General features: G+C 35.0%; 35 protein-coding genes. 22 read left to right on the top strand and 13 right to left on the bottom strand.

Going from position 1 to position 40,928, the window contains the following annotated elements:
- Positions 1-237: 237 nt before the first annotated feature.
- Positions 238-1,041 (bottom strand): helix-turn-helix domain-containing protein, encoded by an 804-nt coding sequence (locus ACR1PN_RS18290; protein WP_433981196.1) that lies wholly within the window; start codon positions 1,039-1,041, stop codon positions 238-240.
- Positions 1,042-1,178: 137 nt separating this feature from the next.
- Between ACR1PN_RS18290 and ACR1PN_RS18285 the strand changes: the two genes are divergently transcribed.
- The 4 genes from ACR1PN_RS18285 (at position 1,179) to ACR1PN_RS18270 (ending at position 7,056) form a co-directional block, all read left to right on the top strand.
- Positions 1,179-2,516, top strand: a complete 1,338-nt coding sequence (locus tag ACR1PN_RS18285) for a TolC family protein (RefSeq protein ID WP_433981195.1) — start codon at positions 1,179-1,181, stop codon at positions 2,514-2,516.
- 5 nt (positions 2,517-2,521) lie between these two features.
- Complete coding sequence (locus ACR1PN_RS18280; protein ID WP_433981194.1) at positions 2,522-3,568, top strand: HlyD family secretion protein; 1,047 nt, start codon at positions 2,522-2,524, stop codon at positions 3,566-3,568.
- Positions 3,569-4,088: 520 nt separating this feature from the next.
- Positions 4,089-5,651 (top strand): hypothetical protein, encoded by a 1,563-nt coding sequence (locus ACR1PN_RS18275; protein WP_433981193.1) that lies wholly within the window; start codon positions 4,089-4,091, stop codon positions 5,649-5,651.
- Positions 5,641-7,056 carry an aldehyde dehydrogenase gene (locus ACR1PN_RS18270; protein WP_433981198.1) on the top strand — a complete coding sequence of 472 codons (1,416 nt, stop codon included), beginning with the start codon at positions 5,641-5,643 and terminating at the stop codon, positions 7,054-7,056. Before ACR1PN_RS18275 ends, ACR1PN_RS18270 begins: the two co-directional genes overlap by 11 nt.
- A gap of 35 nt (positions 7,057-7,091) precedes the next feature.
- Here the strand turns inward: ACR1PN_RS18270 and ACR1PN_RS18265 are convergent, their stop codons facing one another.
- Positions 7,092-7,661 carry a thioredoxin family protein gene (locus ACR1PN_RS18265; RefSeq protein ID WP_433981192.1) on the bottom strand — a complete coding sequence of 190 codons (570 nt, stop codon included), beginning with the start codon at positions 7,659-7,661 and terminating at the stop codon, positions 7,092-7,094.
- Between the two features lie 79 nt (positions 7,662-7,740).
- Here ACR1PN_RS18265 and ACR1PN_RS18260 point away from each other — a divergent pair, with 79 nt between their 5' ends.
- Genes ACR1PN_RS18260 through ACR1PN_RS18250 form a run of 3 tightly spaced genes read left to right on the top strand, consistent with a single transcriptional unit; the run spans position 7,741 to position 10,218 of the window.
- Positions 7,741-8,616, top strand: a complete 876-nt coding sequence (locus ACR1PN_RS18260) for a lysophospholipid acyltransferase family protein (RefSeq protein ID WP_378178253.1) — start codon at positions 7,741-7,743, stop codon at positions 8,614-8,616.
- A complete protein-coding gene (locus ACR1PN_RS18255) occupies positions 8,617-9,606 on the top strand; it encodes a glycosyltransferase family 2 protein (protein WP_433981191.1) in 990 nt (329 codons plus the stop codon).
- Between the two features lie 57 nt (positions 9,607-9,663).
- Positions 9,664-10,218, top strand: a complete 555-nt coding sequence (locus ACR1PN_RS18250) for a 3'-5' exonuclease (protein ID WP_433981190.1) — start codon at positions 9,664-9,666, stop codon at positions 10,216-10,218.
- Between the two features lie 7 nt (positions 10,219-10,225).
- Here ACR1PN_RS18250 and apaG read toward each other — a convergent pair whose 3' ends face one another.
- From apaG to glgB, 8 genes are all read right to left on the bottom strand, one after another.
- Positions 10,226-10,612: a Co2+/Mg2+ efflux protein ApaG gene (gene apaG, locus ACR1PN_RS18245; RefSeq protein WP_433981189.1), complete on the bottom strand. Its 387-nt coding sequence runs from the start codon at positions 10,610-10,612 to the stop codon at positions 10,226-10,228.
- 81 nt (positions 10,613-10,693) lie between these two features.
- Entirely contained in the window at positions 10,694-11,935 is a 1,242-nt protein-coding gene (gene odhB, locus ACR1PN_RS18240; protein WP_433981188.1) for a 2-oxoglutarate dehydrogenase complex dihydrolipoyllysine-residue succinyltransferase, read from the bottom strand.
- A gap of 39 nt (positions 11,936-11,974) precedes the next feature.
- Complete coding sequence (locus ACR1PN_RS18235) at positions 11,975-14,788, bottom strand: 2-oxoglutarate dehydrogenase E1 component (protein ID WP_378178268.1); 2,814 nt, start codon at positions 14,786-14,788, stop codon at positions 11,975-11,977.
- A gap of 123 nt (positions 14,789-14,911) precedes the next feature.
- Positions 14,912-16,000 (bottom strand): polyketide cyclase, encoded by a 1,089-nt coding sequence (locus ACR1PN_RS18230; protein WP_433981187.1) that lies wholly within the window; start codon positions 15,998-16,000, stop codon positions 14,912-14,914.
- Positions 16,001-16,137: 137 nt separating this feature from the next.
- Entirely contained in the window at positions 16,138-17,406 is a 1,269-nt protein-coding gene (locus ACR1PN_RS18225; protein ID WP_378178274.1) for a glucose-1-phosphate adenylyltransferase, read from the bottom strand.
- A 51-nt stretch (positions 17,407-17,457) separates the two neighbouring features.
- Positions 17,458-17,763, bottom strand: a complete 306-nt coding sequence (locus ACR1PN_RS18220; protein WP_433981186.1) for a hypothetical protein — start codon at positions 17,761-17,763, stop codon at positions 17,458-17,460.
- Positions 17,764-17,891: 128 nt separating this feature from the next.
- A complete protein-coding gene (locus tag ACR1PN_RS18215; protein WP_433981185.1) occupies positions 17,892-19,298 on the bottom strand; it encodes a glycogen synthase in 1,407 nt (468 codons plus the stop codon).
- On the bottom strand, positions 19,295-21,244 hold the full coding sequence (gene glgB, locus ACR1PN_RS18210; protein ID WP_433981197.1) for a 1,4-alpha-glucan branching protein GlgB: 1,950 nt from the start codon (positions 21,242-21,244) through the stop codon (positions 19,295-19,297). The genes ACR1PN_RS18215 and glgB overlap by 4 nt, the downstream gene beginning before the upstream one ends.
- 173 nt (positions 21,245-21,417) lie before the next feature.
- Here glgB and ACR1PN_RS18205 point away from each other — a divergent pair, with 173 nt between their 5' ends.
- The 9 genes from ACR1PN_RS18205 to ACR1PN_RS18165 all read left to right on the top strand — a co-directional run bounded on the left by ACR1PN_RS18205 (position 21,418) and on the right by ACR1PN_RS18165 (position 31,135).
- Positions 21,418-22,539, top strand: coding sequence for an alpha/beta hydrolase (locus tag ACR1PN_RS18205; protein ID WP_433981184.1), 1,122 nt, complete (start codon positions 21,418-21,420; stop codon positions 22,537-22,539).
- Positions 22,540-22,553: 14 nt separating this feature from the next.
- On the top strand, positions 22,554-23,969 hold the full coding sequence (locus ACR1PN_RS18200) for a leucyl aminopeptidase family protein (protein WP_433981183.1): 1,416 nt from the start codon (positions 22,554-22,556) through the stop codon (positions 23,967-23,969).
- A gap of 140 nt (positions 23,970-24,109) precedes the next feature.
- The gene (locus ACR1PN_RS18195) at positions 24,110-25,321 is read left to right on the top strand and encodes an ATP-grasp domain-containing protein (RefSeq protein WP_378178289.1); all 1,212 of its coding nucleotides are present in this window, start codon (positions 24,110-24,112) and stop codon (positions 25,319-25,321) included.
- Between the two features lie 83 nt (positions 25,322-25,404).
- Positions 25,405-26,115 carry an alpha/beta hydrolase-fold protein gene (locus ACR1PN_RS18190; RefSeq protein WP_433981182.1) on the top strand — a complete coding sequence of 237 codons (711 nt, stop codon included), beginning with the start codon at positions 25,405-25,407 and terminating at the stop codon, positions 26,113-26,115.
- A 40-nt stretch (positions 26,116-26,155) separates the two neighbouring features.
- Positions 26,156-27,109 (top strand): ATP-grasp domain-containing protein, encoded by a 954-nt coding sequence (locus ACR1PN_RS18185; protein ID WP_433981181.1) that lies wholly within the window; start codon positions 26,156-26,158, stop codon positions 27,107-27,109.
- Positions 27,110-27,133: 24 nt separating this feature from the next.
- Positions 27,134-28,252 (top strand): carboxylate-amine ligase, encoded by a 1,119-nt coding sequence (locus ACR1PN_RS18180; protein WP_378178298.1) that lies wholly within the window; start codon positions 27,134-27,136, stop codon positions 28,250-28,252.
- 32 nt (positions 28,253-28,284) lie between these two features.
- Positions 28,285-29,118 carry a type 1 glutamine amidotransferase gene (locus ACR1PN_RS18175; protein WP_433981180.1) on the top strand — a complete coding sequence of 278 codons (834 nt, stop codon included), beginning with the start codon at positions 28,285-28,287 and terminating at the stop codon, positions 29,116-29,118.
- A gap of 71 nt (positions 29,119-29,189) precedes the next feature.
- The gene (locus ACR1PN_RS18170; RefSeq protein WP_433981179.1) at positions 29,190-30,371 is read left to right on the top strand and encodes a hypothetical protein; all 1,182 of its coding nucleotides are present in this window, start codon (positions 29,190-29,192) and stop codon (positions 30,369-30,371) included.
- Between the two features lie 8 nt (positions 30,372-30,379).
- The gene (locus ACR1PN_RS18165) at positions 30,380-31,135 is read left to right on the top strand and encodes a hypothetical protein (RefSeq protein WP_433981178.1); all 756 of its coding nucleotides are present in this window, start codon (positions 30,380-30,382) and stop codon (positions 31,133-31,135) included.
- 60 nt (positions 31,136-31,195) lie between these two features.
- On the opposite strand, the gene cphA is transcribed toward ACR1PN_RS18165, so the two are convergent.
- On the bottom strand, positions 31,196-33,823 hold the full coding sequence (gene cphA / locus ACR1PN_RS18160; protein ID WP_433981177.1) for a cyanophycin synthetase: 2,628 nt from the start codon (positions 33,821-33,823) through the stop codon (positions 31,196-31,198).
- Positions 33,824-34,100: 277 nt separating this feature from the next.
- Here cphA and ACR1PN_RS18155 point away from each other — a divergent pair, with 277 nt between their 5' ends.
- The 3 genes from ACR1PN_RS18155 (at position 34,101) to ACR1PN_RS18145 (ending at position 36,227) form a co-directional block, all read left to right on the top strand.
- Complete coding sequence (locus ACR1PN_RS18155; protein ID WP_378178322.1) at positions 34,101-34,985, top strand: cyanophycinase; 885 nt, start codon at positions 34,101-34,103, stop codon at positions 34,983-34,985.
- A 57-nt stretch (positions 34,986-35,042) separates the two neighbouring features.
- Positions 35,043-35,885 (top strand): isoaspartyl peptidase/L-asparaginase, encoded by an 843-nt coding sequence (locus ACR1PN_RS18150; protein ID WP_433981176.1) that lies wholly within the window; start codon positions 35,043-35,045, stop codon positions 35,883-35,885.
- A gap of 99 nt (positions 35,886-35,984) precedes the next feature.
- Complete coding sequence (locus ACR1PN_RS18145) at positions 35,985-36,227, top strand: YtxH domain-containing protein (protein ID WP_433981175.1); 243 nt, start codon at positions 35,985-35,987, stop codon at positions 36,225-36,227.
- Between the two features lie 33 nt (positions 36,228-36,260).
- Here ACR1PN_RS18145 and ACR1PN_RS18140 read toward each other — a convergent pair whose 3' ends face one another.
- Entirely contained in the window at positions 36,261-37,058 is a 798-nt protein-coding gene (locus tag ACR1PN_RS18140) for a class I SAM-dependent methyltransferase (RefSeq protein ID WP_433981174.1), read from the bottom strand.
- 129 nt (positions 37,059-37,187) lie between these two features.
- On the opposite strand from ACR1PN_RS18140, the gene ACR1PN_RS18135 reads away from it, so the two are divergent.
- From ACR1PN_RS18135 to ACR1PN_RS18125, 3 genes are read left to right on the top strand one after another with little or no spacing between them, the layout of a single operon-like run.
- A complete protein-coding gene (locus ACR1PN_RS18135; RefSeq protein ID WP_433981173.1) occupies positions 37,188-38,213 on the top strand; it encodes a hypothetical protein in 1,026 nt (341 codons plus the stop codon).
- A gap of 5 nt (positions 38,214-38,218) precedes the next feature.
- Positions 38,219-39,193: a hypothetical protein gene (locus ACR1PN_RS18130; RefSeq protein WP_433981172.1), complete on the top strand. Its 975-nt coding sequence runs from the start codon at positions 38,219-38,221 to the stop codon at positions 39,191-39,193.
- On the top strand, positions 39,193-40,743 hold the full coding sequence (locus ACR1PN_RS18125; protein ID WP_433981171.1) for a hypothetical protein: 1,551 nt from the start codon (positions 39,193-39,195) through the stop codon (positions 40,741-40,743). Before ACR1PN_RS18130 ends, ACR1PN_RS18125 begins: the two co-directional genes overlap by 1 nt.
- Positions 40,744-40,821: 78 nt before the next feature.
- Here the strand turns inward: ACR1PN_RS18125 and ACR1PN_RS18120 are convergent, their stop codons facing one another.
- Positions 40,822-40,914 (bottom strand): IS3 family transposase, encoded by a 93-nt coding sequence (locus ACR1PN_RS18120; protein WP_371868422.1) that lies wholly within the window; start codon positions 40,912-40,914, stop codon positions 40,822-40,824.
- Positions 40,915-40,928 lie beyond the last annotated feature (14 nt).

Below are 40,928 nucleotides of genomic sequence, written 5' to 3'. Positions count from 1 at the left end.
TTTTTTTTTTTTTGTTTTTTTTCCCCCCCCCCCCCCCCCCCGCCCCAAATCCTATAAAAATGAGCTCAAACAAATGCTTCGATCAGGGCTAGGCCCGTAGTCATTCTTTTCAAAATTAGAAAAACTAATTAGAGTCAGACTTTTAATAAAATTATTATCATAATATTTATTTAAAAAGATTTTTTTCCTTTTCATATTCCAAAAACACAAAAACATCTAACTCTCCAATTTTAAAACTCAACCCTCCCCCTTCAACTTCTGCAGATACTCCGTCGGTGGAATTCCAATCACTTTTTTAAAAATATTGCTGAAAGACGAGAGACTGTTATACCCTACCATCATAGAAATTTCATACATATTATACTTTCCTTCCAACATTAATTCTAATGATCGCGTAATTCTCAATGCACGCAGAAAACGGACGTAATTCATCCCTAAAATCTCTTTAAATTTTCTCGATAAAGTTCTGGTACTCATTCCGAATTCTTTTGCAGTAGATTCGATGGTTAAAGGCTTTTCAAGGTTGGCGTGAATATATTTGGCCACTTTCAGTAAAGTTTCATCTTTCGGGAAAGGGTGTTGAACAGGAAAAGCTAATTTTTTATCCCTCTTTTCAGGTAAAATCCCTTTTAAAGCTTTAAGGAAATAATATTTTGTTTCATCATTTTTTGTGATTTTCCCATCCCAGTCTTTAGTATATAAAATCATCTCCCGAAGCAAGTGACTGACAGAATAAATATTAATTTCATCAAAAAAGCCACTTTCATTTTCTTCTTTTTTAAAATAAAAATTATACAAATCTACCTTTGGACTTGTGGAAAAAATATAATGAGGAGTTCCCGCAGGAATCCACATAAAACATCTTGCCGGTAAATACCAGTGTTTCAGATCCGTAAAAATATGCACAATACCTCCTTCTGCATACACCAATTGCGCAGAACTGTGATGATGGATCTCTGTTTTCACATCTCCCGTAAGAACGTGATACACATAAAACGCTGCATCTTCTTCTTCAACGGCTCCAAAATGACTGTCATTCATAAAATAAAGGTAAAAATAAAATTTCAATTTGGCGTAAATGGACAAATCTTTTTCTGTTTTCACAAATACTGTCCGAAGTTACTCATCGTAAATTTGCAGTATCAAAATCATTTTAGCAAAAAACCTTTAATTAAATTATGAATATGATATTTAACGCATGCAAATATCAGTGTATTGCGTTGTGCTTATTATTGATAAGCTTTAATTTACAATCACAAGTGATAGATTTTAAGCATCTCAGCTTGCAACAGGCGGTTGAGATCGGCTTAAAAAACAACAAAAATATTCAGATAAGTCATTTAAAAAATGAAATGTCTGAAACGAAAGAGAAAGATCTGAAAATGGAAAAACTTCCGGACATCGAATTTCATACGAGCTACAATCAGGTGACCAATCTTTTTCAGCACGAAAATGGCGTATTCGGAAAAGCAACAAAATATGACATTATCAATGGAATGTACGACTTTACTCTTTCCGCATCAATTCCCGTTTACATGGGCGGAAAAATAAAAAACACAGAGAAAAAAGCTGCCATTGATACAGGGATTTCTTCATTAAAGACCCATTTGGATGAAAGACAGCTGAAGATGGAAATTATTACCGCTTTTCTTCAAATCCATCATTTAAAAGAACAGCAAAGTCTGATTAATGATAAAATGAAAGAAGATTCCGTGAACATCAAACAGGTAAAAGCTTTAAAAGCAAACGGTGTTGTTACGGTAAATGAAGTGTTGAGAACTTCTTTGCAGCTTTCCAATCATAAAATGAGCTGGACGGAACTCGACAATGATATTCAGATTGCCGAACATAAACTGAAAACCACTCTTTCCCTTCCCGAAAACCAGGAAATGCATGTGGATACGGAAGATCTCATCTCCGAAAATGCTGAAATACCTTATGTAGATGAATTAACGGAAACGGCCTTGCATAAAAACGAATCTGTTGCAATGGCCAATAAAAATCTTTCGCTTAAAGAATTAGATCAGAAAATTACAAAAACGAATTATTTACCGAAAATTACCGCAGGAGGAGAATATTTTTTGAAATATCCGAATATGATGTTCTTCCCTCCAGAACCTTATGCTTATCGCCTGGGAATGATTGGCGTCAATCTTACCTATCCTATCGAAAGTCTGTATAAAAACAAATACAAAATGCAGGAATCAAAGGAAAATATCAACCTTGCCAAACTGCAGATCGAAGAAAATGAGGAAAATATAAGACACAATGTTTATGAAGCCTACAAAAAGTTTGAAGAAACCGACCAAAAGGTAAAAATTTCAGAGGAAGCGATTAATCAGGCTAAAGAAAATTATCGAATTGTAAGAACGAAATACGCCAACAAACTAAGCTTAATCACCGAACTGATCGATGCTGACAATGCTTATCTGGAAGCTCAGTCCAATCTTATTTCCGTAAAAATTAACAGACAACTTAAATATTATCAACTCCAATACACGATTGGAAACTTATAAAAACTATGGCACAAAAGCAATTAACACGAAAAGAAAAAAGAATCAACAAAACGATTACTCTATTGGCGTGGATCCTTATTATCAGCGGAATCACGGGAATGGTAAGCTTTTACCTTTTTTCGAGAAAAAATGTAACGACCAACGACGCACAGATCGAACAATATATCACACCTGTTTCAAGCAAGGTTTCGGGATTCATTAAAACAATTAAGTTTAATGAAAACCAATTTGTACACAAAGGCGATACATTAATTGTAATAGACAACCGCGAATTTGTGAATCAGGTAAAAATGGCCGAAGCAAATCTTCATGCCAATTCAGAAAATATAAGCACTATTGAAAGCGGTGTGAATACAAAAGCAAGCGATACAAAAATCGTCGATGCTAAAATTGCTTCGGCAAAAATTGACATCTGGAGAAACGAACAGGATTTTAAAAGATACAAAAACTTGGTTGATGAAGATGCGGCAACCGAACAACAGTTTGAAAATGTAAAAGCTTCTTACGAACAGGCAAAAGCGAATCTTTTAGCTTTAGAACAACAGAAAAATGCAGTGAGAGCAAGCGTAAACGAACAGGAAACGAAAGTTGCTCCCGTAAAAAGCCAGATCCAGCAAAGTTCGGCGAGTCTTAATAATGCTAAACTTTTCCTTTCCTACACTGTTGTTACTGCACCTTACGATGGTTGGGTTGGTAAGAAAACGATTCAGGAAGGACAATTGATCAAAGAAGGTCAGGCGTTGGTGCAGATCGTAAGCAAAGAGAAATGGATTATTGCCAATTACAAAGAAACGCAATTGGGACAGATCGATCAGAATAAAGAAGTCATTATCACAGCAGATGCTTATCCTGATGTAGAATTTAAAGGAAAAATTGTTTCCGTTTCTCCGGCTTCAGGCTCACAATTCTCTTTAGTAAAACCGGATAATGCAACAGGAAATTTCGTAAAAATCGAACAAAGATTTCCAGTGAAGATTATTCTGGATAAAAATCAAAACAACGAAAAATTACTTTCCGGAATGAATGTTCTGGTGAGTGCGAAGAAAATATAGAGTTTGAGAGTGAGAGGGTTTGAGAATTTTAGAGTTTTGTGTGGAAATGTTTAGTGTATAGATCAAAATTTTAAAATCCTCTTCTCAAATTTTAAATTAACCAATTAAATTATTTTTTAAGCGAAAAGGCAGAATGCAATTTACCATCTTACCTTTACTTTTACATGTTGTTCTTTTGTCTTTTCGCATTTTTCATTAATAACAACTTTGTTTAAATTTTCTAAAGTTTATTTCCAGTAAGTCTGTCATTCCGCAGGCATCTAGACGTATTCTATCGGAAAGATTCAAGCCTGGATTCCTACGGAATGACAAACTCTGTGTAATTATAAAATATTCAAAGGAACGGCTGCAACCCTAGCCCCGATTGCAACGGCATCCTTTTTTGTTGCGGCTGGAGCGAAGCGGAAGCCGTAACAAAAAAGATAGAGTGGAAAGCGGGAAAAAGCTTCTAAAAAATTTAAATAGATTTAATATAAAACACATTTGGCAATCATTACTGATTCGCCTTTTAAAGAAAATCATGCAACACAATACAGTTTATCATCAATGGGTACCACAATGGCTGAAACTGCCGCTTCTTATTCTGGCGCTGTTTCCCCACCTGATGTTGTTGTCGCTTTTGCATTCCAATAGCGCCTTCATATCTTCTTTTATGGATGTCGATTCAGACGACATCCAATACTTAATGATTTTGATGTACGGGACATTTGTGGTTACACTTTTAGTTATACAGCGGTTTATGGCGTATTTCAGCGTAAAATATTACACTTTGCTGATGTCTTCCGTTTCCATTCTTATACTTTACGGGCTTTCCATAACGAGTGACTACCATGTTATTTTAGTCATTCGCTTTTTGGAAGGAATCTTTGGAGTGATGGAAGGTGCCATTTTCCTGCCGCTGATTGTCGCTGAGCTCAAAACGAAACACGCCAAAGAAATCGCCTACACTTTTATGTACACCATTATTCTCACAGGTGGAACTTTGACGACCTCTCTGATGAAATCCAGCATTGAAGATTACGACTTTAAACACATGATCCTTATGATGGTTTATTTCCATGTTTTTGTTTTAATTATTGCTTTTGCGATCTTTAATAAAAACAGATTTTTTCCTAAAAAACCATTGTATCAACTGGATATTACAAGCTGGTTTTTGCTTTGGGTATGTCTTCAGGCAGGCGGTTATGCTTTAATTTACGGAAAACGATTAATGTGGTTTGAATCGGATATTATCATTTTTTGTTTTCTGATTTTCTTACTATTCGGAGGATTGTTTATGTTAAAACAGAGAAATCAGCCGCGTCCTTTTTTTCATTTTGAAGTGTTCGGTTCAAAAAATTTGATTGCAGGAGTGATTCTTTTCTTCATTTTTTATATTCTGAGAGCTTCCATAAACAATGTGTACAGCATTATGGCAACCGTCTGGAAATGGCCTTGGGATTATATCGTAGAAATTCAGTACTGGAATGTTGCCGGAAGTCTTTTGGGCGTTTTTTTATCAGCTTTATGCATCACAAAAGGAGCATCTTCAAAATTGATTTTCTTTACAGGATTTCTGATCTTGGCAATTGACTGTGCTTGGTTTACCTACACTTTTTACCCTGACACAACGCTTCAAACGATTTGTCCGCCATTGTTTCTTCAAGGTGTCGGACAAGGATTACTTTTCACACCTTTGGTTTTCTTTTTAATTTCCGGAATGCCCGAAAAATATGTTGCCAACGCATCTGCAGTCGGAACAGCAACCAGGTTCTGGACAACCGCTATCGGATACGCTTTAATGCAGAATTTAATGTTATTTTTAACGTTGAAACACTCAGATACATTAAGTTCAAACTTTATCGATACCAATCCTGTTTTCTATTCACAATGGAATCAGATTTTTGGAGCTCATATTTCTAAATTTCCGATCAATGAATCAATATCAATGACGGCAGGAGCTTTCAAAGCCAAAATCAATGCACAGGCTATTTTGCTATCCAATATGGAAATCTTTACAGGGTTATTCTGGTTGGCTTTAATTACGGCATTGGTTATTTTACTGTATCATCCCGTAAAAATTGCGGTGAGAAATATTATGTAGCTTTTTAGGCAAAAAATTTGCAATAATTCCTGAAATTCGCTTTATGGAAATTCAGGAAATTGTATATAAACAGAAAGATTTTTTCAAAACACAACAAACGAAGAATATCAGGTTCAGAAAAATGTATCTTGAAAAACTTCGGGATGTGATTTTAGAGAACGAACATCTTTTGTATGAAGCCATTTACCAAGATTTTGGAAAGTCTAAATTTGATACCTTCACCACTGAAATCTCCTTTGTTTTAAATGATATTGAATATTATCTGAAAAATTTAAAATCACTTTCAAAACCCAAGAGAGTCAGAACTAACCTGGTGAATCAATTCGGGAAAAGCAGGATTGATTCTGAACCTTTGGGTAATGTTTTGGTCATCGGAGCCTGGAATTATCCTTATCAGTTATCCCTTTCTCCTATTGTTGCCGCATTGGCTGCCGGAAACTGTTGTATTTTAAAACCGAGTGAAATTGCAGAAAATACAATGAAAGTCATGGCAAAAATCATCAATGAAAATTTTCCACCCGAATATGTATACGCTTATGAAGGCGGTATTGAGGAAACTACAGAATTGTTAAAACTCAAATTTGACAAAATATTTTTCACCGGAAGTACAAAAGTCGGGAAAATTGTTTACGAAGCAGCCGCAAAAAATCTGACGCCTGTTACCCTGGAGTTAGGTGGGAAATCTCCCGCTATAATTACAAAAGAAGCGAATCTTGAAGTAGCTGCCAAGAGAATTATCTGGGGAAAGTTTTTAAATGCCGGACAAACCTGTGTTGCTCCCGATTATTTATTGATTGAAGAATCTGTTCAGGAGCAGTTTTTAGAAATGCTTAGAAAATATATTCAGGAATTTAAATATGAACCGGATTCGGAACATTACACAAAAATTATCAATCAAAGGAATTTTGATAGGCTTATTACACTGATTGATAAAGACAAAATTTACTTCGGGGGAAATTTCAACAGAGAAAAATTATTCATCGAACCTACGATTTTAACGAATATCCATTGGAGTGATGAAGTCATGCAGGAAGAAATTTTCGGACCAATATTACCTGTTATTTCTTTTACCAATCTTAATGTTATTTTAAATGAAATTTTAGAATTGGAAAAACCTTTAGCCGCTTATTTATTTACGGACAATTCAGAAGAAAAGGAGAATTTCTTGCAAAAACTTTCTTTCGGAGGAGGCTGTATTAATGATGTAATGATGCATTTAGAAAATGAAAATCTTCCGTTTGGTGGCGTTGGAAACTCAGGAATTGGTAATTACCACGGAACATTTGGTTTTGAAACCTTCTCACATCAAAAAGCTATTCTTGAAAGAGCAACATGGGGCGAGCCGAACATTAAATATCCACCATACTCTGAGAAAAAACTAAGCTGGATCAAAAGGTTTCTATAAATAAAAAAAACCGAGAAATTTCCCGGTTTTAATTTTTATGATTTTGCAGGAGCCCATTTATTGAAAAACTCCTTTACTTTTTCTAAGCTGTAGCCTTTTCCTTCTTCCAAGACATCACTTTGCTGAATGTGAATTGTTTTCCCATTGCTATCTAAAACGATAAAAACAGGGTATCCAAACTTTTCACCGGGATTTCCGTACTTAGCAAAAGTTTTTTCGTTTTTATTATCCGGCGAGTAATTCAGATGATAATATACATAGTTTTTATCAACAATATTTTTCAGTTCTGGAGTTGTCTGAACGTATTGATTGAATCTCAGACACCAAATACACCAGTTTCCACCTGCCTGAATCATAATATTCTTTTTTTCTTTTTTTGCTTTTGCAATTAAAGCCTGAATATCTTTTTCAGCATCCGCTTTTGGATCGTAAGGTTTAGGCAGCTTTGCTTTTTCTTCTGCTGCTTTCTTTTTTGCTTCTAATTCTGCATTATCTGTTTTTACCAATAAGGATTTATCTTCCCTACCATTAGGTTCGTTCTTCAGATTCTGAGAAAACCCGAGAAATCCTATTCCCATAAAAGCTGTTAATATCAATTTTTTCATAACATAAAAATAAAAAAATAATAGTATTTACCAGCAAAAAGAGAACCATAATTTTATTATCCGTAAATTTGCCTGTTTTATGAATTTCCTGATAAAAATATTATACTTAATTTCAAAACTCCCGCTGAAAATTTTATACATTTTTTCAGACATTATTTTCTTTTTGAATCATTATATCGTTGGATATAGAAAAAAAGTAATTACAAAAAACTTAAAAAATTCATTCCCTGAAAAGTCAGAAGAAGAAATTAGAGAAATCAGAAAAAAATTCTATCTGAATTTCTCAGATTATCTTGTAGAAACAGTAAAATCATTCAGTATTTCCGAAACCGAATCACGGGTTAGAATGCAGCATATCAATCAGCAGGTATTTCATGACGCCAAAGCTGAAGGTAAAAATATAATTCTTCTCGCTGGGCATGTTTTCAATTGGGAGTGGATCAATGCTTTGGCTAAAGTAATCCCGCAAAAACATTGCCATCCCGTTTACAGAAAAGTAAACAGCAACTTCTGGGAAAATCAGATGAAAAAAGTCCGAAACAGATTCGGAAACGAAGCTTTGGAGGCCAATGAAGTCATCATGAATATCTTCAGAAACAGTAATGATGGTGATTCTGCTTATATGTTTGTTGCAGATCAGACTCCGCATTCTTCTCATGTTAATTACGGTTTAAAATTTCTTAACCAAAGAACACCTGCATTTATCGGTTACGATAAGCTGGCTACAAGAATGAATCTTGCTTTTATCTATTGCGAAATGAAAAAAGTAAAAAGAGGCTATTATCAGGTAAACTACCATCGGATCTATCCGGATGGAGAGAAATTTGTTAATAACGAAGTTGTGCAAAAATTTCATCATCTTCTGGAAAATACCATCAGAAAAAATCCCGACAATTATCTTTGGTCTCATAGAAAATGGAAGTATCAGGATTCTATTAAAACGTACGAAGAGTAAATGAGAGAAGAGTCTAAAAATTTAGCAGTTGTTATCTTAAACTGGAACGGTAAAAACTGGCTTCAAAAGTTTCTTCCAAACGTTATACAGTTTTCTGAAGAAGCTGAAATATATGTGATTGACAACCATTCTACGGATGATTCGGTTGAGATCTTAAAAAGTGAATTTCCTTCGGTAAAAATCATTATTAATGATAAAAATTATGGTTTTGCAGGTGGTTATAACGAAGGTTTGAAAAAAATAAATGCAGCATATTACTGCCTTCTGAATTCTGATGTAGAAGTTACAGAAAATTGGATCAGACCTGTTTTAAATTTATTTGAAAAAGATTCTTCAATTGCTGCCATTCAGCCTAAAATATTATCATTTAACAATAAAAAATATTTCGAGTTTGCAGGAGCTGCAGGCGGAATGATCGATAATTTGGGGTATCCTTACTGTAGAGGAAGAATTTTTGATGACCTTGAAGAAGATAAAGGTCAGTATAATGACGAAACAGAGATTTTCTGGGCTTCAGGATGCTGCTTTTTTATCAGATCTAAAGATTTTTGGGAACAGAATGGCTTTGATGAAAGATTTTTTGCGCATCAGGAAGAAATTGATCTTTGCTGGAGATTAATCAATTCAGAAAAGAAAATATTTTATACTGGAAAATCTGAAGTTTATCATGTTGGCGGTGGAACTTTAAATAAACAAAGCGCTCAGAAAACCTATCTGAACATCAGAAATAATCTTTCGATGATGCTGAAAAATCTACCTTTTCCAAAACTGATCTGGTTGATATTTTTCAGATTGTGTTTAGATGGAGTTGCTTCCTTTTACTTCGCTTATAAAAACGGTTTTTCACATCTTTGGGCAGTAGCAAGAGGACATTTCGGGTTTTATGCCCAGCTTCAGGGAACACTGAAACGCCGGCAAAAGTATCAAAAAAGCCACTATTATCAAACGAAATGGCTTATTTTTAAACACTTTCTGGGAGGCAAAAAATAACTTATTATTGTAATTATTTAACCTTAAACATAGAACATTAAAATTTAAATATAACCAATGGATTTCTGCGCGATCGATTTTGAAACAGCAACTTTTGAAAGACATTCAGCTTGTGAAGTCGGGGTTTGTATTGTACAGAATTCTCAGATTGTAGAAACCAAAACATGGCTCATAAAACCACCAAGTTTCCCCTATTTTAACCAAAGAAACATTGATGTTCACGGCATTCTTCCGAGTGATGTCAAAGATGCTCCTACGTTCGATGAAATATGGTACGAGATTGAAGAATTAATGTACGGGACTTTAATGATTGCCCACAATGCAAGTTTTGATGCAGGAGTTTTGAGAGGTTGCCTCGATTTCTACGGAATGTTTGCTCCCAAATTAAATTATCTGTGCAGCATTCAGCTTGCAAAAAAATCATGGAACTATCTTCCGAAATATGGTTTGAAACATTTGGCTGAATATCATGATATTAAATTTAAACATCACAGGGCCGGAGATGATGCAGAAGTCTGTGCAAAAATTGCACTTTTAGCTTTTGAAAAACTTTTTCTTACAACAAATGATGAAGTCTCAGATTATATGAAACAAAAAATTAAAATTTTATAAATTCCCATTAATTACTCAAAACTTCCGACAGAAGATTGAATTTAGGAATATCAACCTCGAAATGTTCTTTGGTCTGAGCGTTTTCTACCAAGTATTTTCCACTCATATTTCCAACTCCGGAACGAAGCATTACATTTGAGAAATAAGCAAAATTATCGCCGGGCTTTACATCGGGAGTTAAACCAATTACGCCATCGCCCACCACTTCTGTATATCCAAAACCAACATCAAAGATTAACCACTTTCTTTTAAGAATTTTAATAGGAAAATCTGCATCATTTTCAATGACAATATTATATTTGAATACGTGACGGTTTTCTGATGGATAACTGTTCTTGCTATCGTATTCGGGGACTACCGAAACCTTTATATTGGAAGTAATTTTAGAGAACATTTTCAATCAATTTAAATCAATAGATACAAAAACCCCGCCTTTTTTGAGAGACGGGGTTTGTTATTTTAGAGAAAGGCTGAATTATAATCCAAGACCTTTTCTTTCGTCTCCGCCTAACAGGATTTCTACCGGATTGTCGATACCTTCTTTTACCGCAACAAGGAATCCTACAGATTCTTTACCGTCGATAATTCTGTGGTCATAAGACATTGCAACATACATCATCGGACGAATGACAACCTGCCCATCAACAGCAACCGGTCTTTGGATAATATTGTGCATACCCAAGATTGCTGATTGAGGAGGATTGATAATCGGTGTAGACATCATAGAACCGAAAGTACCACCATTAGTAATCGTAAAAGTACCACCAGTCATTTCGTCAACCGTGATTTTTCCGTCTCTTACTTTGATCGCTAAATCTTTAATGTTTCCTTCAACGTTTGCGAAAGACATATTTTCAGCATTTCTTAATACAGGAACCATTAATCCTTTAGGACCTGAAACTGCAATTGAAATATCGCAGAAATCATAGTTTACTTTGAAATCTCCGTCAATAGAAGCATTTACATCCGGATACATCTGTAACGCTCTGGTAACCGCCTTTGTGAAGAAAGACATGAAACCAAGTCCTACTCCGTGCTTTTGAGCAAATTCTTCTTTATATTGTTTTCTTAGTCTAAAGATCTCAGACATGTCAACTTCGTTGAAAGTAGTTAACATCGCTGTTTCGTTCTTTACAGAAACTAATCTCTGAGCGATTTTTCTTCTAAGAACTGAAAGTTTAGTCGTTGTTGTAGATCTTGAACCTGTAGCCGTTAAAGAGTTACCTCCCAACGCAGGAACAGCTGCCAATTCAGCATCAGATTTAGAGATTCTTCCGTCTCTTCCTGAACCTGAAACCTGAGAAGCATCAATTCCTTTTTCATCAAGAATTTTCTTAGCTGCAGGAGAAGGAGTTCCTGTAGCGTAAGACTGTGCAGCAACAGGAGCTGGTTTTGGAGCTTCCGTTTTAGCAGGTTCAGCAGCTTTCGGTGCTTCTTCCTGTTTTGGAGCTTCAGCAGCAGGAGCAGCAGGTTTAGCAGCATCCATATCAATTAAACAAACAACCTGACCTACTTGTACCACATCACCTTCTTCTGCTTTTAGAGTGATTACACCACTCTGCTCTGCAGGTAATTCTAATGTTGCCTTGTCTGAATCTACTTCAGCGATTGGTTGATCTTTTTCTACATAATCACCATCTTTTACAAGCCAAGTTGCAATTTCAACTTCTGTAATTGATTCTCCCGGTGAAGGAACTTTCATTTCTAAAATTGACATATCGTATTTTTTATTTTTTTAATTGGATATTTACTATAATTAAGCTGTTACAGGTCTTTTAGCAGGAGCGTCGTCTCTGTCGAAAACTCTGTTGATAACGGCATTTTGATTTTTCTCAAACATTTTATGACTTCCAGGAGCCGGAGCACCACTTGGAACCGGGGAGATTACCTCAATTCCTGTATCTCTGAAGTTTCTCAGGATATAAGACCAAGCTCCCATATTTTCTGGTTCTTCCTGTGCCCAAACGATTGATTTTCTGTTTGAATATTTAGCAAAAATAGCTTCGATAGCATCTGTCTGAAGCGGATATAACTGCTCAAATCTTACCAATGCAATATTCTCACAATTTAATTCTTCTTTCTTAGCCAATAATTCGAAGTATAATTTACCTGAACATAGCACTAATTTTTCAACTTTTGCAGGATCAGCAGTTGGATCATCTAAAATCGGCTGGAATCCTTTATTTGAGAAATCTTCAAGCGGAGAAACCACTCTTGGATGTCTTAACAATGATTTTGGACTCATTACAATTAGTGGCTTTCTGAATGACCATTTTAATTGTCTTCTTAATAAGTGGAAATAGTTGGCAGGAGAAGTGATGTTTGCAACTACCATATTTTCATTAGCACAAAGCGTTAAGAATCTTTCCAGTCTTGCTGAAGAGTGCTCTGCACCCTGCCCTTCTGAACCGTGAGGCAATAACATCACCAAACCATCCTGAATTTTCCATTTTTCTTCTGCTGCAGCCAAATATTGGTCAACAATAATCTGAGCACCGTTCACGAAATCTCCGAACTGAGCTTCCCAGATCGTTAAAGTATTAGGAGATGCCATTGCATAACCATAATCGAAACCAAGAACTCCGTATTCAGAAAGGTGAGAATTGAAGACATCAAATCTGCTTTCAGAAACATGTCTCAATGGTACATACTCTTCTTCTGTATCTTCAGTTTTTACAACCGCATGTCTGTGAGAGAAAGTTCCTCTTTCTACATCTTCTCCTGAAATTCTTACGTTGTGCCCCTCCACTAAAAGCGTAGCATAAGCCAACCACTCTCCAAGAGCCCAATCTAAAGAGTTTCCTTCAATCGCTTTCAGTCTGTTTTCGAAAAGTCTTGTAATTTTATTTAAGAACTTTTTATCAGCCGGAAGTGTTGACATTTTAATGGCCAATTCTTTCAGCTTTTCTAAGTCATATTTTGTATCTACAGGCTGTTGAACTGCTCCTCTTTTTCCGATTGGGAAATTCGTCCAGTCATCTGCCATGAAAACGTCCATTACGTTCTTTTCAATTTCCTTAGAAGCATCAAAATCTTTATCTAAAAGAGCTTTGAAATCAGCTTCCATTTTAGCAATAAGATCATTTGAAACAACGCTGTCTTTCAACAACTGATCTTTATAGATCTCTCTTGGATTCGGGTGCTTAGAAATTGTTTTATATAAATTAGGCTGTGTAAATCTTGGTTCGTCCCCTTCGTTATGACCATATTTTCTATATCCTAAAAGGTCGATATAAACATCTTTACCAAATTTAGCTCTGAAATCAGCTGCAAAATGGATAGCGTGTACAACCGCTTCTGCATCATCTGCATTTACGTGCATCACCGGAGATTCTGTTACTTTTGCCACATCTGTACAGTAAGTAGAAGATCTCGCATCCATATAGTTAGTTGTAAATGAAACCTGATTATTTACTACGATATGAACCGTTCCTCCTGTTTTGTAACCATCCAAAGTCATCATCTGAGCAACTTCGTATGCAATACCTTGTCCTGCAATTGCTCCGTCACCGTGAATAATGATTGGTAAAACTTTAGAATAATCTTTATATTTATCATCAACTTTAGCACGGCAAATCCCTTCTACAAGAGCTGCAACCGTTTCAAGGTGAGATGGGTTCGGAGTTAAATTAATCGCAACTTCTTCTCCTGAAGCCGTTTTGATTTTTTTAGATGAACCTAAGTGATATTTAACATCACCGGAAAATACATCTTCTTCAAACTCTTTCCCTTCAAATTCTGAGAAAATCTGCTTGTAAGATTTACCGAAGATATTCGTTAAAACATTCAGTCTGCCTCTGTGAGCCATTCCCAAAACAACCTCGTCAACACCAAGCTGAGAAGATCTTGAAATCAGTTGATCCAAAGCAGGAATCAATGTTTCACCACCTTCCAAAGAGAATCTTTTTTGCCCAACAAACTTTGTGTGAAGATAATTTTCAAACGCAACTGCCTGATTTAATTTTAATAAAATCTCAGTTTTTTCGTTTGCATTAAGACTTGGATGGTTTTCATTCACCTGAAGCCATTGCTTAATGAAATCTTTTTCCTGAACGTTGTTGATGTGCATATATTCTACACCGATAGAATCACAATAAATGTTTTCTAAATGTGTAATCAATTCCTGTAAAGTTGCAGGACCTTTCATTCCTGTTTCAACTGCGCAGTTGAATTTCGTGTTTAAATCTGACTTTTCAAGACCGAAGTTTTCGATATCCAGAGTCGGAGTGTAGTGTCTTCTTTCACGAACAGGGTTTGTTTTTGTGAAAAGATGACCTCTCGTCCTATACGCCTCAATAAGATTCACTACCTTAAATTCCTTCTTGATATGCTCCGGAACTTCACCGTTTGAAGCTGCCTGAGAAATCTGCTGAACTGCAGGAGAAGAATTCCCCGAATTCTTGATGTACTGGATGTCTTCTTCATCAGAATAGTTTTCTAATGCAAAATCAAAGCCTTGAAAAAAGGCCTTCCATGATGGTTCTAAAGAGTCCGGAAATTTTAAGTATTGTTGGTATAAATCCTCAATTAACTGAGAATGAGCTGCGTTTAGGAATGAAAATCTGTCCATTATTACAGTTTATCTATTATTAAATTTTGTTTATCGAATTAATCTTCAAATTTAATAAAAAAAAACGGGTTAGGATAGTCTCAAACCTTTAAAAAAATTATAAAATCAATAATTGGGAAAAAATCATCTAAAAACAGAAAGAGAGATCTTCATGTTCACATTCTGACCTTCTGCCGGAGACTCGATAAAGGTCTGATAAACATCACCATAACGCATTTCGTCTTTCTTTGCTTTTTGCATCAGCTGCTGAATTGCTTTTACCCTTCCTTCGTAAGACCCTTTGTAATACATAATGTAATTCTGGGTAGGACTTACTGATCTGAAACTGAAATTATTATCAGTAATCCCAACTTTTTTTGACAACGGAATCCCGAAGAAATAAGAAACCTCTTTGTCTTTAAAATTATCTGCATCTGTAATCAACACAGGATAACCAACCTCATCGCTTTTTTTACCCAAATCCATCGACACAAAATTATTCACTTTATTATAATTCATGACGATGTTTTTGTACAGAGCTTCTTTTTTGTTGGAAGCACTCACATTAACACCCAAAATCATTTTAGCCTCTTCATTTTCAACCATAATACTGTCGTATTTTATTGCAGCCAGCTGATTGTCTTTTTCCACCTTATTGCTTAATACATTCTTTAAATTAAGCATGCTTTTATCAATATTTTCAGCAAATTTATCTTCAGTCCAGAAATTCTGAGCTCTTGATAAAAGGGGCAATTTCGGAGTATGCACAAACCATTTGATTTTTGTTTTTTCGGCAGAGACAGCAGTAAATTTTACGTCAATCAATGTAGGGTTTTCATCCTCGTCTTCAAAAAGCTGATACCTCAACGTTTTGTTTGGGTTTTCGTACCGGATAAACATTTCGCCTCCTTCTTCACTTTTTGGATCATTGTAACTTATTGCACTCCCTTGCCCTTCATAAGGCAAATAATAATCAATAGTAATGGTTTTTGAGCTTGAAAAAAAATTATTCCAGCGTGTAAAATTCCGCAGGTTATTAAACTGATTAAACACTTTTTCCAAAGGATAATCTATTTCTTTTTCGATGGTAAACTCTTTGCTTTCATCTACAAAATAATACATCGAAGCCGCATAAGCTCCGATAAAAAACACAATAATTACCGCTATGATTTTGAAAAAACGCATCGCACAAAAGTAATACAAATAAAAAAAGTGACCAATATGTTTGATCACTCTTCTTTTTATTTTTAATGGGTGTTTGATGAAAGGATGATGGATATTAGATTCAATTGCGTAGATTTTATTAAGTTATTCAAACTAAAATTATCACCTACTAAAACACCCAACTTCCGGCATCAAGCATCCAGCTTCTATCCGATATGTGTTCCTGGAGTCAAAACAGCTCCTTTTTTAACAACAACAATACCGTCCTGAACCGAATATGTTCCGTAGTCACCATCCTGCAGATGTTTTCCGCCAATAATTCTTACATTATCACCAATGTAACAGTTTTTATCAAGAATTGCCTTTTCGATATAACAGTATTTACCGATTCCCATATTTGGCAGGCCTTTACTGTCATTCATTACAATATCGGTCGTATTCTGGTAAAAATCAGCTCCCATGATGTAAGAATTAACAATCGTACTTCCCTTATCAACTCGTGTACGGTTTCCGATCACAGAATTTTCAATTTTATCAGCCATAATGATGCATCCGTCACCGAAAACTGCTTTACTTACATATGAGCCATTTACCTTTGAAGGCGGAAGCATTCTCGCACGGGTAAAAATCGGTGAAGATGAAAAAAGATTAAACTGAGGAAAATCCTGACAAAGATCTAAATTAGCTTCATAAAAAGATTCGATTGTTCCTATATCCGTCCAATAACCTTCGTACTGATAGCTTAAAGTTTTATATTTCCCGATAGAACTAGGGATGATGTCTTTACCGAAATCATCTCCTGCTCCTTCATCAAACATTTTTTTAAGGATTGTTTTTGAGAAAATATAAATCCCCATAGATGCCAGAAATTCTTTACCTTTTGCCTTGTTCTCATCTGAAACTTCCGACTGCAAACCATTCAGCTCATCAAATCCCGGCTTTTCTACGAATGAAGTAATATTTCCTTCATCATCTGAACTTAGAATACCAAAACCTGTTGCATCTTTTGCCGTTACAGGGATCGTTGCAATGGTGACATCACCTCCGTTTTCGATATGAAAATCCAGCATTTCATTAAAATCCATCTGATACAATTGGTCTCCGGAAAGAATCAAAATATATTCGTAATCGTATTTCTCAAGATGCTTCATCGACTGACGAACGGCATCTGCCGTTCCCTGGAACCAGCTATCGCTGTCAACATTCTGCTCTGCTGCCAAAATATCTACGAAACCCTGACTGAAAATATCAAAATGGTACGAGTTTTTGATGTGTGAATTTAATGATGCCGAATTAAACTGCGTTAAAACAAGGATTTTATTTAAACCTGAATTTAAGCAATTCGAAATCGGTATATCTACCAATCTGTACTTCCCGGCAATAGGTACAGCCGGTTTTGACCTTGTGTACGTTAACGGAAAAAGTCTCGTCCCTCTTCCTCCACCCAAAACAATTGAAATGACGTTGTGTTTCATAAATATCTGCGTTTTTATTTATTTTTATACAGTTTGTTGTTTGTTTTTTTATTATTTATTTTCAGAACCCATTTGAGATTCTAATATAAAAATCTCATCCTGGAATTTTTGTTTTTCTTTTCTTACTCCCTCAAGCCAATACCTTTTTCGTTTTAGTTTCTTTGCGTTTTTTTCTTTGTCAACAAAATTTCCCGATTCACTTTCTAAAACACTTATTTCATTTTCCAGTTCATAAATTTTAGCATCGTTTCTTGAAATCAGTTTTTTAAAAACATCAATTTGCCTTTGCTTTGAAACAATAAACTTACTGTGCATTACGCCATTATAAAGAAATTGGGTATTTTGCATCCTTGCCATCTGATTTAAGTTTTGATTTTGTATACTAACCGACTGACGGGTAGCCAAGTTACCCTGAGCGAAAGAGCACAAAGGCAAAATCACAAATACTAAACTTAACAGAAACAAACATTTTTTCACACGTAATATTATTGATTATATAAAGCTATATATTTTTCTGCGGATTTCTCCCACGCAAAATCAAATTTCATATTAGATAACACCAGATTTTCCATCTGAACTTTGTCTTTATAGATATTTAAGCCACGACTCATAGCGTGAATAATATCGTCAACTCCGGGATAGGTAAAATTTAAGCCGGAACCACCTGTAGAAATATCTTTCACCGTATCTCTCAATCCGCCTGTATAACTCACTACAGGAACTGTTCCGTATCGCATGGCGTACATCTGATTAAGACCACAAGGTTCAACTCTTGAAGGCATCAACAAAAAATCTGCCGAAGCATAGATTTTATGAGATAAATGTTCTTTATACCCAATATCTGTTGCAAAATTGGAGTAGACAGCATTTAATTCTTTCATTTGTCTTTCCACATATTCATTTCCTGATCCCAGAACAATAATGTTTAAACCACCAAAGCTTTGCTTTATGCTTCTCCAGATTACATCAGGTAGCAAATCTGCTCCTTTTTCTGTTGCAAATCTTCCTATGAATGCAAATAGTGGAAGTTCAGGATTCAGACCGTATTCTTTGTAAAGCTTCACTTTATTTTTCTTTTTTATTTTTAATGCATTTTTAATGCTAAAATTAAAATCGATCATCGGGTCGGTTTCAGGATTCCAAACATCGGTATCAATACCGTTGATAATTCCGTACGCTTTTGAAAATTCTTCTCTCACAAGACTTTCCAGACCTTTGAAGCTTACAAAAAGTTCTTCCAAGTATCCTTCTGAAACAGTTGTAAAAGCATGGCAGCATTTAATCATGCTTGCCAAAGGATTGATAAAACCATTCCAGTCTAAAAGTCCCCATTTATAATGGTCAAAAGCAGGCATATAACTTACCATATCCCAACTCATCATTCCCTGATATTCTCCGTTATGAATCGTTCCGATCGTTTTTACCCCTTTTAGAAATTCAAATTCATAACAGTTTTCTACCATAAACGGAATCAGCCCTGTATGATAATCATGACAATGCAACACATCGGGACGGATTTTCATTGCAGAAAGCCAATGTAGGATTCCATGCTGAAAAGCCAAAAACTGAAAGCTTTCATCCTGATATCCATAAGGATTTTCACGATCAAGCAATCCCGGAACTTTCACCATATACAGTTCAAATCCCAAAACATTTGTTCTTTCTTTTAGAACCTGAACCTGAAGCATATTTGATCCTTGATGAATAAAGCCGTCAAAAACTACTTCAAAATCGTAATCATATACAAAATGTTTGTTGTACCAAGGCATTACTACTTTAGCATCAACATCTTTTATTTTATTCTGATATTTCGGTAATGCACCGACTACATCCGCCAGACCGCCAACTTTGGCTACGGGATAACATTCTGTACTGAGGTGAAATATTGTCATTTTTTGTGTTGTTTAATCCTGTTTAATTTATACTTTTTATCTTTTTTCTGTTTTAAAACAATACCCGAAAGTGCAGGAAGATTTAAGCTCATTGATCTCGGTCGATTCATCCATTCGTCATGATCTTCTCGGAAAATATGGGCTTCTAGTCCGCTTCCGCTATATTTTTCATCATCAGAATTGAGAACAACTTCCCAATGCGCTCCTGCATTTACACCAACTTTATAATCAATTACTCTTGGAGTCAGATTTAAAATCACCATGAAAACATCTCCCCGTTTTTTCCCTTTTCTTAAATAAATATAGACTGAATTGGCTTCATCATTGGCTTCAACCCATTCAAAACCTTCCGGTTTAAACTGATTTTCGTAAAAGGCGGTTTCATTTTTATATAAATAATTTAAATCTTTCACTAGATTCTGCAAACCTTGATGAACCGGATATTGCAACAAATGCCAATCTAAGCTTTGCTTAAAATTCCATTCATTAGTTTGTCCAAACTCATCTCCCATAAACAATAATTTCGCTCCGGGATGCGTATACATATAAACATATAATGCTCTGAGATTGGCAAATTTCTGCCATTCATCTCCTTTCATTTTATAAATCAGGCTCGCTTTTCCGTGTACAACTTCGTCATGAGACAAAGGCATCATGTAATTTTCATTATACATGTACATCGATGCAAAAGTAAGTTTGTGATGATGATGTTTTCGGGCGATAGGATCTTCTTTAAAATAAAATAAAGTATCGTGCATCCAGCCCATCATCCATTTCATTCCGAACCCGACACCACCGTCATGAACTGGCTTTGTCAATTTTGGAAAGTCTGAACTTTCTTCGGCAATTGTCATGATATTGTTACCAAATTCTTTGTAAACAGCCGTATTAAATTCCTGAAGAAAAGTTTTGGCTTCAAGATTTACATTCTCACCATAAATATTCGGCTCCCACTCCCCTTCGTTTCTTGAATAATCAAGATGAAGCATCGACGTGACCGCATCCACACGAAGTCCGTCTGCATGATAACGGTCGAGCCAAAATACAGCATTTGAAATCAAAAAAGATTTCACTTCATTCCTTCCATAATTAAAAATATAGGATTTCCAATCGGGATGAAAACCTTTTCGAGGATCTTCATGTTCGTATAAATAAGAGCCGTCAAAACGATGTAATCCGTTTGCATCACCTGGAAAATGTGAAGGAACCCAATCTAAAATTACACCAATATCGTTTTTGTGAAGTTCATTAATCAGAAACATTAAATCCTGTGGAGAGCCAAAACGTGAGGTTGCTGCATAAAAACCTGTAATCTGATATCCCCAACTCGGATCGTAAGGATATTCCATCACCGGCATAAATTCCACATGGGTAAAACCCATTTCTTTCACATAGGGAACCAATTTTTTGGCAATGTCTCTATAATTAAGAAATTTTTCGGGATTATCTGCATTTCGCATCCAAGAACCTAAATGGATTTCGTAAACAGAAATTGGTGATTCAAGACTGTTTTTTTGCCAGCGTTTTTCGAGCCATTCCTGATCTTCCCATTCGTACCAATTGGTAGAAACCATAGATGCAGCCTGCAAATTCTGCTCCCAGCTTAATGCATAAGGATCACTTTTTTCTAAAATGTGTCCCTGATAAGTTTCAATAGCATATTTATAAAGCGTACCCCAGGAAAGTGCAGGAATAAAACCTTCCCAAATCCCGGACTGATCCCATCTGGGAAAAAGAATATGCTCACGATGATTCCAGTTATTAAAGTTTCCGATGACAGAAACTTTTTTGGCATTCGGAGCCCAAACCGAAAAATACACCCCCTTTAATCCGTCTTTCTCAACAGAGTGAGACCCAAACTTTTCGTAGAGCCTGTAATGTTTTCCTTCCTTGAAAAGGTACACATCGTGTTCCGTAAAAAGTGTATAGGTTTTTACAAAATTCATCATACTTGGTTTTTCGGTCTAATTCATTCGCTATTATTTTATTTACTGAATAACGATGACTATCAAATATATGAATTTTAACTCTGTTACACCATAAATTTTATTATTTTTAAACAACATCTTTAAAAAGATTTTTCTTAAATTTAAAAGCTTAAAATGCCCGATAAAACACAATGAAATTTACACTGAGCACATCAGAAACAGACAACAGACCAATATTCATCACAGGAAACTTCAATAAATGGAATCCTAAAGATTATAATTTCCAGCTTCAGTTAACCACTGAAAATACATACTGCATTGAAATAGACGATCAGCTTCTGTCTGATGAAATAGAATACAAGTTTACAAAAGGCGGCTGGGAAAACGTAGAATTAGACAAATACGGAAGCATAACTCCAAATAGAAATGCTAAAAAATCTTTAAAACTCACAAAAGATTTTGTCGAAAAATGGAGATTAAACTGGGGACCTTTCAAAGATGAATTTTTTCCTATCGTAGAAGTTATTTCAGAAGAATTTTACATTCCACAGCTCGAACGTTACCGAAAAGTTTGGGCACTTCTGCCCCATGATTATTACATTTCAGATAAAAATTATCCTGTTCTCTATCTACAGGACGCTCAAAATCTTTTCAACGAAGGGAGCCCTTACGGAAACTGGGAAATCGATAAAAAACTATCCATTCTTGCAGAATACGGTCGCGGAGATCTTATTGTAATTGCTATAGAACACGGAAGTGAAGACCGCATAAAAGAATACATTTTCGATAATGATAATGTAGCCAATGGTTCAGAAGGCAAAAAATACATCAGATTCATTACAGATACTTTAAAACCATTTGTGGATGAGCATTATCGTACAAAAAAAGACAGAGATAATACAGGAATTGGCGGAAGCTCTTTAGGTGCTCTTATCAGTATTTACAGCGGTTTTCTTTATCCCGAAGTGTATTCTAAATTATTAATTTTTTCACCCTCGCTTTGGGTAGAGCCGAATAATAATTTCCCGATGATGAACTTCAGAGTTCCTTTTAAAACTAAAATCTATCTTTACGGAGGTGAACAGGAAGGTTCTAAAATGGTGAAAAGAATTCAGGTTTTTGAAAATTATCTGAGACGATGGGAAAAAAAGAACCTTTTTGATTTTGAATTTAAAACCAGCATCAATCCGGATGGAGCGCACAGCGAATTTTACTGGTCTCAGGAATTCCCGAGAGCTATTGAATGGCTTTTTTACAACAACACCGAAAACCCTGTTGAAGTAACCCCACATCAGGAAGACATTACGAATTAATACAATTTTCAACAATGAAAATATTCAATAAAAAAAATAAACAATACGCTCAGGTTTTTCAGTTATTTACAGAAGAATCCTGGACTTTAAACCATAAAAATTTCAATAAAAATATTTCACTTCTTTTCTCCGGAAAAAAGCACGAAATTTTCATCGAAACCACCGAAGAAACCATTACTTATTATATAGGTCTTGGGAAAGAAGCTTCTCAGAATTTTGAATTTCAGCAGATCGGAATTAAATTTTCCCAGACCCAGAAAAAAAACATCCAGACTGTTGCTACTCTGTTGATTGCAGATTTTATTCATGAAAATCAGTTTGAAGAATTTGCAAAAGGCCTTCTTTTAGGAACCTACAACTACCCGTTTGATAAAACCCATCCTTTCTGGAACGAGTCTTTCGAACTTCATTTCGGGAATTTAAGCCCTAAAAAATTAGAAACAATTTCAACAAAAATTGTGGCTATCTGTGAAGGTCAAACCGCCTGTATGGATTGGCTTAATAAACCGGCAAATCTAAAAAGACCTGAAGCCATCAATGCATATCTGAAAAATTTAGCCAAAAAAAATCAGTTAAAATACACCGCTTTAAACAGAAAAAAATGTGAAGAACTTGGTTTGGGAGCTTTTCTGTCGGTCAACCAAGGAAGTGCTTATGATGCTGCTTTTACCATTTTAGAATATAAAACCACGGTAAAAAATGCAAAAACTTTCGGACTCGTAGGAAAATGTGTTTTGTTTGATACGGGAGGAATTTCCCTGAAACCTTCAGACAATATGCATTACATGAAATCTGACATGGGAGGTGCAACTGCGGTTCTTGGAGCACTTATTTACGCATCGCAAATGCAACTTCCCGTTAACATTACCGCTATTTTACCAATCACCGACAATGCAATTTCTGAAAACGCCTATTTACCAAGCGATGTAATTACTGCTTATAACGGAAAAACAATTGAAGTTCTCAATACCGATGCAGAAGGCAGAATGACACTTGCAGACGGATTATCTTATCTTTCAAAAAATTACAAAACAGATGTTCTGATTGATCTCGCAACACTTACAGGAAGCTCCGTGAGAATGTTTGGTGACACTTGCGGAGCCATGTTTTCTAATAATGAAGATTTGAAAAATCTTTTAATAAAAACCGGCGATAAAACCAATCAGAGATTATGGAATTTACCGCTTTGGGATGTTTGGCTTGATGATTTCAAATCTGATGTGGCAGACTTTAAAAACATTTCGATGAAACCGATTGGCGATTGTATTATTGCGGCTAAATTTTTGGAACAATTCATCGGAAACCACCCAAACTGGGCACATCTTGATATTGCGGGAGTTGCATTCGGAAATGTGGGATACGCAAAAGAAAAAGCTGCAACCGGATTTGGTGTACAATTATTAGCCGATTTAATCGAAAATTATCATTAAAAATTAGTTTTTTAGAGATTTTCTTCTTATACTTGATTAGCAATTTTCAAAAGCACAAAGGTTATCAATTTTTAGTATTAAATAATCAACAATCATAACCTTTTATTTTTTATAATTTAATAAAAATTAAAAATCATTATATGAAGGAGAAAACCATCGTATGTATTTCGTGCTATTATAAAGGTTACGATTTTATGGACGAGATGAAAAAACTCGGCAATAAAATCATCCTCGTAACATCGGAAAATTTAAAAGAAAAGAACTGGCCATGGCACGCTGTCGACGAAGTTTTCTATATGCCGGAAATTAAACCTTCGGTATGGAATCTCGACCACCTCATCCAGGGATTTTCTCACCTCATGAAAACCCGAAAAGTAGATGCAGTGATTGCTCTGGACGATTACGATGTAGAAAAAGCTGCATTAATTCGTGAAACATTCCGTATTCCCGGGATGGGACAAACGACGCACCGTTATTTCAGAGATAAACTGGCTATGCGACAAAAAGCAAAAGATTCGGGCATCAATGTTCCTGAATTCAGTGCTGTGTTTAATGATCAGGAAGTAAAAGATTTTACTGAAAAAGTTCCTGCTCCTTGGGTTTTAAAGCCACGCTCAGAAGCTTCAGCTTCCGGAATCAAAAAACTGAAAACCCAGGAAGAACTTTGGGAAGCCCTTGAAAAATTGGGAGAAGAAAGGCATTTATTCCTTTTAGAAAGCTTTAAACCAGGCGATGTTTATCATGTTGATAGCTTAACATTTAATAAAGAAATTGTTTTTACTTCGGCTTCAAAATATCTAGCTCCACCAATGCAGGTTTCTCATGAAGGTGGCGTTTTCCGTACCAAAACTTTGGGAAGATATTCCGAAGAGTTTAAAGCTTTGGAAGAAGCCAACGCAAAAGTCCTGTCTAATTTCGGATTGATAAACGGGGCTACTCACACCGAATTCATCCGTGGAAAAGAAGACGGGAAATGGTATTTTCTGGAAACTTCTTCCAGGGTCGGAGGCGCACATATTCCTGATTTAGTGGAAGCTTCAAGCAACATTAATATATGGCGTGAATGGGCAAAAATTGAAGATGCATTACTAAAAGGAACTCATTATGAGGTTTCAAAACCTACAGGATATTATTCCGGGCTAATCGTTGCTTTAATAAAAGATCTTACTCCAAATTATAAAGATTTTGAGTGTGAAGAAGTTGTAAAATTTCTTCCGATCGATTATCATGTGGGAATCGTTTATAAATCAAAAGATTCCGTTATTGTTCAAGAGAGACTTGATTACGCAGCAGAAAAGATTCACGCAGAAATGCTCAATGTACTTCCTCCGAAGGATAAACCTTCCAGCTAACATGAATGATAAATGATAATCGATAATGGATTATCAAAACACACTGTAGATCATTCACCATTTATCAACTATAAATTATAAATATGCCACAAATAGAACATACAGATTACTATTCTCATATATTAGGAATGAGCCTTAAAGTAGAAGTTACAGGTCATTACGGATATCCGATCATCATGTTCCCTACTTCACAGGGTTTATATACTCAAAATCACGATTTTCACCTGAACAGCAGCATAAATTACTTCGTTGAACAGGGAAAAGTAAAATTATATAACATTCAGACCATTGATACGTGGAGCTTTTACGACGAAAAAATCTCTCCACAACAAAGAATCAGAAACTATGAAAAATATGTACAATTTTTAATACAGGAATTTGTTCCGTACATTCAGAGACTGCACCAGACTCATCGTGTCGCTATTGCCGGAGCAAGTTTCGGAGGATATCATGCTGCAAATTTTGCATTCAGGTTTCCGGATGTCATTTCTCATTTGTTTTGTCTTTCAGGAGCATTCAGCATAAGAAATTTTATGGACGGATATTCTGATGAGCTTGTTTATTTCAACTGTCCCAGAGAATTTGTAAGGAATGATGAAGCCTGGAAATACAAACACATGCATATCGTTCTAAGCACTTCTGATGAAGATATATGTAAAGACAAAAATGTAGAAATGGCAGAGATTTTAGCCTCAAAAGGGATCGATTTCTGGTATGACGAAAAAAAATGGATCAATCATGACTGGCCACTGTGGAGAATGACATTTCCAACTTATATCGGCACATTCTTTTAAAAAACTCAAATATTAACATTAAAAAAATAAAACAAAAATTATGGCAAAAAAAGTAGGAATTTTATTCGGGATGGAAGATACATTTCCATGGGCGTTTATCGATAAAGTAAATGAACTTGGAGGTGGTGAAATCATCGCTGAAGCAGTAAATATAGACAAATTGGAGCAGGGAGCAGACTACGGTTATGCAGTGATTATCGACAGAATCTCTCAGGATGTACCTTTTTACAGAGCTTATCTGAAAAATGCAGCCCTGAACGGAACTTATGTAATCAACAATCCTTTCTGGTGGAGCGCAGACGAAAAATTCTTCAACAACGCTTTGATGACAAAACTTGGAATTCCTTTACCTAAAACAGTTTTACTTCCTTCACATGAAAGACCTACAGATACTACCGAAACATCTTTCAGAAACCTGAAATTTCCTCACGATTGGGATTATATTTTTAATTATGTAGGATTTCCGGCTTATATGAAGCCTCATGATGGTGGCGGCTGGAAAAGCGTTTACAGAGTTGAGAATCCACAGGATCTTTGGGATAAACTGAGCGAAACCGAGCAATTGGTGATGATGGTCCAGGAAGAAATAGTTTTTCAGGATTATTACAGGGTATATTGTTTAGGTCAGAAATATGTTCACATTATGCCTTATGAACCGAGAAATGCGCATCATTTAAGGTATGCAACCACTCATCAGACACAAGGTGCAGAATTAGAAAAACTATTAAAAACAATTCATGATTATACCATCAAAATGAACAAAGCTTTAGGTTATGATTTCAATACTGTGGAATTTGCCGTAAGAGACGGAATTCCTTATGCGATTGATTTCTGCAATCCAGCTCCGGATGCAGACAGAAACTCTGTAGGTGAAGAAAATTTCGCATGGATTGTAGAGCATGCAGCAAAATTGGCTATTGAAAAAGCAAAAGAATACGTTCCGGGAAAACCAAACATTTCCTGGGGAACTTTCGTAAAAGATTCAGTGAAATAAAACATAAAAAACACAGAAAAAAAAATGCATCAGTTTACTATAGGAATCGAAGAAGAGTATCAGATTATCGATGTCGAAAGCCGCGATCTCATCTCTCATGTATCTAAAATCATTGAAGGCGGAAAAGCGGTTTTAAGTGAAAATTTAAAGCACGAAATGCACGAATCCATGATTGAAATGGAAACAGGAATCTGCCAGAATATCCAGGAAGCAAAAGCAGAGCTTACAAATCTTAGACGTCACCTTATTAATACTGCTCATGAGCAGGGATTGCGTGTCTCGGGAGGAGGAACTCACCCATTTTCAAACTGGGAACACAATACAATCACAAACGGTGAGCGTTACAATAAAATTGTAGACGACATGGGCGATGTTGCCCGTGGAAACCTTATTTTCGGACTGCATGTTCATATCGGAATTCCAAACCGTGAAGAAGGGGTGAGAATTCAGAATGTAATGCGCTATTTTCTTCCGCACGTTTATGCTTTATCGACCAATTCACCTTTCTGGATCGGGAGAAGTACAGGTTTTAAATCTTACAGACAGGAAATTTTTGTAAAATTCCCACGAACCGGTATTCCGAGTTTCTTTAATTCGTTGGCTGAATTCGACAGTTATGTTGATCTTTTAGTTAAAACAGGAACCATAGACAACGCCAAAAAGATCTGGTGGGATTTAAGAGTTCACCCTTTTTATCCAACGATTGAATTCCGAATCTGCGATATGCCTTTACGAATTGAAGAAACAGTGTGCTTGGCTGCAATTATGCAGAGTTTGGTGGCTAAAATTTACAAATTGCATCAGCAGAATTTAAGTTTCAGAAGTTACAGAAGACTTTTATTAAATGAAAACAAATGGCGCGCTTCCAAAGACGGAATTCATTCTAAGCTGATCGATTTTGGTAAAGAAGAATCGGTTCCTTATCCTGATCTTTTAAAAGAACTTTTAGAATTTATCGACGATGTTGTAGACGAATTAGGATGTAGAAAAGAGGTAGAATATGCATGGACGATTTTAGAAAACGGAACGGGTGCAGACCGCCAGTTAGCTGTGTTTAAAGAAACCGGAGACCTTACGAAAGTTGTTGATTATATGATATCTGAAACCGAATACGGCATTACTCACGGAGTATCTGCTTCATAATATTTTCATAACTTTGCAGAAATTATGAAGTTATGAACAATGTAAGAATTGCTTTGCTGGACATGAACAATAATCAGGTAAATCAGGGATTTAAAAACATTAAAGAAATCTCTGAAAATTTCCAAAAGCAGTCGGAAGAAGATATTACCATTACGAGTTTTGATGTAAGACATAAGAACGAAATTCCGAATATTGAAGATTTTGACATCTTTATTTCATCCGGCGGTCCGGGAAATCCGCATCGTGAAGGTCTTGAATGGGAGCAGAAATTTGCCGATTTTTTAGATGCAGTTTATGAGCACAACAAACATAGTGAGTCTAAAAAATATCTATTTCTGATCTGTCACTCTTTTCAATTGGCAAGCATTCATTGGGATTTAGGAAATATCTGTAAGAGAAAATCCTATTCTTTTGGTGTACAGCCGGTTCACAAAACAGAGGAGGGTGAAAAGGAATTTTTATTTACAAACTTACCCGATCCTTTTTATGCAGTAGATTCGAGAGCTTACCAGTTTATAGAGCCGAATGTTGAGCGTTTTGAAGAACTAGGGATGAAAATTGTGGCGATCGAAAAATTCCGTCCGCATATCAATCTGGAAAGAGCGATTATGGCAGTTCGCTTTTCCGATGAAATTTTCGGAACTCAGTTTCATCCCGAAGCAAATCCTGACGGAATGATTGAAAACCTGAAAGACGAGAAAAACAAAGAAGCCATGATTGAAAACTACGGTATGGAAAAATATCTTGAAACCGTAGACAGAATCAATGATGAAGACAAAATCGTTCTTACACAGTCTCAGATCTTACCTCGTTTTTTAAGCGATGCAAAGAAGAATATTTTGAAAGGAAATAAAGCGACAGCTTAAAATAAATTCAAATAAAAACAATTAAAATCGAGCAATATTGCTCGATTTTTTAAATCACAATAGAAAAAAATATGATCCCAAAATACAGAAAACAGTTCAACGAAGAATTTTCTCAGGAAAAGTACGAGCACATCAACTCTTTGTTGAAGGAAAAAAGCGGTATCGAACCGAAATTCAGGCTTTCTGAAAGCCCGATATTTTTAACTAAGGAATTCAAAGAAAAATTACTTTCCGCAAGCGAAAGTATTATCGATCAAATTAAAAATTTACCGGAAGGAATTCTCGAAAAATCAATTCCCGAAAACTGTAAAGTTCCCAATGATACAAAGCAGCCTCATTTTTTCACCATCGATTTTGGGATCTGCAAAAGCGAAAACGGTAAAATTGAGCCACAACTGATAGAATTACAAGCATTTCCATCATTGTACGCTTTTCAGAATACGTATGAAGATCTTTTTTGCGAAGTTTATCCGTTTTTGAAAGAGCTTAAAAATAAAATTTCGCAGGAAGATTATCAGAAACATCTATATGAATTGGTTGTGGGAAAAGAAAAGCCTGAAAATGTAGTTCTACTTGAAATTTATCCTGAAAAACAAAAAACGGCTATCGATTTTGCTCTAACTGAAAAATTTTTAGGCATAAAAACCGTTTGCCTGACTAAAGTAAAGAAAGAAGGCAGAAAATTATTTTACGAAAATAACGGAAAATTAACTGAAATTAAAAGAATTTACAATCGTGTGATCTTTGACGAGCTGGATAGAATCCCCGATCTTAAAACTGAATTTAATTTCCGTGAAGAAGTTGATGTAAAATGGATTACGCATCCTAATTGGTTCTTTAAAATTTCAAAATATCTATTGCCATTATTAAAGCACGAATTTGTACCAAAAAGTTATTTTTTACATGAATTTCCTGAAGATGAAATCTTGGAAAATTTTGTTTTAAAACCTTTATTTTCATTCGCAGGTAGCGGTGTGAATTTGAATCCGACCAAAGAAATTACTGATGCGATCTCTGATAAAGAAAATTATATCCTGCAGAGAAAAGTCAATTACGAACCTATTTTTGAAGATATCAACGGAGATTTTTCGAGAGCTGAAATCCGTTTGCTTTACATCTGGAAAGAGAATGAAGAAAGACCCGTTTTGTTACAAAACCTATCAAGAATGACCAAAGCAGCAATGGTAAATGTTGACTTTAATAAAAAAGATGCTATTTGGATTGGAAGTTCTCATGCTTTTTTTGGAGAATAATGAAACTAATGAAATCCATATTAACATTGTCCATATTAGCTAGTAATTTATTTTATGGACAGTATCATGTTCCTGATTTTGATATAACCAAATTTATTAATGATGGTGGAATTTCAAAAGAAATTTACACCAAACAAAAAGACAAATTAGAATTGAGCGAAAGATACTATTTTGATAAAAATTCAAAAACTATAAAAGTAACTTTAGATAAGGATATGAATAATGGAACTTCTTTAATAGGTTTAGATTATATTTTAGATAATGAAAACAGAATTTCAGAAGAAAAAAACTATTTCAAAGACAATCAGCTAAGTGAAAAATTCACACAAATTATAAAGTATAAGTACGCTAAATCTTCAAAACAACTCTCATATTTTGATTCTAATAATAAAGTTTATCTAAAAATATTTTTTTTCTACAACGATAAAGATGAGTTGGTGGAAAGTATTAAAATTTCTGATGATCTTGTTTTACATGAACGAACAATTACTTACAAATTAGATAAATATGAAATTAGTGAGAGCGAAAAATTTACTTTTCCAAAATATAAAACTATTACAAAAAGTAAACTTGACACCAATGGTTTTCCCATATACATTGAATCAAAAATAGATATTTACTCAACCCCCAAACAATATATGCCTGATTCAGTTTTATATTATGAAAACGAAGTAGATAAAATGGGTAATCTTTCTAAAAAGTATAGTATTTATAAAAAAAACAAAGAGCTGATACAAAAAGTGGTTACTCAATATTCACCTTAATGAAATAAAAAAGCGGCAAAAAAATATTTTTTTGCCGCTTTAAATTATAATATAAATATTCTAAATCCTATCATCCTCAAGCAATTCTCTCGTCTGATATTCCTGAACAAGATCAATTGCATTAGAAATTACATCACTCAAAGCGGTAATAAAAGTTCCTTCTTCTGCCATACTGATGGCATGTTTCAAGGCTTCGATTTCTTTAGGAATAATTTCGTAGCTTACTTCTCTTCCAGATTGGTTGATTCCGTCGATAATTAAGCCGTTTATTTCGTCTTCTGTTCTTCCGCGAAGATGTTTTTCGTTTCGGATGATGATGTAATCAAACATTCTTCCGGCAATTTTTCCACAAAGTTTAATATCTTCATCTCTTCGGTCTCCAACACCGGAAATAATCCCGATTTTCTTTGTAGATTCTACGTTTTTCAGATAATCTTCAATAGCTTCATAACCTGCAGGATTGTGCGCAAAATCAATTAAAACCTTAAAGTTTTTAAATTTAAAAACATTCAGTCTTCCCGGAGTCAGCTGCGCACTCGGAATAAATGTACGAAGCGAATTTGAAATATCTTCAATCCCGAAACCATAAAGATAACAAGCCAAACTTGCTGCCAAAACATTTGCAATCATGAATTTTGCCTTACCTTCCATTGTAATCGGGAAATCTTTTGCCTTACCGATTCTTATTTTCCAGTCACCTTTTTTTATCGTTACGAAACCTTCTTCATAAACGCAGGTTGTACGACCTTCTTTTGCGAATTTTTTGATGTATTCGTTATTTTCATCCAAACTGAAAATAGCAACCTGGCTCGGTAAATCGTTGATTATACGCATCGAATATTCGTCATCTGCATTCATCACGCTCCATCCGTTTTTCTTTACGCTATCCAGAACGACTCTTTTTACCCTCGTCAAATCTTTCAGTGTATGAATGTCATTCATTCCTAAATGGTCTTCTTTAATATTGGTTAAAACTCCAATATCACATTGTCCGAAACCGAGTCCTGAACGTAGGATTCCACCTCTTGCAGTTTCTAAAACGGCAAATTCTACAGTAGGATCTTTCAGAATAAATTCAGCCGAAATCGGACCGGTTGTGTCACCCTTTGTCAACATCGTATTCTGAATATAAATTCCATCGGAAGTTGTAAATCCTACTCTATAGCCATTATTTTTTACAATATGTGAAATTAATCTTGTTGTCGTTGTTTTACCGTTAGTTCCTGTAACAGCAATAATCGGAATCGTAAAAGGCTTTCCTTGCGGATAAAGCATATCAACAACAGGAGCAGCAACGTTTCTAGGAAGACCTTCACTCGGAGCCAAATGCATTCTGAAACCCGGAGCGGCATTCACTTCAATGATTGCTCCGCCGCTTTCTTTTAGAGGCTGAGTCAGGTTTTCTGCCATAATATCAATTCCGCAGACATCCAATCCTATGATTTTGGAAATCCTTTCTGCCATTGTGATGTTTTCGGGATGAACCATGTCTGTCACATCAATGGAAGTTCCACCTGTCGAAAGATTTGCGGTTGATTTTAAATAGACTACTTCGCCTTTCTGAGGAACAGTTTCTAAAGTATATTGTAACTTTTCGAGTAATTCTAAAGTATCTTTATCAACATTAATTTCCGTTAAAACATTTTCATGACCATACCCTCTTCTCGGATCTTTATTTTCTTTTTCAATAAGCTTTTCAAGATTAGATTCACCGTCACCTACAACATGAGCTGGAACCCTTCTTGCTGCAGCCACCATTTTATTATTGATGACCAAAACTCTGAAGTCATACCCGGTAATATATTTTTCAACAATTACTTTTCTTGAATATTTTTGAGCATGTTCTAAACCAACTACAGTAGAATCCCAATCATTAACATTGATAGAAGAACCTTTACCATGATTTCCGTCCAAAGGTTTCAGAACAATAGGATAACCTATTTTTTTAATAACATGCTGCAAATCTTCCTGATCTACAACCAAATCACCTATCGGAACAGGGATCGCCGAATCGTGAAGCATTTTTTTCGTTAATTCTTTGTTGCAGGCAATATCTACAGCAATCGAACTTGTATTCCCTGTAATGGTTGCCTGAAACCTCTGCTGATTAACTCCGTAACCTAATTGTACTAATGAATTGCTTCCTAATCTGATCCACGGAATTTTTCTTGAAACTGCTTCCTCAACAATACTTCCCGTTGATGGACCAAGTCTTACACGTTCTCTGATTTCCTTTAATTTTTGAATACATGCGTTGATGTCATATTCTTTATTTTCAATGAGAGCAATTGCAATTTCCACAGCCTGTTCAGCGGCATAAATACCTGCATTTTCTTCAATATAATCAAAAACAACATTGTACACTCCGGGAGTTTTTGTCTCACGGGTCCTTCCGAATCCTGTATCCATTCCCGCTAAAGTCTGAATTTCTAAAGCAATATGCTCAATTACATGTCCCATCCAGGTGCCGGTTTCTACTCTATGAAAAAAACCACCTATTGTTCCTTCAGAACATCGATGTGTGATCAGTGAGGGAATTAATTGTTCGATTCTTTCACGAAAACCTTCAATTTTATTGGTAGGGAAATTTTCCAATTCTTCGAGATCCAAGCGCATTTGTATCAGCTTCTTTCTTCTTATACTCCAAATATTCGGACCGCGTAAAGCCTGTATTTTCTCAATTTTCATATGCAGGTACTTAATTTTTTTCCAATTTGTTAAGTGAAATCATAAATTTTAACAACTATAATTTGTATTAAAAAAATTTAAAATTTCATCGTTTAGATATATTAATAAAAACATCTTTCTAAATCAAAGATAATGCAAAACCATAAACAAAACCATACTGTTATTAAAGATTTATTAAAAAAACACAAACATGGTAACTGATTAAAAATCACTATCAGTACGTTAAAAAAGACTTTACATTTCATTAACAATTTATTATTTTTTAAATTTGCAGGCTATGAAACCTGTTGGAAAATTAATTATTATCGGAGGAGCTGTTAACAAAGGCAGTTTTACAGAAACCGATTACGATCAGAATGTTGAAAAAAATCTGAATTTTTTTGAAAGAGGAATTTTAAGAAAAATCATTACTGAATCTAAACATAAAGAAAATTCAATCATCGAAGTGGTAACGACGGCGTCACAAATCCCACAAATCGTTGGTGCAGAATATAAAAAAGCTTTCGAATTTTTGGGAGCTAAAAATGTGAATATTCTTGATATTCATAATCGTGAAGAAGCCAATTCGGATGCTATTGTTGCAAGGGCAAACGCAGCTGATGTTGTGATGTTTACGGGGGGAGATCAATTACGGTTAACATCTATTTTGGGCGGAACAAGATTTCATGATACCATCTTGCTAAAATATCAGGAGCAGGATTTTATTTACTCCGGAACATCGGCCGGAGCGGCTGCAGCTTCTGAAAATATGATCTATCAGGGAAGTAGCTCTGAAGCATTGCTGAAAGGTGAAATTAAAACAACACAAGGTTTGGGCCTAATCGACAACGTTATTGTTGATACGCATTTCGTACAAAGAGGAAGAATCGGAAGACTATTTCAGGCAGTAGTAAACAATCCGAGAACTTTAGGAATCGGTTTAGGTGAAGATACCGGGCTTTTCATTCATAATGATGTAATGACCGCTGTAGGATCTGGTTTGGTAATCATCGTCGACGGAAGATTTATAAAAGATACGAATCTTACAAATATTAATCTGGGCGAGCCGATTTCTATCGATAATTTAACGGTACATGTGATGTCGATGAACGATCATTATGATTTAAAGACGAGAACACTCACGATAGAAAATTCCCAGTTCAATCCTATTCCACAGACATAAAATACAAAGTGAAGTTTTTCTTCACTTTTTTTATATATTTAAATCTAAATAATTCGAATGAAAATAATAATCCATGGTGGTTTTTTCTCTGAAAGCGACCAAAGCCACGAAGTAAAAGTTGCCAAACAGAATTCTTTAAAAAATATTGCTGAAAAAGCTTATCGTTATTTGGAAACTCATTCGGCAGTGGATGCCGTTGCTTATGCCGTTTCGCTTTTGGAAGATGACGAATTGTACAATGCAGGAATTGGTTCTCAAATTCAAAGCGATGGAATCATCCGTATGAGTGCAGCTCTGATGGATGGCGAAACCCAGAAAATGAGTGGCGTCATCAATATTCAGGATGTGAAAAACCCGATTTTTGTGGCAAAGGAACTGATGAAAGAAGATGACAGAGTTTTAGACGGAAACGGTGCTAAAATTTATGCCAACAATAACGGATTTGAAAATTTCTCTACTGAAATTCCTCAGAGAAGAAAAGAATATGAAGCTAAGCTTAAAAACGGAGGGAAAGGTACTGTAGGCTGCGTTGCGATCGACCAAAACGGGAAGCTAGCCGTTGCTACTTCTACCGGCGGAAAAGGTTTTGAAATTCCTGGAAGAATTTCAGATTCTGCGACAGTTGCCGGAAATTATGCCAATGAATTCTGCGCAGTAAGCTGCACCGGAGTGGGTGAAGATATTGTAAGCAATGCTACTGCAGCGAAAATAGTAACCCGTGTTACCGACGGGATGAGTTTGAAAGATGCTTTTGACAAAACCTTTGCTGAACTAAAAACAATCGATGGTTTTGCAGGAGCTATTGCAATTGATAAAAATGCAAACATTTATCATCAGGATTCTTATCCAACCATGGTTTTTGCAAGTTTTGACGGAAAACATTTTAAAACTTTCGAATAATTTTAACATTATTTTATTATTCCCATATTTTTTTTGGCACACAATTTACATAACTATTAATAACAAAATTTTAATATTTAACTTTAAAAAATAGAAATCATGGGAAATAAGACAAACGGATTATTAGCTTTGTTAGGATTAGGCGCATTAGCGTACTGGAAGTATAAAAAATCTACACCGGAACAGCAGCAAGCTGTAAAAGACAAAATCAATTCTGCAAAAGAGAATTTGAACAAATGGGGAAATGATTTGAAAGATAAAGCCAATGAAGTTGCTTCCCAGGCTCAAAGCAAATTTGACGAAGCAAAATCCAAAGTTGAAGATTCAGCATCTAATATTTAAAAATTATAACATTCATATACAAATAAAGTCATCTTAAGATGACTTTTTTTGTGCTGCTATAGAGTAAACCATTGGCATTTTATTACCAAATCTCTTTATTCTCCATTTTCCTTTTTCAAATTCTTCAATATGCTTAAAGCAAGGGTAAGGTGACCAATCAAACTCATGAAACTGTTCTATAACCAATTCTTTATTAATCAGATTTTGCATTACTTCCGATAAAGAATGATTCCACATTACATATTCCTGAACCAGCTCTGCAGAAAAGTCCGCATAGGTCCCTTCATACGTTTCTGTAATTGGTTTCTCATTAAAATAATTGTAAGCTACATCTTTAAAATCATCATCAAACATCCATACTACAGGATGAAATTCTGCCATAATGAATTTCCCATCCGGCTTCAGAAAATGATTAATGACACTTGCCCATTTTTCAAGATCGGGAAGCCAGCCAATCGTTCCGTAGCTTGTAAAAACAATATCAAATTTTTGGCTTAAAATATTCGGAAGTTCATATACATCAGAGCAGATGAATTCTGTATCGGTACCGCATTCTTTAGCCAGATCTTTTGCAGCTTCAATCGCTTTGTCTGATAAATCTATTCCGATAACTTTCGCTCCCATTCTCGAAAGCGAAATAGAATCCTGACCAAAATGACATTGCAAATGTAAAATTGTTTTTCCTTCTATATCTCCTAAAAGTTCAAGCTCTATTGAGTTTAATGAGGTCCTGCCTTTTAAAAATTCATCTACAAAATAAAAGTCAGATTTCAGATGTGGTTCTACTTTAGCATTCCAGGATTTCCTGTTGATATCTAAATAATTTTCCATTGGGTTTTAATTTGTGTAAAGATAATTTTTTCTGAATACATTTTATGCTTTTACGGTTTTCCGTAAAAAAATACGGTAAAGCAACTGTAGTTTTGAACAAAATTTAAAACATATTATACACAATAAACCATGAGTAAAAATTCTTCTTTAGCAGCATCAGATCTTTTTTTAGGCGTGCTTGCCATATTATTAATCAGTGTAAGTTTTTACCAGACCTGGCTCGGACTTGAGCAAATTTTCGGAAATGCTTCATTTGTCATTGCACTTGTGCTTTCTTTGCTTCTTTTATTTCTTTGCTGGATGCTCAGAGCGGCAAAACTAGAAGGCAAATCTACAGGAAGTTTGGTAGGAATCTACATTTTCATTGCAGCATTCTGTTTTATAGCAAACTTTAATGCTCTTTATACAAGATTTATGCGTACCGATATTTACACCAACGAACTTAGAACTATTAATGAAGATTTTAATAAGCTGGAAAATAATATTGAAGCCAAATTAAATTATAAGTATCCAAAAGAAACTGCACGAAATATTGAAATCAAGAAAAAGCAACTGATGGCGCAGATTATTGACCCGGCTAATCAGGGAATTGGCTCAAGAGCACAAGCGTTAATTAGAGATATTGAAAAAATGACCGGACAGAAAGTCGATTTACTTACACCAGTTGGTAATGATTATGATGATTTAGCCCAAAGAATGGGAAGTCAAATCGACAATATGGTAATGGATTTATCTCCAGATGAAAGAAATTTAAAATCAGATATTAACAATTCTGTTTTAAAATGGAATAAAAGAGTTCAGGAATTTCTGTTATTACCTAAAAAAGAGAAAGATGTTTTGGCGCAAACCCTTATTGATAATGCTTTAACCGATTACAACAAATTGGGAAGCAGAGCAAATAATATTTTAGGAGAAGACAGATTCAAATTCGAGCCGCTGATTTCAAAAACACAGGATGTCGGTAAAATAGGATATGCATTTGAACACGCTATTAAAAACTTTGGAATGTATCAGTTTGTAGTTCTTGCAGGTTGTATTTTGCTAGATTTTGTCATTGTGATTATTATTTTATTGGTTACAAATTCCGACAATAAGGCGAACAACAGCGTTTTAGGTAACAGAAAAAAAGGAACAACATTAATCCCTAACAGATAATTGCCATGATAAATAAAGACAGACCTTTTTCATTTGATGATTATGACCGTGAAAATGATTTTAAAAAATTTGAGGATTTCAATACTTCAAATAATGAAATAATTACTGACGAAAATATTTATATCAATAATGAGATAGAAGATGACGGATTTGTACCGACCTCAAGCGGAACTACTACCACCGTAAAAAATAAAGACAGCAATTTTGTGTTTTTTTACGGAACTTCAGCATCCGGAAAATCTGTAATTCTATCGGCAATTTTATATTACTTAAATTCTTTTGCGGGTGTTTTACGTCCAAAATTAGGAAGTCCGAATTCCCGTGAAGCTCACGTTCTACTCGCCGATTTTTTTGAAAACATAAAAAAAGGAATTCTTCCTAACAGAACAACAAGAGATCAGGTAACACGATTAGATTTTGTTTTTGACCCCAACAATAAATCTGTAAAAGTTCCTCCCGTAAGTTTATCATTTCTGGAAACAGCAGGCGAAAATCACAACGAAATTTCTCGTGGAGGAAAATATGTAGACGGTATTGAAGCCTACCTCAACTCAGATATCCCTTTGAATTTCATTATTGTAACGAGTTATGACAGAGCACATCACGAAGATTCAAAGATCGTTGAGTTTTTAGATTATCTGGAAAGAAAGGGTAAAAACCTGAAAAATGTAAATGTACTTTTGGTGATCTCAAAGTGGGATAAATCCGGGAATATGGGTGTTGATAATGAGCAACATTTAGAAAATTTCATTAGCGAAAGACTCAGCATGACCAACAACAGAATCGACACTTATAACTTAAGCAAAACGTATTTTACCATAGGAAACGTACAAAATCAGGGTGGAATGGAAAAGATTACTTTACTAAACCTCGATTCGGCTGAAGTAATTGCCAAATGGCTCTATTACAATATCGCAGGCTATGATCTGGATTACGAAGGTACATTTTGGGAAAAAATAAAATTTAGCTTTTCTAAATAATGAAGAACATCAATGTATTCGGATATGCAACCTTTGGCACACCCAATGGATTTACGCAGTCCTGTATCTACGGAAATAAAAGTTTGGAAAAAGTACTGAAAAAATTTGATTTAAAATCAGATGCAATTCAATTATTATCACCCAATGACCGTATTTACTCAATCAGAAAAGAATCGGCACAAAATAACATTCTTCTATCCTACTCTGTTTACACTTTTGCAAAAGAGAAAAACTCTAATCGAAGCGGAACATTCATTGGAACGAGCCTGGTTTTTACAAATGAAATTCTTCCTGAAAATTTAATTTTAAGCTCACTTCACGAAATTCATATTAATCTTAAAAACAATAATGTGAGTGGTGACGGTTTTGTACTGAACATCAATCATTCAAAGGATTTTAACCTTCAGGATATATTTTCGAAAGATTTTGAAAAATTAGAGTATCAAACCCATAAAATTGATTTTTTAGACTGGGACAACTCCGGGTATAGTCTGGTTATTAAAACAGATAAATTAGATACGAATTCTATTCAGGATTTATTCAGAAAATCTTTATCAATACTTCCTAAATACGATACGGTATATTTTATTGACAGTAAGGAAATTGCAGAATTTGTATCTCAAAAAAGGCTGTTCAGGCTAATCGATAAAAATGGCTTAGACCGGGAAATAGAAAAATTGCAGGAAGAAAGGGTACAGAAAGTTGAAGATGCAATTCTCTATTTAAAAAACAAAAGGCTAAAGCATGAAGAGAATGGAAGAAAAGAATTTGAAAATTTTAAAAAGAAAATCGAACATAACGAACAAAAACATTCTGCAAACAGTAAAATAATTGAAGAGTCAGACCGCAATCTTAAAGCTTTAAACAATCTTTATCAGACTTTTTTAAGAAAATATGATGAATTAATCAGCAAACTGAGTTCTGAAAAGGGGCTTAATGATATAAATTACTCATATAGTCAATTAGAAAAGGATTTTTTAAATGAAAAAAGCAAATTAGACTCTATAAGTGATGTTTCTTCCTTTTCTACAACCAGAACTGTTTCATCTGTGCCGCTTAGCCGACTTATTCCTGAAGATGATAATGAACCTGAAAAAAGTAAACCTGATGTTTTTAAAATTATTTCTGCAGTTTTAAATGTACTTTTAATCGGCGGAGCAATTGTATTTTACACCATGTTTTATGAAAAACCGAGTGAACCAGCCATTCCCAATACAACTGAAAGTCAGGATAACACAGTAATTGAAAGCATAACTTCAAATTCGGCATCAGGAAAATTAAATCCGACTCCAAACGCTGTTGCAGAAAATCAGGAAAACATTGCAGAAATGCTAAACAGATTCGACAGTACTTCCACAATACATTATGTTACTGATATTATTTTCGAGAAAAATAAAAGCATTAAAGATGTCTATCAGTTTCAGAAGAATGATTACAAAAAATTACTTTTTGAAAAAAATCCTGAGGCTTTCAGAGTTGATAATACTGATACTGTTCTTATAAGAAAGGATTTGTTGCAAAACATCCCTTCATATAGACAGCAACAATAAAGAACTTGCTATACAGTTATTCTGGTTGAAAACAATGATGAAAAAAATTCCGGCTCGGAGTAGACTGCACCCAAAAGTTTAGACAAAATTATTAAAGAAAAGAGTTCGGTACTGTACCGGGCTCTTTCCATTTAGATTTAATCGTATTCTGTCGTTGTTGTAATAAGTGATGTATTGTTTTATTT

It is taken from the genome of Chryseobacterium sp. RLHN22, assembly GCF_051011795.1.
Classification (GTDB): Bacteria; Bacteroidota; Bacteroidia; order Flavobacteriales; family Weeksellaceae; genus Chryseobacterium; species Chryseobacterium zhengzhouense.
Note: the sequence above shows the minus strand (reverse complement) of the source record. Positions and strands in the feature narration are given on the sequence as shown.

Excerpts from the sequence above, each read along its gene's own strand:
- ACR1PN_RS18290 (WP_433981196.1), bottom strand. The coding sequence starts at position 1,041 with ATGAATGACAGTCATTTTGGAGCCGTTGAAGAAGAAGATGCAGCGTTT.
- ACR1PN_RS18285 (WP_433981195.1), top strand. The coding sequence starts at position 1,179 with ATGAATATGATATTTAACGCATGCAAATATCAGTGTATTGCGTTGTGC.
- ACR1PN_RS18280 (WP_433981194.1), top strand. The coding sequence starts at position 2,522 with ATGGCACAAAAGCAATTAACACGAAAAGAAAAAAGAATCAACAAAACG.
- ACR1PN_RS18275 (WP_433981193.1), top strand. The coding sequence starts at position 4,089 with ATGCAACACAATACAGTTTATCATCAATGGGTACCACAATGGCTGAAA.
- ACR1PN_RS18265 (WP_433981192.1), bottom strand. The coding sequence starts at position 7,661 with ATGAAAAAATTGATATTAACAGCTTTTATGGGAATAGGATTTCTCGGG.
- ACR1PN_RS18260 (WP_378178253.1), top strand. The coding sequence starts at position 7,741 with ATGAATTTCCTGATAAAAATATTATACTTAATTTCAAAACTCCCGCTG.
- ACR1PN_RS18255 (WP_433981191.1), top strand. The coding sequence starts at position 8,617 with ATGAGAGAAGAGTCTAAAAATTTAGCAGTTGTTATCTTAAACTGGAAC.
- ACR1PN_RS18250 (WP_433981190.1), top strand. The coding sequence starts at position 9,664 with ATGGATTTCTGCGCGATCGATTTTGAAACAGCAACTTTTGAAAGACAT.
- apaG (WP_433981189.1), bottom strand. The coding sequence starts at position 10,612 with ATGTTCTCTAAAATTACTTCCAATATAAAGGTTTCGGTAGTCCCCGAA.
- odhB (WP_433981188.1), bottom strand. The coding sequence starts at position 11,935 with ATGTCAATTTTAGAAATGAAAGTTCCTTCACCGGGAGAATCAATTACA.
- ACR1PN_RS18235 (WP_378178268.1), bottom strand. The coding sequence starts at position 14,788 with ATGGACAGATTTTCATTCCTAAACGCAGCTCATTCTCAGTTAATTGAG.
- ACR1PN_RS18225 (WP_378178274.1), bottom strand. The coding sequence starts at position 17,406 with ATGAAACACAACGTCATTTCAATTGTTTTGGGTGGAGGAAGAGGGACG.
- ACR1PN_RS18220 (WP_433981186.1), bottom strand. The coding sequence starts at position 17,763 with ATGGCAAGGATGCAAAATACCCAATTTCTTTATAATGGCGTAATGCAC.
- ACR1PN_RS18215 (WP_433981185.1), bottom strand. The coding sequence starts at position 19,298 with ATGACAATATTTCACCTCAGTACAGAATGTTATCCCGTAGCCAAAGTT.
- glgB (WP_433981197.1), bottom strand. The coding sequence starts at position 21,244 with ATGAATTTTGTAAAAACCTATACACTTTTTACGGAACACGATGTGTAC.
- ACR1PN_RS18205 (WP_433981184.1), top strand. The coding sequence starts at position 21,418 with ATGAAATTTACACTGAGCACATCAGAAACAGACAACAGACCAATATTC.
- ACR1PN_RS18200 (WP_433981183.1), top strand. The coding sequence starts at position 22,554 with ATGAAAATATTCAATAAAAAAAATAAACAATACGCTCAGGTTTTTCAG.
- ACR1PN_RS18195 (WP_378178289.1), top strand. The coding sequence starts at position 24,110 with ATGAAGGAGAAAACCATCGTATGTATTTCGTGCTATTATAAAGGTTAC.
- ACR1PN_RS18190 (WP_433981182.1), top strand. The coding sequence starts at position 25,405 with ATGCCACAAATAGAACATACAGATTACTATTCTCATATATTAGGAATG.
- ACR1PN_RS18185 (WP_433981181.1), top strand. The coding sequence starts at position 26,156 with ATGGCAAAAAAAGTAGGAATTTTATTCGGGATGGAAGATACATTTCCA.
- ACR1PN_RS18180 (WP_378178298.1), top strand. The coding sequence starts at position 27,134 with ATGCATCAGTTTACTATAGGAATCGAAGAAGAGTATCAGATTATCGAT.
- ACR1PN_RS18175 (WP_433981180.1), top strand. The coding sequence starts at position 28,285 with ATGAACAATGTAAGAATTGCTTTGCTGGACATGAACAATAATCAGGTA.
- ACR1PN_RS18170 (WP_433981179.1), top strand. The coding sequence starts at position 29,190 with ATGATCCCAAAATACAGAAAACAGTTCAACGAAGAATTTTCTCAGGAA.
- ACR1PN_RS18165 (WP_433981178.1), top strand. The coding sequence starts at position 30,380 with ATGAAATCCATATTAACATTGTCCATATTAGCTAGTAATTTATTTTAT.
- cphA (WP_433981177.1), bottom strand. The coding sequence starts at position 33,823 with ATGAAAATTGAGAAAATACAGGCTTTACGCGGTCCGAATATTTGGAGT.
- ACR1PN_RS18155 (WP_378178322.1), top strand. The coding sequence starts at position 34,101 with ATGAAACCTGTTGGAAAATTAATTATTATCGGAGGAGCTGTTAACAAA.
- ACR1PN_RS18150 (WP_433981176.1), top strand. The coding sequence starts at position 35,043 with ATGAAAATAATAATCCATGGTGGTTTTTTCTCTGAAAGCGACCAAAGC.
- ACR1PN_RS18145 (WP_433981175.1), top strand. The coding sequence starts at position 35,985 with ATGGGAAATAAGACAAACGGATTATTAGCTTTGTTAGGATTAGGCGCA.
- ACR1PN_RS18140 (WP_433981174.1), bottom strand. The coding sequence starts at position 37,058 with ATGGAAAATTATTTAGATATCAACAGGAAATCCTGGAATGCTAAAGTA.
- ACR1PN_RS18135 (WP_433981173.1), top strand. The coding sequence starts at position 37,188 with ATGAGTAAAAATTCTTCTTTAGCAGCATCAGATCTTTTTTTAGGCGTG.
- ACR1PN_RS18130 (WP_433981172.1), top strand. The coding sequence starts at position 38,219 with ATGATAAATAAAGACAGACCTTTTTCATTTGATGATTATGACCGTGAA.
- ACR1PN_RS18125 (WP_433981171.1), top strand. The coding sequence starts at position 39,193 with ATGAAGAACATCAATGTATTCGGATATGCAACCTTTGGCACACCCAAT.